Source organism: Streptomyces sp. NPDC001634 (assembly GCF_040298185.1).
In the GTDB taxonomy this organism is placed as follows: domain Bacteria; phylum Actinomycetota; class Actinomycetes; order Streptomycetales; family Streptomycetaceae; genus Streptomyces.
On record NZ_JBEOZU010000046.1, the window covers coordinates 1 to 57324 of the forward strand.

The following is a 57324-nucleotide window of genomic DNA, read 5'->3' on the forward strand; positions in this document are numbered from 1 at the left end:
GTGTTGGCGGCGGCAGTCAGGAGAACACCGGTCGGCGTCCCGGCGGCGGTGGTGAGCCCGGCGGCGGTGGCGACGGCAGTGGCGGTGATGGCGGAGGCAGTCAGGAGAACACCGGTCGGCGTCCCGGCGGCGGTGGTGAGCCCGGCGGCGGTGAAGAGGGCGGTCGCGGTGGCGTCCTCGGCGGTTCCGAGAGCACGCGCGGTGGTGTGACGGCCCCCGGTGCCGACGGCATCGGCACGCGCCTGTCGCCCTTCGGCCCCGGCACCACCGCGCCCGGCGGCGGCTTCTCCGGCGGTACGTTCACGAGCGGTTCCGGAGCGGGCTGACCTGGATGCTGTGCCATGTCTGTCGCGTTCACATACGGCGCGACTTCCCGTACTGCCTGCACTGCGGCACGCTCCGGCGCGGAGCGGCACCGACGTCGTTCGCCGCGCCCCAGCTGCGCGGCGTCGACGATCCCACGCTGCTCGTACCGCTGACCGGTCAGGTGACGACGCTGGGCCGGGGGGCGGACAACGACGTCGTCCTGTCCGACGGCAGCGTGTCGCGTCGGCATGCCCGGATCGTCCGCAACGACGCGGGCTTCCGGATCGAGGACCTGGACTCGTTCAACGGCACGGCAGTCGGCGGTGTGGACCTGCACGGCGGCTCGGCGCACCTCGCCGACGGCACCGAACTGTCCGTCGGTGACGTCCGCATGGTGTTCGAGCAGCCCCGCGATGCCCGGGTCGGCTCACGCACCATGGTCGTCGGCACTCAGCTGACCCAACTGCCCACCGCCGTCCAGGAGGAGGCGCCGGAGGCGACCGGCCCCCTCACCGTGCGACCCCGCCGCCGCTCCGGGTGGGCGCTGAAGCAAGTGCCCACGGACCGTGGGGAACCGGGCTGGGTGCTGAACAACACGCGCACCGGCGTGTATCTGCGGCTCGACGAGCGCGAGGTGTTCCTCTGGAACGCCGTCGACGGTGAGAACACCGTACGGGACCTGCTGTTCGCCTACGCCGACCGCTTCGGTGAACTCGCGCTGCCGCGGATCGAGGCCGCGCTGGCGGCGTTCGCGGACGCCGGCCTGCTGCGCGGCCTGCCAGGCCGTCCGGAGGAGGAGCAGGCCAAGGGCCCGCGACGGGTCTGGCGGGCGCTGTACCGGGCTCTGCTGAAGCTGGAGGTCTCCGTACCGGGGATCGACGGCGCGGTGACCCGCCTGTACCGCGCATTCGGCTGGCGGTTGTTCACCAGGACCGGGGTGACGCTCGTCTGGCTGTCGGTCGTCGGCGGACTCGTCGCGTTTTTCATGGCGCAGCGAAGGCAGCACCTGCTGGACTTCGGCGGAGCCGGCGTCCGGGGCCCGGTGGCGCTGGCCGCGGGGTATGTATCGGCCCTGGTGGTGCACGAGTTGACGCACGCTCTGGCCGTGAAGTCGTACGGCCGCAAGGTCCGGCGCGGCGGGTTCATGCTCATGATGGGGATGCCGTTCGCCTTCGTGGACACGAGTGACATGTGGTTCGGCACCCGCTGGTCACGGGTCGTGGTGGCGTTGTCGGGGCCCGTCTCGACGGCGGCGCTGGCCGGCTGGTGCTCGGTCGGCGCGGCGTACCTCCCGGCCGGCCCGGCCTCGGCCGTACTCTTCCACCTGGCCTTCGGGCTGTACCTGAACACCCTGTACAACTTCAACCCCCTGATGCCCCTGGACGGTTACCAGGCGCTGACCGACGCGCTGCGCGTGCCACGGTTGCGCGAGGAGGCGAGCGCCTACTTCCGCAAGGGGCTCTGGCAGGACCTGCGGGCCGGCCACAGGCCCGGACCGCGCCAGGCGGGCATGGCAGCCTACGGCCTCGCGGTCGTCGTCGGGACGTACGGCTTCCTGGTCCTCGCTCTGCTGGCCTGGCGTTCGCGGATCGGGGACCTGCTCCATGGGTGGGTGTCCCCGCCGTGGGATGCGGTGATCGAGGCGGTCGTGGTCGCCCTGGTGGCGTTTCCCGTCTGGGCCGCACCGGTCCGGTGGCTGATACGCCGGGTCAAGCGCCGTCGTGAGCTCGGTGGCGGCCTGCCGCCGTCGGCGGTCGGAACGGCCGTGGAGGGGACGGTATGACGGGGGTTGCGGACGGCGGTGGCGCCCAGGACAGCGCCAGAGCCGACGGCGAGTGGGCCGTGCCCGGCCATGTTGCGGTGCGTACGCTCGGCGAGGGCGCCGGCGGCCGCGTCGTACTGGCCCGGCACGAGGCGACGGGCGTACCTGTCGCGATCAAGTACCTGAGTGACCGGCTCCGTGGCGACCAGGAGTTCCTGGCCCGCTTCCGGGCCGAGGCACGGCTGCTGGGCGATCTGCGACACCCGTGTGTGGTGCGGCTGTACGAGTACGTCGAGGCGCGCCGGGGCGCCGCGATCGTCATGGAGGCGGTGGACGGAGTCAGCCTCCGCGTGCTGCTGCGCACGCAGGGGGCGACCGGCCCGGAGGCCGCCCTGGTGCTGCTCAAGGGCTCACTGCTCGGGCTGGGCGCGGCCCATACGGCCGGGGTGGTCCACCGCGACTACAAGCCGGAGAACGTGCTGGTCCGCGCCGACGGTTCGAGCACGCTCGCCGACTTCGGCATCGCCGTACGCGCCGGCCGCGAGACGGAGGCCGCGGGCACGCCCGCGTACATGGCCCCCGAACAGTGGCGCGGTGAGCCCGCGGGACCGGCGGGCGACGTGTACGCCGCTGCGGCGGTGTTCTTCGAGTGCCTCACCGGCCGTCGGCCCTTCGACGGTGACGACATGACCGCGCTGCGCCTGCAGCATCTGCGGGCCCCCGTCGCGCTGGACGACGTACCCGCCCCGGTACGCGGCCTGCTGCGCAAGGGCATGGCCAAGAACCCGGAGGACCGGCCCGGGATCGAGGAGTTCCTCGCCGATCTCGAACAGGCAGCCACCGATGGGTACGGCCCCGGCTGGGAGGAGCGCGGACGCCGACGGCTCGCCGAACTCGCCGCCCTGGCCGCCCTGTTGTTCCCCTTCGCCATGGCACCGGCCGTCTACGAGGCAGCGCGCGCTGTGACCGTACTGGAACGGCTCAAGCGCACCGGCTGGAAGGCGGCTGCCGGGGCGGCCGCACTGGCAGTGGTCGCCGGCGCGGTGACCGCCGCGACAGCCGGTACGCCCCGCGCGACGACGACGGCGGCCAGTTCCACACCGTCGGGATCCTCCGGCACGCTCCCGCCCTCTTCTTCCCCTGCTTCTTCCCCTTCGCCGTCCGCCTCGCCGGACCCGACCACGCCGACGTCGGACCCCTCACCGTCCGGCAGCACCTCGGTGGACCCGTCGCCGAGCGACCCGTCGGCCACCCCTGGCACGAGCAGCACACCGCCCACGACATCGTCGTCCCCGACGACAGGAACGTCCGTCCCGCCGAAGCCGACGCCGGGCACGGTCACGATCGCCATCGACTCCTGGCGCCGCGGGCAGAACCCCAGCACGCTGATCGCCGACGTCACCGTCCGCACCACCGGCACCGGGCCCCTGACGCTGACGGCGGACTTCTACGTCGACACGCCCGCCGAGCCCTACGGTTCCCGGACGCGATCGCTGTCGGGCAGCACGCAGTACACCGTGACGTTCGAGGCCGACTTCTCGAACCACCCGTGCCGGGGAACCTGGGACGTCTCACTCACGAGCAGTCCGCAGGCCGCGAACGGACCGCAGACGGCCTCAGTGGACGCGCCACCGTGCTGAGCAACGACGAGGTCGAGACGCCGGTGGCGTGCATCGAGGAGAGCAGATCGACATGACGACAGCCGCCGAGGTCGCCGGGCGTCCCCTTTCGGGTTGGTCACGTGACACCCGCTGGGGCACCTGGTACGCCCTGGGCCTGGGGTCCGGCCCGGGGTCTGCCGACAGATCGCCGCTGGGCGCGCTGCGGATCGACCGTGCCCTGCTCGCGCCGGAAGGAGCACGCGAGCGGCTCGCGGCCGAGGTGCTCGCCGTGGTCAAGCTCCGGCTGCCCGGTGTGCTGGGCACGATCGACCTCGTGGCGGAGGCCGGGGAGGTGTGGCTGATCACCGCCCGCCCGCCGGCTCCCACCCTCGCGGACGTCCTGGCCGCCGACGGACCCCGACCGGACGCGGGGAGCGTGGCAAGCGTCCTCAACGAGACCGCGCAGACACTGCTCGCGCTGCACGCGGCCGGACTGACCCATGGATCGCTCACTCCGGAAAGTGTCGTACTCGCACCGGACGGCACCGCCCTGCTCGCCGAGTCGGCGCTGGGCGCCGCGCTGGGCGACGACGTGCCCATGGACTCCGCCCGGCGCGAGGACATCGCCGCGTGGGCCGCCCTCGCCCTGACACTCGGCAACGCCTGGGCGACGGCGGGCACACCGGCGGCGGACCTCTTCGCCCGCTGCTCCGGCACCGCCGAGTCCGACGGCCTCGCCGCCGCCCGCGCCGCGCTCATCGAAGGGCGTGCGGTGCTCCCCGCGGGCTTCCTGCAGCGAACCGCGCTGCGCGCGGCGGCAGCCGAGGGACGCCCGGACATCACTCCGCCGACGACGGAGGACGCACCGCCCGCCGCGGGGGACACGACCGGCGCCCCGGCCCCGGACCCGGAGGTCACGATCCCTGCCGCGGCCGCGGTCCCGGAGGTCACGATCCCGGCGTCGGGCGGCGGAGTCGGGCGCCCTGCGGTGTCGGACGAGCAGGTCACGGTCCCCGGACGGGGTGACCGAGCCCCGCGTACCGCCGCCTCGGACGAGCAGGCCACCGTGCTGGGCAAGCGACACCGCACCCCGGACACGTTTCGTGCTCCGGCCTCGGAAGGGGATGGGGACGGTGACATCCTGCTGCGCTTCGGCCCCGGCGTCCCGCTCGACGAGCAGGAGAACCTCCGCGCCCTGTGGCGGGCCACCGCTCCGGCGCCGGCGCGCGGTCGCCGCCAACGCGCCTGGCTCTGGGCGACCGTGGCGCTGACAGCCGTCGCCGTCGTGCTCTGGCTGTTGCTGCTGCGCCCGACCCCCTCACCGACTGTCACGGCCGCCGAAGTGCAGGCGCCCACGCAGCAGTTGCACTGCGGCCAGACCGCCGATGTCATCGGTGTCATGACCACCGACGGCCGCGGCGGCCCGGTGACCTACCGCTGGCTGCGCAGCGACGGACACGACTCCGGTGAACTGATCGACACGGCCCGCCGTGGCGACCCTGAGGTCACCGTTCACCTCCGCTGGACGGTCCGCGGCCCCGGCCGCTTCCAGGGCACCGCCCGCCTCCAGGTCCTCAACGGCCGGGGCACAGCCCAAGGAGGCGCCCCGGTCGAAGCGGAGGGCACCTTCAGATACTCCTGCCCCTGATGCCTGAAGGACACAGCCCGCAGCGCCCCCGGTCCGGACACCGGCACGCCGACCGGCGATCGGGGTAACAGCAGGTCGGTCCACGTACATGTCGGATTCCCGCCAGCCCGGCCCCCTCCGGTGGCCGATGCTGGAGGCATGCGGAACGGGATGCACACCGACAGGGAGCGTTGCGTGCGCGCCGTCCAGTCCAAGGACGCGCGCTTCGACGGCTGGTTCTTCACGGCGGTCCTGACCACGCGGATCTACTGCCGTCCGAGCTGTCCGGTGGTGCCGCCCAAGCCGGAGAACATGACGTTCTACCCGAGCGCGGCCGCCTGCCAGCAGGCCGGATTCCGGGCCTGCAAGCGGTGCCGCCCGGACACCAGCCCCGGCTCGCCCGCGTGGAATCAGCGCGCCGACCTCGTGGCCCGCGCCATGCGGCTGATCGCCGACGGCGTCGTCGACCGCGAGGGCGTGCCCGGACTCGCGGCCCGCCTCGGTTACAGCACCCGCCAGATCGAGCGCCAGCTCCTCGCCGAACTCGGCGCCGGACCCCTGGCACTGGCCCGGGCCCAGCGCGCCCAGACCGCCCGGCTGCTCATCGAGACGACCGCGCTGCCGATGGCGGAGATCGCGTTCGCGGCCGGCTTCTCCTCGATCCGCACCTTCAACGACACCGTCCGTGAAGTGTTCGCGCTCTCCCCGAGCGAGCTGCGCAACCGTCTCCCGAAGAAGACGGTGATCGCCCCCGGCACGCTGAGCCTGCGACTCCCCTTCCGGGCCCCGCTCAACCCCGACAACCTCTTCGGCCACCTCGCCGCCACCGCCGTACCCGGCGTGGAGGAGTGGCGCGACGGCGCGTACCGGCGCACGCTCCGGCTGCCGTACGGCCATGGGATCGTGGCGCTGACCCCGCAGACCGACCATGTCGCGTGCCGCCTCACCCTCAGTGACATGCGTGACCTGCCGGTCGCCATCAGCCGCTGCCGCCGCATGCTCGACCTGGACGCCGACCCCGTCGCGGTCGATGACCAGTTGCGCACGGATCCGGTGCTGGCACCCCTGATCGACAAGGCCCCCGGCCGCCGGGTGCCGCGTACCGTCGACGAGGCCGAGTTCGCCGTACGGGCCGTCCTGGGCCAGCAGGTCTCCACTGCCGCCGCCCGCACCCATGCGGCCCGACTGGTCACCGCGCACGGCGAACCCGTCGAGGACCCCGAGGGCGGCCTGACCCATCTCTTCCCGGCCCCCGAGGCGCTGGCCGCGCTCGACCCCGAGTCGCTGGCGATGCCGCGCACCCGCCGTACGACCTTCACCACGCTGGTCGGCCAACTCGCCGACGGAACACTCAGCTTGGGCGTGGAGAGCGACTGGGAGGAGAGCCGCGCCCGGCTCCTGTCCCTGCCCGGCTTCGGCCCCTGGACGGTCGACGTGATCGCGATGCGCGCCCTCGGTGACCCCGACGCCTTCCTGCCGACCGACCTCGGCATCCGACGCGCCGCACAGGAGCTGGGCCTGCCGTCCACCCCGGCCGCCCTCACGGCACGCGCGGCGGCCTGGCGGCCGTGGCGGGCGTATGCGGTCCAGTACCTGTGGGCGACGGACAGTCACCCGATCAACTTCCTCCCGGTCTGAGGAAATCCAAGGACACTCATGAAGCAGCACACAGTCATCGACAGCCCGTACGGCCCGCTCACCCTCGTCGCCACGGAGGGCGTCCTGTCCGGCCTCTACATGGCCGGCCAGCGTCACCGCCCGCCCGAGGAGACCTTCGGCGACCGCGACGACACGCCCTTCCGCGTGGCGGCCGACCAGCTGCAGGCGTACTTCTCCGGCGAGTTGAAGGAGTTCACCCTCGAACTACGCCTGGAGGGCACACCGTTCCAGCGCAGCGTCTGGGAACAGCTGCGGCTGATCCCCTACGGCGAGACCCGCTCGTACGGCGAACTCGCCGATGCCCTGGGCAGTCCGGGCGCCTCGCGCGCGGTCGGACTGGCCAACGGCAAGAACCCCATCGGCATCATCGTGCCCTGCCATCGCGTCGTCGGCGCGAATGGCAGCCTGACGGGTTACGGCGGCGGCCTGGACCGCAAGAAGCGTCTGCTGGACTTCGAGAGCGGCGCGGCGCTCTTCTGAGCCCGCGCACGACCCAGCAGGGGGATTGCCGGAACCGCCGGGGCCGCAGCCGGTCGGCCGAGTTCGACATGCCGCTTGTGCGTGAGGCTGGTATCAAGATCACGTGGGACGCGAAGGCATGCGCGCCACCTCCGCACCACCTCGGAAGGAAGAACCGTGCCGGCCAGGAACGTCATCGTCAACCGCGCCGCTCTCAAGCACCACGTCACCTACGCCCTGCGTCACCCGGGGCGGGTCCCGAGCCACCTGGCCCGCGCCGCCCGGGACCTGTGGCTGAGCCATCGCGAGCCGGACCACATCTCCTACTACCGCGAGGTGATGCGGTCCGACACCCGCGCCGGACCGGACGCGGCGGTCGGCAGCCGCAGCCGTGAGCGGTGGCTGGTGCTGGGAGCGATGCAGTTCGATTACCTGCTCGGCCACGGCCTGCGTCCGCAGCACCGCATGCTGGAGATCGGGTGCGGCAATCTGCGCGCAGGCTGGCGGTTCATCCGTCACCTGGAGCCCGGGCACTACTACGGCATCGACATCTCACCGGACATCCTCTTCGCCGCGCACGACACGATTGTGGAGATGGGCCTGCAGACACGGCTCCCCACGCTGACCCCGGTACGCGATCTGACGCTGCGGTTCCTGCCCGATGCCCACTTCGACGTGGTGCACGCCCACAGCGTCTTCTCGCACTCGCCGCTGCCGGTCATCGACGAGTGCCTGGCCAACGTCGGCCGGGTGCTCGCGCCGGGCGGCTGGTTCGACTTCACCTTCGGCCGCACGGAGAACACCGAGCACCACGTGCTGCGGGAGGACTTCTACTACCGCACCGAGACACTCGTCGCCCTTGCGGCGAACCACGGCCTGAAGGCCCACTTCATGGAGGACTGGGAGAAGCTGCCGCACGGCCAGTCCAAGATCCGTGTCACCCGGGTCTAGGCGGCGGCTTCCCCGAGCCGGCGCAGCAGCTTGGGCAGGGCGGTGCCGATGGGCTCTCGTACGACCTCGTCGGCGCGGTCGTCGTACGGTGTCGGTTCGGCGTTGACGATGATCAGCCGTGCCCCGTGGTCGGTGGCCACTCCCGCGAGCCCGGCGGCGGGCTGCACCTGGAGGCTGCTGCTGACCGCGATGAACACCTGGCATGCCTTGGTGATCGCGACGGCCTGGCCCAACACCACCGGGTCGAGCCGTTCGCCGAACATCACCGTGGCCGACTTGAGGATCCCGCCGCACTCCAGGCACGGCGGATCGTCCTCCCCGGCCTCGACCCGGGCGAGCGCGTCCTCCATGGGCCCGCGCGCATGACACTTCGTGCACACCACGCTGCGGGCGGTGCCATGCAGCTCCAGCACCTTGCGGACGGGCATCCCGGCGAGCTGGTGCAGCCCGTCCACGTTCTGCGTGATCACCCGCACCGGCACCCCGGACCGCTCCAGCTCGGCCACGGCCCGGTGCGCGGCGTTGGGCTCGGCCTTCAGCGTCCGGTTCTTGCGCCGCATCTGCCATGAGCGCCGCCGGACCTCCGGATCGCCCATGTAGTACTCGTACGTCACGAGCTTCTCGGCCTCCGGATCGCGCCGCCACAGCCCGTTGGGCCCGCGATAATCAGGGATTCCGGAGTCACAAGGCATTGGTAGATGTAACGCCTCTGGAGCCAGATAACTCTGGCGATGCGGCCGCCTCACCCCAGCGTCAGCTGGCTGAGAAGGCGATTGCTCAACTCTCGTACTCGCGGTGCATTGTGGTGGGGAATGCTGGTTTCTGTGCGGGTCGCGCTACACCCGCCGGAGCTAGACTGTTTGTCCGTCTAGTCCCAACGGGGGAGGGATCATGGCGAGTTATTCGGGTGGCCCCGATCCCCGGCTCACGTTCATCCATCCGGCACACCTGTATGGTTCCCCCCTCCGCCTCACTGGCGTCCGGTCGGTTCTGGGCCGGGATCCGGGCTGCGACATCCGGATCGATGATCCATACGTGAGCGCCAGGCACGCCGTGCTGAGTCGTTCGGGGCTGAACGTGGTGTTGGAGGATCTCGGGTCCGCCAACGGCACCTTGGTGAACGACCGCCCTTTACATGCTCCATGGACGCTGCGCGACGGTGACGTACTCACCTTGGGGAATGTGAGTATCCGATACGACGGGTACGGCACGGCCCCGCAGAGGCGCGAGGCCGTGCAGAGCACCCTTCTGATGCCGGCGGTGAACCGCGCTCCTCGATTCGACGTGAGTCAGCAGCATGGCGCGAACATCAACAACGTCGGTGGGCACCAATATATCGATCAACGACAGGAGAGCTTCCTCCGGCAGATCGCCGCAGCTCGCACCAGAGCCCGAAGGCTCATTCTGCTCGGCTTCATGCTCTTCCTGGGCGGCTTTGCCGTCTTCGCGTGGGGCGTCTTGCGCCTCATGGGGCGCATCGGTGAGCCCATACCCAACGACCCCAATCAGTGGCCGGGGCTGCAGGACATGTTCGGCAGAGAGATCAACGGCATACCAGTGTTTCTTCTTGGTTGGGCAGGTGCTCTCCTGGGTGCCTTCCTTATGGCCATTGGGCTGGTGATGCACATTATCGCCGCTTCCCGTCAGCGTTCGTTCGATGCGGCTTCTCGGCGCTACTGACTCACGCGAGAGGACCTCCAGTGACTTTTAACATCGGCAGTCAGCAAGGCAACATCAACAATGTCGCCGGTAACCAGACCATCCACGGGGGCCAGCACGGCGACTTCACCGCGGTGACGGATCCTCAGGCCCTGCTCGGTCAATTGCGCGCGGAACTCGACCGCCTCGGCCTCCCACCCCAAGTCGCCAGCCAGGTGAACGGTGAGGTTGCTTCCCTCGGTACCGAACTCGGCTCTCCGTCTCCAGATCGCCCCACCGTTGCCCAACGCTTGCTTCAGATCATCAGGCTGGTGACCACTGCAGGTGCTGTGGTCACCGCGGGCGGATCACTCGCAGGGGTACTGTCCTCGTTTGCCGCCTAGTTGGGGCCGATCGGTGACTCTGTCGTCCGTGCCATCACACGGTAGCGCTCCGGAGCTCTCAGGGCTGAGCGTGTCGAGCTTGATCGAGACTTCGGTTGTTGTTCGGCCTTGTCTGTCACAATGCGCAATTCGCAAGGGGGACATAAACGTGACCATCACCAACTTCGCTTACTCCCCGTACCGTTGACCATCAGCCGTGGCACCACGTTGACCTGGGCAAGCGGCGATTCGGCTAGGACTTGTCCGGGCGATCAAGTGACTGCCTGCTGTTCGGATCGTTGATGGGCGTGCGTACACCCACTACTCAAGTCGCGTGTAGGCGTGCGTGCGGCTTTCCAGCCCCTGCGGGTTAGGAGCGTAGACGGCGAGCATGCGGGCGTACTCAGGCGCCCAGTAGCGACCGACGCTCCCGGCCGGGACCCGGACGACGTCGCCTGTGACCGCCTCGACGGTCTCCCTGTCGCATGCGATGAACAGATGGCCTTCCAGGACGTAGTTGAACTCGTCGTGCGGATGCTCGTCCGTCCATGACTCGCCCCGCAGTTCCCACTCCATGAGGGCAACTCCCGGTCGACGGCCCTCGCCCGGCGGCACGAAGGCGTGCCCTTTGGGCCATTCCCCCCGGCGAACGAGGGGGCTGGAGGGGTACTTCTGCGGTGCCATCGTCTGTCCCTTCCCCATCAGCATGCGTACGGCGACGTCAGCCGCACTCTTCGGCATCGACGACGTTGTTCAGCAACGTGGTCGTGAGTCACCTTAAGTGGGCGGTTGGTTGCGCAATAAAAAACGAACCTCTCATTAGGGAACAGAATGTGGACTGCGACGTCAAGACTCCAGGACGAAGTTGCGGCGTGCGGGTGCCAGCCGGCTGAACTCTCGCCCAGTTCCTCCGTGCACACACCGAACCCTGGAGCCACCCGCTCCCACAGGTCATCCGGAACAAGATCAGCACACACCCGGACAGCCTGCCCACCAAGATCGTCGGGCTCAAGAGCGCAGTTCGACTCATTCTGAACCGATCAGACTGGGCGTTTCGCCCCTAATTCCGCAGGTCAGGTAGCGAAGACGGGCGGCACGTACCTGCTGGCCGACCGCTTCACCCTAGGCTGACGAACCGTCGGATCAGGATGCCGCCGCCCCGGACGGGGCGGCGGCATTGAGCTTCACACCTTGATACAGGGCGTCATGCCCGTGGTTGTGCCTGGCGCTCGCGAAGGATGGCAACGCCGTCTCCATCGAGCGCATCGAGGTAGGACGCGCGACCGGCCATCGCCATGATCAGGGCCAGGGTCGTGCCGGACACGCGTGGCCCCTCGCCGGTGGTGAAGGGGCTGTCGGTGGCGGTCAGGCGCAGTTCGCGGATGCGGGTCTTGGTGAAGACGGGCAGATCGGTGCGCTGGTAGTAGTCGGCCAGGGTGGTCAACGTGCGGACGGGGTAGTCGCGTTCGATGCCGAGCGGCCGGCGGATGTCCTCGCCGTGCACGATGGTCTCGCCGAGCATGGCCACGGTCGAGGGGATCGGCTTCGTCGTGCGGGTGGCCACTCGGCGGAACCGGTCGAGCGTCTCGGCCGGGGTAGCGCCCAGCTGTTCGGCCAGCCGCATGGCGACCTGCTTGTCGAAGTCGAAGCGGCAGCGGATCACGCCCGCCATCCACCGCACCGGGTTGAGGCCGGCCGCCGAGGTCAGGTGCGCGAGCACCTCACGAACGGTGAGCCCCTCGCACAGCGACGGGGTGGCCCACTGATGGTCGGTCAGCTGCGCGAGGTCGGCGGCCAGGGCGGTCCGCTCGGTGTGGATCAGTGGCCAGGTTCCGGTGGCGGGTGTCGTCATGGGGGTGATGCTCCTGTGCGGTGGTCGGGCGGGCAGGGGACCGGTCAGCGGCTGATTAGGCCGACGTGGTTGCCGTCGAGATCGGTGAAGACGGCGACGCGGCTGGCGGGCGTGTCGGTCGGGGAGAGGATTCGGGTGGCGCCGAGCCGCTCGGCGAGGGCGAGCGCGGCATCGACGTCGTCGACCGGGAAGTAAGCGACGAGCCCGGTGTACGGGCTGTCCGGGCCCGCCTGCCCGACCCCGCCGGTCGGTCGGCCGTCCTCGTCGCCGACCAGGGCGTAGGTGTCGTCCAGCACGTGGACCGGCCAGCCGAACAGCTCCTGGTAGAAGCGGCGGGCGCGCAGCGCGTCGGGAGTGGAGATGTCGAACCAGGCGGCACTGCTCATCGGGGTCTCCTCGGGGTGTCGGAAACGATCGGTCGAAGAGGTGACTCCCGGAGTGGGGCAGAATCGTCCCTCGTGGGCGAGGAAATTTCGGCGGGATCCGCGACGGGAGACCTGGCCAGGGCGCGCGAGGGGGACGACGCCGCGTTCACCCGCCTGGTGGCGCCGCTGCGCCGGGAGCTGCACGCGCACTGCTACCGGATGCTCGGGTCGACCCACGACGCGGACGATGCACTGCAGGAGGCGCTGCTGCGGGCCTGGCGGGGCCTGGACCGCTTCGAGGGGCGTAGTTCACTGCGCGCCTGGCTGTACACCGTGGCCACCCGCACCTGCCTGGACGCCGTCGACCGGCGCGGCAGGCGGGCGATGCCCATCGACCTCGGCCCGGCCAGCGACCACGCGGTGGTCGACGCCACCCCGCTGACCGAGGTCGCCTGGCTGGGCCCCTACCCCGACGCGGGCCTGCCCGCCGGCCCGGCCGGACCGGCCGCGCGGTACGAGCAGCGCGAGGCCGTCGAACTCGCCTTCGTCGCGGCCATGCAGCACCTGTCAGGCAACCAGCGGGCCGCGCTGCTCCTGTTCGACGTGCTCGGCTTCTCCGCCGCCGAGATCGCCACCATGATGGACACCTCCACCACCTCGGTGAACTCCGCCCTCGCCCGCGCCCGTCGACTGCTCGCCGAGCGGGTCCCGGCGCGCTCGCAGCAGCAGACCCTGCGCAAGCTCGGCGACGCCCGGGTCCGCGAGACCGTCACCGCCTTCGCCACCGCCCTGGAAAGCGGCGACGCCGACGCCCTGGTCGCCCTGCTCACCGAGGACGTCGCCTGGTCGATGCCGCCGCTGGCCCAGTGGTACCGGGGCCGGGCCGCCGTCATGGACTTCGCCGTTGAGGTCCCGCTCACCCGCTGCCCGAGCTGGCGCTACCACCTCACTTCGGCGAACGGCCAACCGGCAGTGGCCTTCTACGTGGGCGCGAGCCGGTCGGCCCCGCACCTCGCGTGGTCGATCACGGTGCTGACCCTGCGCGGCGAGCTCGTCGAAGGCCTCACCTCGTTCCTGGGCGCGGAGCACGTGCAGCGGTTCGGGCTGCAGACGGAGTGGGCTTGAGCCAACGTCAGCCCCCGAGGCCCCCAGGGTGTGGCTACGGCCGGGACCATTGAGCATGGAGGCCAGACGACGGCGTTTCCCATTCTGGAACGATCAGTTTCTGAAACGATCAGTTAGGCGTTTACCGAGTTCGGATCACGAGTCTGGACGTTCTGCTGCCCTGGCTGGATCCGGGGCGGTAGAGAGGCGGGATGGCTCGGGGTGATCTCACGGACGACGAGTGGGCGGTGATTGAGCCGTTGCTGCCGCAGCAATACGGGTCCTAGTCGCTCTGCTCGCCGAGCGCGCGCAGCAGGGCGGGCAGCGCGGTGCCGATGGGTTCCCGGATCACCTCGTCGGCGCGGTCGTCGTACGGTGTCGGTTCGGCGTTGACGATGATCAGCCGTGCCCCGTGGTCGGTGGCCACTCCCGCGAGCCCGGCGGCGGGCTGCACCTGGAGGCTGCTGCCGACCGCGATGAACACCTGGCATGCCTTGGTGATCGCGACGGCCTGGCCCAACACCACCGGGTCGAGCCGTTCGCCGAACATCACCGTGGCCGACTTGAGGATCCCGCCGCACTCCAGGCACGGCGGATCGTCCTCCCCGGCCTCGACCCGGGCGAGCGCGTCCTCCATGGGCCCGCGCGCATGACACTTCGTGCACACCACGCTGCGGGCGCTGCCATGCAGCTCCAGCACCTTGCGGACGGGCATCCCGGCGAGCTGGTGCAGCCCGTCCACGTTCTGCGTGATCACCCGCACCGGCACCCCGGACCGCTCCAGCTCGGCCACGGCCCGGTGCGCGGCGTTGGGCTCGGCCTTCAGCGTCCGGTTCTTGCGCCGCATCTGCCATGAGCGCCGCCGGACCTCCGGATCGCCCATGTAGTACTCGTACGTCACGAGCTTCTCGGCCTCCGGATCGCGCCGCCACAGCCCGTTGGGCCCGCGATAATCAGGGATTCCGGAGTCGGTGGAGATACCGGCGCCGCTCAGGATGGCGACGAGGGGCTTGGTCATGCCACCGAGGGTAGGACGGGTGATTCCGTTGCGGCGAACGGATAAACGGACTCGGTCGTGCGGGGTCAGTGATCACCACCCTCGGAAACGGCCTGGGGTTGCCACTGCATAACCGCAGGGGCGGTGGCCGGCTACTGCTCCGCCCCACCTTGCGGCGAGCCGGCATCTTGGCTCTGGTCCTGGCCCTGGGGTGTCTCTCCCTGTCCGGTCTCGTGGGTGGGTGTCGTCGACTCTGTGGGGCCTTGCGGCGAGCTGGTCTCCTGGCCTTGAGGAGTTGCTTCCTGCCCGGCCTGGTAAGTGGGTGTCGTCGACTCTGTGGGGCCTTGCGGCGAGCTGGTCTCCTGGCCTTGAGGAGTTGCTTCCTGCCCAGTCTGGTGGGTGGGTGTCGTCGGCTCCGTGGGAACCTGCTGCTCGCCGGTCTGCTGACCCTGAGCAGTCACAGCCGGCAACTGGGGCTGCTCCTTGAGCAGCTGCTGGATCCGCATTCCCTGCGCTTGCCGAATCTTTTGTATTTCCTCGATCCCTGGCTTCATTATCGCCTGCAGTGCGGAGGACCCAGGCCCCCCATATAGCGCGGCGTTCTGCCATCCGGATCGCCATCCGGCGTAGTACTTGAACTCATCCACAGTGTGGCCTTGGGCAGAGGGGATCGGAGCGGCACTGATCGGCTTGCCGGCCGCCTCTGCCGCTTCTCCCGCGGAGTAACCGGCCTGATAGGGGCTGGGGGGTGTTGGCTCGACATAGTGGCTGCTCGGGGCCGCTGTCAGCGCCGGGGCCGGTGCGGCCGAGGCATGTGAGGCAAGGCTCGGCGAAACCACCAGGGACACCACGAGTCCCGGGCCGAGCAGAAGGAACAATTGCTTGGCACGCACGACGCTCTCCTTTCACTGGAGCGTCCTTCGAAGGCGGCGCGTCGAGCCAAGCTCAAATTGCTGTGTCGCGGGGTGGTTTCTTTGCGGCCTGTGGAGTGAATCAAGTGCGGCACCTATGGAGAACCCGCAACACCTCACGCACCGCCGAGCCGCTGCTCAATCTCACCAGCTGCCCGGTTGAACCAGTAATAAAGCACTCGGTTTCGAGAAATAGAGTTCTTTGCTGTTCAGCCTTGCGCGCGGCAGCGTGCGACGCAAGAGTGCGGGCGTGTACAGGCGGGGATCCCCGCCAGTCAGCCGGCCCGGTGGCCGTTCTCCAGCTCCACCGTCCCTGTGCCCTCCGCCAGGACATCGAGCGCGGCCAGGACACGCAGGCCCAGCGTGCCCGGCAGATACTCGGAGAGCTCCTCGCGCGGCACGAGCCGCCAGGACAGCAGTTCCTCCTCCTGCAGTCGGATCGCCTTGAGGTCCTCCTCGCGGAGGACCCCTCCGTCGTACAGATACGCCACCAGCGGCGGCCGGGCCGTTCCGTGCACCCAGTCCACCGCGAGGAGACGGCCGAGCTCGACGTCGAGGCCGATCTCCTCCGCGGTCTCGCGCCGGGCGCCCTGCCGTGGCGTCTCGCCGGTGTCCGACTCGATCGTCCCGCCGGGGAGGGCCCACCCGTCGCGGTAGTTGGGCTCGACGAGCAGCACCCGGCCCTCGGTGTCGCGGAAGAGCGCCGCGGCACCGGCCAGGATGCGGGGGAGGGACGCGATGTAGGTGGCGAAGTCCGGAGTGGTCATTGAGGAAGGGTAACCAGTCGGCGCAGTCGCTCCCCGGATACGCAGCCCGGCTGCCGGGAAGTGGCAGACCAGGCTCAGGGGTTCGTCGACCGGCTCGGTCAAGCGCGGGTTGTCCGGTTCGTACGCCGCCTGGTGCCGCAGCACTTCGGCCATCCACGCGTCTCCGCGTCCCAGCCGGGCATCGGCGCACAGACACCCGGCTCGCGGAACAGCATCCACGCACCGTTGAGCTCACGGGACGGCCGGGGAGAGCCGAGTACGGCCACGGCTCACCTACGACTCACTTACGACTCAGTCGGCTCCGGCCTCCGCCAGCCGTACCGTCCGTTCCGCCAGCTCGCTGATACGGGCGCCGTCGAAGCCGAAGACGGCGCTGCGGACCGTGTCCTCCAGGGGGTCCTTCCACTGGGCGGGGATGGCCTGCGCCCCGCCCAGGACGCCCGCGACCGAGCCCGCGGTAGCGCCGTTGGAGTCGGTGTCCAGGCCGCCGCGGACGGTCAGGGTGATCGTCCGGGTGAAGTCTCCGTCGCCGTACAGGAGCCCGGCGGTGAGGACCGCCGCGTTCGGAACGGTGTGGATCCAGCCGAGCCCGGCCGTCTCCCCGGACAGGGTGTCGAGCGTCTCCTCCCAGCTCATCCGGGTCTCGTGGAGCGAGATCACCCGGCGTACGGTGCGGGCGAGGCGGCTGCTGGCAGGGATCACCGTCAGCGCCGTGTCCAGGGTGTGGCGGACCGTGGGAGCGGTGAACGCCGCCGAGACCAGTGCCGCCGCCCACATCGCCCCGTACACCCCGTTCCCGGTGTGGGACAGGACCGCGTCCCGGCGGGCCAGCGAGGCGGCGCGGCGCGGGGCGCCCGGGGAGGTCCAGCCATAGATGTCGGCGCGGATCAGGGCGCCGATCCACTCCTGGTAGGGGTTGTCGTACGTGGCCGTCAGCGGTGGCTTGAGGCCGTTGGCGAGATTGCGGTATGCGGCGCGCTCGGCCGTGAACGTCTGCAGATACGGCAGCCGCAGCAGCCACAGTTCGCCGACCTGCTCGGTGCTGAAGTCGAAGCCGTGCGTCTCCAGCAGGTCGAGTCCGAGGATCGAGTAGTCGACGTCGTCGTCGCGGCAGCTGCCGTGGATGCGGCCGCGCACGCACTGGCGCCACTCGGGGCGCAGCTCGAAGCCGTCGGCCTCGGTGGCGGGCTCGGGCAGATAGTCGGTGAGCGGCAGGGCCGAGGCCTGCCGCAGATAGCGGTCGATGCGGTCCCGCGTCCACAGGTCGCCCTGCTCGACCGGCTTGCCGAGCATGTTGCCCGCGATCCGGCCCAGCCAGCCGCCGAGGACGCGGTCGGCGAGATCCGTGCCCACAGGGGTCATGGCTCCGGTTTACCCAATTCCGCGGGTGGCCGCGAGGTGTCCCGTGGGCCGGACGGGGCATGACGGCGGAGGCGTCCTCCGGTTAAGGTCGCAGCGGCGCGACTGCCTTGACATGCGCAAGGCTTGGAGAGCAAGGGGAGTGCACGTGGCGGACGCTGCAGTGAACGACACCCGAACGGCACAGCGGGTGCTCATCGCCGCGGACAAGTTCAAGGGGTCGCTGACGGCCGTACAGGTCGCGGAGCGGGTGACGACGGGGCTGCGCAGAGTCGTGCCGGGCCTGGAGATCGAGGCGCTGCCCGTGGCCGACGGCGGCGACGGAACGGTGGCCGCGGCGGTCGCGGCCGGATTCGAACGACGTGAGGCACTGGTCGCGGGTCCGCTCGGCCAGGAGGTGACGGCGGCGTTCGCGCTGCGCGGCGACACCGCGGTCGTGGAGATGGCGGAGGCGAGCGGGCTGCAGCGGCTGCCGGCCGGGGTCTTCGCACCGCTGACGGCTTCCACGTACGGTTCCGGGGAACTGCTGCGGGCCGCGCTGGACGCCGGGGCGCGGACGATCGTGTTCGGGGTCGGTGGGAGTGCGACGACGGACGGGGGCGCGGGCATGCTGTCCGCGCTGGGCGCGCGCTTCCTGGACAGGCAGGGCGAGCCGGTGACCCCGGGCGGCGGAGGACTGGCGGAACTCGCCCGCGCCGACCTGTCGGGCCTGGACCCGCGGCTGTCCTCGGTGGACCTGGTGCTCGCGAGCGACGTCGACAATCCGCTGACCGGGCCGAAGGGCGCGTCGGCGGTCTACGGGCCGCAGAAAGGTGCGTCGCCGGACGAGGTGGAGGCACTGGATGTGGCGCTCGCGCACTACGCGAAGGTGCTGGAGGAGGCGATCGGGCCCAGGGCGGCGGAGTACGCCACGTCTCCGGGCGCGGGCGCGGCCGGTGGCATCGGGTATGGCGCGCTCCTGCTGGGCGCCCGCTTCCGGCCCGGTATCGAGGTCATGCTGGACGTCCTGGGCTTCCAGCCGGCGCTGGAGCGGGCCTCGCTGGTGATCACGGGCGAGGGCTCGCTGGACGAGCAGACGCTGCACGGCAAGGCCCCGGCGGGGGTCGCCGCGGCCGCGCGGGCGGCCGGCAAGGAGGTCGTGGCGGTCTGCGGCCGCCTGGCGCTGCCGCCGGAGGCTCTGGGCAGGGCGGGCATCCGGCGGGCGTACCCGCTCACGGAGGTCGAGCCGGACGTCGCGAAGTGCATCGCGGATGCGGGGCCGATCCTGGGGCGGGTGGCGGAACGGATCGCCCGGGACTTCCTGGTCTGACCCGGGCTTCCCTCGCCCCCGCCGCCCCTGCCCGTCCCATCCCAGGGGCTCCGCCCCTTCGACCCCACCAGGGGGCTCCGCCCCTTGGCCCCCGGCGGGGATTGCGTCCCCTGCACCCCTGCGCGGGCTGCGTCCCTTCGTGGCGTCCGGGGGCTTCGCCCGTTTGGTGACTGGTGGGGGCTGCGTCCGCTGCAAGCATGCGCGGGGTTGTGTCCCGTCGTTGCCTTCGGGGATTGGGTCCCCCTGCGCGTTTGTGGGAGCTTTGCCTCTTCGGCATCGCGGGGTTGCGTCCCTTGCCCTTGCTCGGGGCTCCGCCCCTTCGACCCCACCAGGGGGCTCCGCCCCTTGGCCCCCGGCGGGGACTGCGTCCCCTGCGCCCTTGCCGGGGCTCCGCCCCTTCCGCCCGGCGGGGGCTGCGTCCGCGTGCACCCCGCTGGGGCTCTGTCTCTTCGGCGCGGCGGGGCTGTGTCGCGTGCACGCTGCGCGGGGCTTCGCCCCATCAGGGCCCGTAGGGACTGCGTCTCCTCCACCCCTGCCCGGGGCTTCGCCCCTTCAGGGCCCACCGAGACCCCCTCCCCGCGCCTCCGCCCCTGGCCCCGGCGGGAGACTCCGTCCCCTGTACCCCTGGCGGGGCTCGCCGCTGTGTCCCTGGCGGGGCTCGCCGCTGTGCCCCTGGCGGGGCTGGCCGCTGTGCCCCTGGCGGGGCTGGCCGCTGTACCCCTGGCGGGTCCCGCCCCTGCACCCTCCGTGGGGTCCCGCCCCTGCACCCTCCGTGGGGGCCCGCCCCTGTACCCCCCCGGGGGGCCCGCCCCTGCACCCCCCGCGGGGCCCGCCCCAGCCCCCGTTGCGGGGGTCGGCCCCCGGAGGGGCCGGTGGCTGCCGGAGCTCCACTCCTCAAACGCACCGGAAGGGCTCTACTTCACGAGCTGGATTGCTCCAGCCCGGCCAGGCACACACCAGCCCGTCCGGCGTTCGACGACGAGGCCGTCAGGCCGGAGCGGGGGTCTGGGGGCGGCAGCCCCCCGGGCACCAAACGAAAGGGCCCCGAACCGCTCGGTTCGGGGCCCTCGGCGTCGTAGGACCGCTACGGCAGCTGCGCCGCACGCGCCTCGCGGCGGTTGTCGCGGAAGTTGTTCACGCGGCGCGCCGTCGCGAACAGCGGGATCACCGCGCCCATGACCAGCTGCAGCGCGCAACCCGTCTGGAGCAGCAGCTGGCCGCTCGGGGCGTCGAAGGCCCAGGCCGCCAGGAGACCCATCGACAGGACGATCCAGGTCAGCATCGCCACCGCCAGGCGGCCCCGCGGCTTCGGGTACTCCACCCGGCTCACCATCAGCCACGCAGTGCCCAGAATCGCCAGCAGCGTGGCGAAGAACGGCAGCTCCAGCAACACGATCGAGACGACCGTCAGCGCGCCGAACGGTGAGGGCATGCCCTGGAACATGCCGTCCTTCATCGTCACGCACGAGAAGCGTGCGAGACGCAGGACCACCGCCAGCAGCACCACGATCGCGCCCAGCGCCGCCACTCGCTGGTGCGCGTCGTCCGCCACCATGCCGTAGACCAGGACGAAGTACGCCGGGGCCAGCCCGAAGCTGATCAGGTCCGAGAGGTTGTCCAGCTCCGCGCCCATCGGAGAGGAGCGCAGCTTCCTCGCCACCAGGCCGTCGAACAGGTCGAAGACCGCGGCGCAGAGCATGAGGATGACCGCCGTCGCCGCGCTGTGGCGCGCCATGCCCGCCGACTCGTCGTTGCCCGTCAGGTGCGGGATCAGGATCCCGGTGGTGGTGAAGTACACCGCCATGAAGCCGCACGTGGCGTTACCGAGAGTGAGCGTGTCCGCTATTGAGAGACGGAGCGAGAGAGGCATCTCCTCCTCGTCGTCCACCTCGTCGGCCTCCGGCACCCAGCCGGACTTGGTATCGGGATCAATCACGGTCAAGACGAGTCACCCCAGCCACGGTCTTCTGGCCGACCTCCACCGCGATGTCGACACCCTCAGGAAGGTAGATGTCGACGCGCGAGCCGAAGCGGATCAGACCGATACGGTCGCCCTGCTCGACCTTGGTGCCCTGGGGCACGTACGGCACGATGCGGCGGGCCACCGCGCCGGCGATCTGGATCATTTCGATGTCGCCCAGTTCGGTGTCGAAATGCCAGACTACGCGCTCGTTGTTCTCGCTCTCCTTGTTGAAGGCGGGAACAAAGCCACCCGGGATGTGCTCGACCGACGTGACCGTGCCGGACAGCGGCGCGCGGTTGACGTGGACGTTGAGCGGGCTCATGAAGATCGCGACGCGGGTGCGTCCGTCCCTCCACGGCATGATGCTCTGCACCACACCGTCGGCGGGGGAGATGACCCGGCCCTGGGCGATCTCGCGCTCGGGGTCGCGGAAGAACCACAGCATGCCCGCCGCGAGCGCGGTGGCGGGCACGGCCACGGCCTTGGCGGCGCCGGAGCGGCGCGCCCGGGCCAGGCTGAGTGCTGCGGTGGCAACGGTCGGGAGAAACCACGGCGATGCTCCGCGCGCGAGGCGGACCCGGCCGCGTGGTGCAGAGGTTTGGCTGTGGGGCATGGATGACCTTCGTAGCGGATGATGCCGCGCTTCAACGGGGGACGGCGGCTTTCCGGCGATCGTACCGGTCGCGGACCGCAACTGGGCAAGCCAGGAAGCCGAGTCGGCGGCCGAAGACTGTTGACGGGGTGTGATCTTCTTCGCGAAGAAAACACCCCGTATCAGGATATCTAGCCTTGGAGCCGATACTCTTCGAGCAGTCGGCGGCCGATGATCATTTTCTGGATTTCGGCGGTACCTTCACCGATCAGCAGCATCGGGGCCTCGCGGTAGAGGCGCTCGATCTCGTACTCCTTCGAGAAGCCGTAGCCGCCATGGATCCGGAAGGCATCCTCCACGACCTCCTTGCAGTACTCGGAGGCGAGGTACTTCGCCATTCCTGCTTCGAGGTCGTTTCGTTCCCCGGAGTCCTTTTTGCGCGCTGCGTTCACCATCAAGGCGTGAGCGGCCTCGACCTTTGTGGCCATTTCCGCCAGTTTGAACTGAATGGCCTGGTGCTGTGCGATCGGCTTGCCGAAGGTGTGCCGCTGCTGGGCGTAGGAGACGCCCAGTTCGAAGGCGCGCTGAGCGACACCGCAGCCACGCGCCGCTACGTTCACCCGGCCGACCTCGACCCCGTCCATCATTTGGTAAAACCCACGGCCGGTGACCCCGCCGAGCACCCGATTGGCCGGAATGCGCAGACCGTCCATGATCAGTTCAGTGGTGTCGACACCCTTGTAGCCCATCTTGTCGATCTTCCCCGGGATGGTGAGGCCGGGGCGGACCTCGCCGAAGCCGGGCTCCTTCTCGATCAGGAAGGTCGTCATCGACTTGTGGGGGGCCGTGCCCTCGGGGTGTCCTTCGTCACTCCGGACGAGCACGGCGACGAGCGAGGACGTGCCGCCGTTCGTCAGCCACATCTTCTGACCGTTCAGGACGTACTCGTCGCCGTCCTTGACCGCCTTCGACGTGATCGCCGACACATCGGAGCCCAGACCCGGCTCCGACATCGAGAAGGCGCCCCGGATCTCGCCCAGCGCCATCTTCGGCAGGAAGTACTCCTTCTGCTCCTGCGTGCCGTGCTGCTTGAGCATGTACGCCACAATGAAGTGCGTGTTGATGATGCCGGAGACCGACATCCAGCCGCGGGCGATCTCCTCCACGCACAGCGCGTAGGTGAGGAGTGACTCGCCCAGGCCCCCGTACTCCTCCGGGATCATCAGACCGAACAGGCCCAGCTCCTTGAGGCCGTCGACGATCTGCTGCGGGTACTCGTCGCGGTGCTCCAGCTCGGTTGCGACCGGGATGATCTCCTTGTCCACGAAGTCGCGGACGGTGGAGAGGATCTCCTGCTGGATGTCGGTCAGACCGGCGGTCTGGGCGAGACGGGCCATGGCTTACTTCTCCGTGTTCTTTTCCGCAGGTGCGGTCAGCTCCGGGCGGCCGGGCTGCTCGCCGCCGCGCTCCTTGATGTACGTCTCGGTGGGCACCATCACCTTGCGGCGGAACACGCACACCAGCGTGCCGTCCTGCTTGTAGCCCTTGGTCTCGACATGGACGATGCCGCGGTCGTTCTTCGACTTCGACGGCCACTTGTCGAGCACGGTCGTCTCGCCGTAGATCGTGTCGCCGTGGAACGTGGGCGCCACGTGCTTGAGCGACTCGATCTCCAGGTTGGCGATCGCCTTGCCGGAGACGTCCGGGACGGACATGCCGAGCAGCAGCGAGTAGATGTAGTTGCCCACGACGACGTTCTTGCCGAAGTCCGTCGTCTTCTCCGCATAGTTCGTGTCCATGTGGAGCGGGTGGTGGTTCATGGTGAGGAGACAGAACAGGTGGTCGTCGTACTCCGTGACCGTCTTGCCCGGCCAGTGCTTGTACGTCGCCCCGACCTCGAACTCCTCGTAGGTCCGTCCGAACTGCATCGCGCTCAGGGCTCCTTAGCTGACGGGGATCTCGAACGTGCTGGTGCGCTGCATGCCGGCGGCGCGGCCCTTGCCCGCGATGACCAGCGCCATCTTGCGGCTCGCCTCGTCGATCATCTCGTCTCCGAGCATCGCCGAGCCCTTCTTGCCGCCCGCCTCGGACGTGCAGTACTCGTACGCGTCCAGGATCAGCTCGGCGTGGTCGTAGTCCTCCTGCGATGGCGAGAACACCTCGTTGGCGGCGTCCACCTGACCCGGGTGGAGCACCCACTTGCCGTCAAAGCCGAGCGCGGCGGCACGGCCGGCCACCTCGCGGAAGCCGTCCACATTGCGGATCTGCAGGTAGGGGCCGTCGATCGCCTGGAGGTTGTTGGCGCGGGCGGCCATCAGGATCTTCATCAGGATGTAGTGGTAGGCGTCCGCCGGGTAGCCGGGCGGCTGCTCGCCCACGACCAGCGACTTCATGTTGATCGACGCCATGAAGTCGGCCGGGCCGAAGATGATCGTCTCGGTGCGCGGGGACGCCTGGGCGATCTCATTGACGTTGTTGAGGCCCTGGGCGTTCTCGATCTGCGCCTCGATACCGATGCGGCCGACCTCGAAGCCCATCGTCTTCTCGATCTGCGTCAGCAGCAGGTCCAGGGCGACGACCTGCTCGGCGTTCTGCACCTTCGGCAGCATGATGCAGTCGAGGTTGGGACCCGCTCCCTCGACGACCGTCACGACATCGCGGTACGTCCACTCGGTCGTCCAGTCGTTGACGCGCACGACCCGCGTCTTGCCCGTCCAGTCACCCTCATTGAGGAACTTGACGATGGTGTGCCGCGCCTCGGGCTTGGCGAGCGGCGCGCACGCGTCCTCCAGGTCCAGGAAGACCTGGTCGGCGGGGAGGCCCTGCGCCTTCTCCAGGAAGCGGGGGTTCGAGCCCGGTACCGCCAGGCACGAGCGCCGCGGGCGAAGGCGGTTGACAGGCGTGGTCATGCGGGGACCTCCAGGGGGTCGAGCTTGTTCGCTTTCCGGATCTCGTCGACGATACGGCCGATGATCCCGGTGATGTCGAAGTCCTTCGGGGTGAAGACCGCGGCCACTCCCGCGGCCCTGAGCTGCTCGGCGTCGCCGTTCGGGATGATCCCGCCGGCGATCACCGGGATGTCGGCCGCACCGGCCTCGCGCAGCCGCTCCAGCACGTCCGGCACCAGCTGGGCGTGCGAGCCGGAGAGGATGGACAGACCGACCGCGTGCACGTCCTCCGCGAGGGCCGCGTCCACGATCTGCTCGGGGGTGAGCCGGATACCCTGGTAGACCACCTCGAACCCGGCGTCACGGGCCCGCACGGCGATCTGCTCGGCGCCGTTGGAGTGACCGTCCAGGCCCGGCTTGCCCACCAGGAAGCGGAGCTTGCCGACACCGAGGTCCTGAGCCGTCATATCCACCTTGCGGCGCACCTGGGCCAGCGCCGTGCCCTCCTCGGCGGTCACCGCGACCGGCGCGGACGAGACCCCGGTCGGTGCGCGGAACTCGCCGAACACCTCCCGGAGCGCCCCGGCCCACTCGCCGGTCGTGACCCCGGCGCGGGCGCACTCCAGGGTGGCCTCCATCAGGTTGTCGGTGCCCTTGGCCGCCTCCTTCAGCCGCTCCAGCGCCTTGCAGGGGCGCGGGTGGTTGAAGGGCGGCTGGTAGCGAGTGTCGCGCCAGCGCTGGAGGGAGGCGATGACGCGGGCCTCGACCGCCGGGTCGACGGTCTGGATCGCGGTGTCCAGATCTGCCGTCAGGGGGTTCGGCTCGGTCGTCTCGAAGATGTTGACGCCGACGATCTTCTCCTGACCGGACTCGATACGGGCCCGGCGTGCCGCGTGCGAGGCGACGAGCTGCGACTTGAGGTAGCCGGACTCGACGGCGGCCATCGCGCCGCCCATCTCCTGGATCCGCCCGATCTCGGTGAGCGACTCCTCGACCAGCTGGTCGACCTTGGCCTCGATGACCTTCGAGCCCTCGAAGATGTCGTCGTACTCCAACAGGTCGCTCTCGTGGGCGAGCACCTGCTGGATGCGCAGCGACCACTGCTGGTCCCAGGGCCGGGGCAGGCCCAGCGCCTCGTTCCAGGCCGGGAGCTGCACGGCACGCGCGCGTGCGCCCTTCGAGAGGGTCACGGCCAGCATCTCGAGAACGATCCGCTGGACGTTGTTCTCCGGCTGGGCTTCCGTCAGGCCGAGGGAGTTGACCTGGACGCCGTAGCGGAAGCGACGGTGCTTGGGGTCCTCGATGCCGTACCGCTCGCGCGTGATCTTGTCCCAGATCCGCCCGAACGCCCGCATCTTGCACATCTCCTCGATGAAGCGGACACCCGCGTTCACGAAGAAGGAGATACGGCCGACGACGTCGCCCATGCGCTCCTGCGGAACCTGGCCACTGTCGCGCACCGCGTCGAGGACGGCGATCGCCGTCGACATCGCGTACGCGATCTCCTGCACCGGCGTGGCGCCCGCCTCCTGCAGGTGGTAGCTGCAGATGTTGATCGGGTTCCACTTGGGGATGTGGGAGACCGTGTACGCGATCATGTCCGTCGTCAGCCGGAGCGAGGGTCCCGGCGGGAAGACGTGCGTACCGCGGGACAGGTACTCCTTGACGATGTCGTTCTGGGTCGTGCCCTGGAGCTTGGTGATGTCCGCGCCCTGCTCCTCCGCGACGACCTGGTAGAGCGCCAGCAGCCACATGGCCGTGGCGTTGATGGTCATCGAGGTGTTCATCTGCTCCAGGGGTATGTCCTGGAACAGCCGACGCATGTCACCGAGGTGCGCGACCGGCACCCCGACCCGGCCGACCTCGCCGCGGGCGAGGACGTGGTCGGAGTCGTAGCCGGTCTGCGTCGGCAGGTCGAACGCCACCGACAGACCCGTCTGGCCCTTGGCGAGGTTGCGCCGGTACAGCTCGTTGGACGCCTCGGCCGTGGAGTGACCGGCGTACGTGCGCATCAGCCACGGCCGGTCCTTCTCCCGCCTGCCCTCGGCGGTCTGGAGCTCAGTCATCTATGACCTCTGGTGTCCTCAGATGTTCCGGAAGCGGTTGATGGCGTCGATGTGCTTGGCGCGCAGTTCCTCGTCGCGCACGCCGAGGCCCTCCTCGGGGGCCAGGCACAGGACGCCGACCTTGCCCTGGTGGAGGTTGCGGTGGACGTCGTAGGCGGCCTGGCCGGTCTCCTCCAGCGAGTACACCTTGGACAGCGTCGGGTGGATCTTGCCCTTCGCGACGAGCCGGTTGGCCTCCCAGGCCTCGCGGTAGTTCGCGAAGTGCGAGCCGATGATCCGCTTCAGGGACATCCACAGGTAGCGGTTGTCGTACTCGTGGTTGTAGCCCGACGTAGAGGCGCAGGTGACGATGGTGCCGCCCTTGCGCGTGACGTACACCGAAGCGCCGAAGGTCTCGCGGCCCGGGTGCTCGAAGACGATGTCGACGTCCTCGCCGCCGGTCAGCTCGCGGATGCGCTTGCCGAAGCGCTTCCACTCCTTCGGGTCCTGGGTGTGCTCGTCCTTCCAGAACTTGTAGTCCTCGGCGGTGCGGTCGATGATCGCCTCCGCGCCCATCGAACGGCAGATCTCCGCCTTGGCCGGCGAGGAGACGACACAGATGGGGTTGGCGCCGCCCGCGAGCGCGAACTGGGTGGCGTACGAGCCGAGACCGCCGCTGGCGCCCCAGATCAGCACGTTGTCGCCCTGCTTCATCTGGGCGCCGTTACGGGAGACGAGCTGCCGGTACGCGGTGGAGTTGACCAGACCCGGGGCGGCGGCCTCCTCCCAGCTCAGGTGGCCCGGCTTGGGCATCAGCTGGTTGGACTTGACGAGCGCGATCTCGGCCAGGCCGCCGAAGTTGGTCTCGAAGCCCCAGATGCGCTGCTCGGGGTCGAGCATCGTGTCGTTGTGGCCGTCGGAGGACTCCAGCTCGACCGACAGACAGTGCGCGACGACCTCGTCGCCGGGCTTCCAGGCGTTGACGCCCGGGCCCGTGCGCAGGACGACGCCCGCGAGGTCGGAGCCGATGATGTGGTACGGCAGGTCGTGCCGCCTGGTGAGCTCGGAGAGCTTGCCGTAGCGCTCCAGGAAGCCGAAGGTCGGCAGCGGCTCGAAGATCGAGGTCCACACCGAGTTGTAGTTGACCGAGGAGGCCATGACGGCGACCAGGGCCTCGCCCGGGCCGAGCTCGGGCAGCGGGACCTCGTCCAGGTGCAGCGACTTGCGGGGGTCCTTGTCGCGGGTGGTGAGCCCCGCGAACATCTCCGTCTCGTCCTTGTGCACGGTGACCGCGCGGTAGGAGTCGGGGAGCGGCAGAACTGCGAAATCGGCGGACGTGGCCGTCCCCGATTGGATCGCGTCCAGGATGTCCTTCACTGTGTTGCCTCCGGCGAATGGCGTCTTGAGGGGAGACGCTGAGGGTTACGTCGGTGCTGCTGCTGGTGTGAGGGGTGCCGTCGGTTCGGCGGAGGTGGTGCTGTGGCAGCGCTTTGTGGCGCAGGAGGTTGCCTGTGACGCAGGCGTCCGGGCGCGCTCGCCGAGGGGGCTTGCGGGGACAGCCGGCGTACGAAAGGTCTCTGCACGCCGGCCGCCCGGACAACTTCACGCTATGGCACGGCGTGTCACCCCGCAAGGCACTGGGTGCCAGATATTGCTCTCAGATGAAATCTTTACGTAACAAATGAGCGATGATCGATCAAAGCTACCGCTGAGTAGGCGTAAACGAGGGCGGCCCTGTGGTGGCACTCGGTGCCGCCACAGGGCCGCGGTGATGCGTCCGAACGGGTGAAGAGGCTATGAACGCTCCTTGAGGGCCTGCTCGATGGCCCGCATGACCTCGTCGAGGGGTGCGTCGGTCCTGGCCACCGTCACCAGCACCTCCCCCTGTGTGGTCGCGGACGCAGGCGTCGCCGTGCGGGGTGCGACCTCCCGCCCGGCCCCGATCCCCGTGCCGAACGTCTTCCGCACGATCGCGAAGGCATGGTCGAGCTGGGCCTCGACGTCCCCCTGTCCGCCGGCCCGCAGCCAGCGCCGCAGGACGTGGTTGTGTGCCGTGACGACCGCCGAGGCGGCGACCTCCGCGAGCAGGGGATCGTCGTTCGCGTCGTCGTCGTGCGCGTGCTCGTCGAAGTGGCCGAGCAGATAGCGGGTGAAGAGGCGCTCGTAGCGGGCGACCGAGGCGATCTCCGCCTCGCGCAGTGTCGGCACCTCGCGTGTCAGCTTGTAGCGCTGCACGGAGATCTCCGGGCGGGCCGCGTACATCCTCATGACTTCCTTGATGCCGCGGCACACCGTGTCCAGCGGATGCTCGTGCGCGGGTGCGGCGTTGAGCACCGCCTCGGCCCGGATCAAGGTGTCGTCGTGGTCCGGGAAGATCGCCTCTTCCTTGGAGCGGAAGTGGCGGAAGAAGGTGCGGCGGGCGACACCGGCGGCCGCCGCGATCTCGTCGACGGTGGTCGCTTCGTACCCTTTGGTGGCGAACAGTTCCATCGCCGCGGCCGCCAGTTCCCGGCGCATCTTGAGCCGCTGGGCGGCGGCGCGACTGCCTGCGGCGCTCTCCGGTGCGTCGGGCGTGGCGGGCGTACGTGAGGACTTGGCGGGCTGGGACATGACCCGAACGTACTGCATCTGCGCAGGATGGTGCGCAGGTCCGGGGTTCCCCCCGCCCCGGGAGGGCGGGGGGTGGCCGGCCGGATCGAGCAGTCCGCCCCAGTCGGCGCCGCCCGCGAACCAGTCGCCGGGCCGGTCAGCGCTTGGCATATTCGCGGAAGCCGCGGCCGGTCTTGCGGCCGAGGCAGCCCGCGGCCACCAGGTGTTCCAGGAGCGGTGCGGGGGCCAGACCCGGGTCGCGGAACTCGCGGTGCAGGACCTTCTCAATGGCGAGCGAGACATCGAGACCCACCACGTCGAGCAGTTCGAACGGGCCCATCGGGTAGCCGCCGCCCAGCTTCATCGCCGCATCGATGTCGTCAAGAGACGCATAGTGCTCCTGCACCATCTTGATCGCGTTGTTGAGGTACGGGAACAGCAGGGCGTTCACGATGAATCCGGCCCGGTCGCCGCAGTCCACCGGGTGCTTCCTGATCGATGCACACAGCTCGCGGACTGTCGCGTGCACGTCGTCCGCGGTCAGCACCGTACGGACCACCTCGACCAGCTTCATGGCCGGCGCCGGGTTGAAGAAGTGCATGCCGACCACGTCCTGCGGGCGCGAGGTGGCACGGGCGCAGGCGACGACCGGCAGCGAGGAGGTGGTGGTCGCGAGGATCGCGCCGGGCTTGCAGACCTTGTCGAACGTGGCGAACAGCTGCTGCTTGACCGCCAGGTCCTCGGCGACGGCCTCCAGGGCCAGGTCGACGTCCGCGAAGTCGTCGTAGGAGCCGGTCGGCCGGATCCGGTCGAGCGTCTGCGCGGCCGCCTCGGACGTCATCCGGCCCTTGTCGACCGAACGTGCGAGCGACTTGCCGATCCGGGCCCGGGCGGCCTGGGCCTTCTCCTCGGTGCGGGCGGCGAGGACGACCTCGTACCCGGCCTTGGCGAAGACCTCGGCGATCCCGGACGCCATGGTGCCCGAGCCTGCGACACCCACCGAGCGGACCGTACGGCCCGGGACCAGGGAGGCACCGTCCAGCGGCGTCAGTGCGTCGCGCACGACGGTCGGGCTGCCGGGCGCCTCGTACGTGTAGAAGCCGCGCCCCGACTTGCGGCCGGTCAGGCCCGCCTCGCTGAGCTGCTTGAGGATCGGGGCGGGCGCGTGCAGCCGGTCGTGGGAGGCGGCGTACATGGCCTCCAGGACCGTACGGGCCGTGTCGATGCCGATCAGGTCGAGCAGGGCGAGCGGGCCCATGGGCAGTCCGCAGCCCAGCTTCATCGCGGCGTCGATGTCCTCGCGGGAGGCGTACTTGGCCTCGTACATCGCGGCGGCCTGGTTGAGATAGCCGAACAGCAGCCCGTCGGCGACGAACCCGGGCCGGTCGCCCACCGCGACGGGCTCCTTGCCGAGGTCGAGGGCGAGGTTGGTGACGGCGGTGACGGCCGCGGGCGCGGTCAGCACGGACGAGACGACCTCGACCAGCCGCATCGCCGGCGCCGGGTTGAAGAAGTGCAGCCCGAGGACGCGCTCGGGGTGGGCCGAGTCGGCCGCGAGCCGGGTGACGGAGAGGGCGTTGGTGCCGGTGGCGAGGATGGTGTCCGGGCGCACGATGCCGTCGAGGGCGCGGAAGACCTGCTGCTTGATCTCGTACGACTCCGGGACCACCTCGATCACCAGGTCCGCGTCGGCCGCAGCCCGCAGATCCGTGAAGGTGCGGAAGCGGGCGAGGGCGTCGTCGCGCTCCTGTTCGGTCAGACGCCCGCGGCCGACGGCGCGGGCGGTGGCCGACTCCAGGGCGGCGACGGCCTTGGTGGCCGCGGCCTCGCTGACATCGATACCGATGACCTCGCGGCCGGCCCGGGTCAGCACCTCGGTGATGCCGGTGCCCATGGTGCCGAGGCCGACGACGGCAATGGTCTTGAGGGGGGACAGGGACGTGTCGGACAGGGGAGTGGCCATGGCGGGACTCCAGGAATGAAGGTGACGACTGAGGGAAGCGCCTGGATACGCCGACGGGCGCACACAGTGCTGAGAGTGCGGGTGTTTGCCGGGCTGACAAGCGCACACGCCCGGTGTCGTCCACGGGCGTGCACACGCCCGGAACGATGATCCGACCGGCCCTGTCCCGGAGCCGCGTCGTACTGAGGTACCGATGTACCGAACCGACCAGCGTCCCCACCGCCTTACGGGAGTGGGAGGCGCCCCCTGCGACGGCTGCGTCACCAGGCCGCCGCAAGTCAGTGCGAGTGGGTAACTCGCTCGATTGAGCTTAACTCACGGGTAACGAGCACGCCAGCCCCCGGACTTTGTGATGTAGGTCCCCGTGTGCGGCGTGCGCCCCTAGTCTCAGCTTCATGGACGAAGCGTTGCGATCACTCACGGAGCGTGTGCAGGTGGAGGCCGGCGGGTCGCCGGGGTACGAGCGACTGGTGGCGACCGATGGCCTCGACGAGCTGGCCGCCGTGCTGACCGAGCCCGGACAGCCGCTGTGGGCGCGGGAACTCGCCGCGTTCCGGCTGGGCCTCGCGGAGGACCGGCGGGCGTTCGAGACGCTCATCCTGCTGCTCAACCACCGCGACCCCCAGCGCTGTGCGTCGGCCGCCTACGCCCTCGCCCGGCTCGGCGATCCGCGCACCGCCCGCGCGGCAGCCGCCCTCGCCACGAACGAACTCCGCGTCGCCTACGCACTCCACCCCATACGCCTGCTCGTCGAGCTGCGTGCCGCCGAGGCCGTCCCTGCGCTGATCACCACATTGCAGCGCAGACTGCGGCCGCACGATCCGTACCGGAAGGTGGCTCTCGCCTGCGTGGAGGGGCTCGGTGCGCTCGGCGACGCCCGGGCCAGACCCGTGCTGAACGAGGCGCTCGCGCACCCGGCGCTGGCGGAGGCGGCGGTGCATGCGCTGGCACTCATTTCCCGGCGGCAGTGACCCGTCAGACGGGGAGCGGCAACTCGGCCGCGTACCGCACCTCGGGCACGGCGACCCCGTCCGCGTCGAACGGCTCCTCGGTGCCGTCGGGGCGGAACCCGGCCCGTTCGTAGAAGCGCCTGGCGCGGATGTTCTCCCTGAGCACCCACAGGAACATCCGCCGGTACCCGGCCGCGTCGCACCGCCGTACCGACTCGGTGAGCAGGGCCCGGCCGATGCCGGTACCGAGCAGCTCGGGGGAGACGTACAGCGCGTACAACTCGGCGTCCCCGGTGCGGACTTCGCCGTCCCGGTACGGCCCGTGCGCCGCCCAGCCGACGGCCTGCCCGTCCCTCCCCCAGTGGCTCAATGGCCTGGGAGGCGCCCCCATACCGACCTGGTTCACGACACTGCCGTCCCTCTCCATGGACAGCCGTGCCTCCGCGCGGCCACGGGTTATTCCGGCAGTACCGCGTACGCCTCGATCTCCATCAGGAACTCCGGGCGTACCAGTGCGGCCACCTGCACCGCCGACGCGGCGGGCAGCCGGTCCTCGCGTATGTGCTCGGCACGGGCCGCGCGGATCGCCGGCATGTACGCCATGTCCGTGACGAAGAAGGTCAGTTTGACCACGTCGTCGAACGTGGCCCCGGTGGCGGCCAGACAGCGCCTCAGATTCTCGAAGACCTGCCGGGCCTGCGCCGCCGGGTCGCCCTCGCCGACGAGCTTGCCGTCCTCGTCCAGGGCGAGCTGGCCGGAGATCGCGACGAAGCGGCCGGTGCCCATGACGACGTGAGTGTACGCGGCGGCGGGGGCGACCCCGTCGGGGGCGGGAATCCTGGTCAGCTCGGTCATGCGTCCATGGTGGACCATGGGTCTGACAACGCCCCCGACGGGCCCGGAGGACAGCTTCAGCCGCGGGAGCCGAGCAGCCCGTGCAGCGTCGAACCGTGCGAGGCGGTGGACACCGCCTTGGTGCTCAGCGGCTCCGGATCGGGCAGTTTCTGGCACACCGCGTCAATGCCCCCGCTGCCGTGCGGCACTGTGCCGTTGGCGAGGTACGCCGCCAGGTACTTGTCCAGGCAGGCGTTCCCGCTCAGCGTGATGCCGTGGTTCCCGCCGCCCTGCTCGACCACCAGGCTGGAGCCGCGCAGCAGATGATGGACCGTCACACCACCGCGGTAAGGGGTGGCCGCGTCATTGGTCGCCTGGAACAGCAGCGTCGGCGGCAGCGCGGTGTTGGAGACGTCCACCGGTCGCAGCGAGCTCCTCGGCCAGAAAGTGCAGGTCGCGTTGTACCAGGCGTTGTTCCAGGCCATGAACGGCGCCTTGTCGTACACGGCCCAGTTGTCATTGCGCCACTGTGCCCAGCCCCGGGGCCAGGAGGTGTCACGGCACTGCACGGATGCGTAGACGCTGTACCCGTTGTCGCCCGAGGCGTCGATGGCGCCGAGCTTCGTGTACATCGCGACCAGCGGGCCGGAGTCCTTGTCGTTCACATACGCCGCGAACGCCTGGGCGAGGTACGGCCAGTAGCCGTTGTAGTAGCCGCCGGGGATGAAGGTGTCCTCCAGTTCGGAGGCCCCCACCTTCTTCTGGGCCGGGTTCTTGGCCAGCGCGGCCCGCATCGCGTACCACTTGGCCTCGACCTCGGCCGGGTCGGTGCCGAGCCTGTACGTCGAGTCGTGCTTGGCGATCCACGCCATCAGGGCCTGGTGGCGGTCGTTGAACGCGTAGTCCTGCTGGATGTTGTCGTCGTACCAGACGCCCGTGGGGTCGACGATGGAGTCGAGCACCAGACGGCGTACCCCCTGCGGGAAGAGCTTCGCATAGACGGCGCCGAGGTAAGTGCCGTACGAGTACCCGAAGTAGCTGACCTTCTTGGCGCCCAGAGCCTTCCGGATCGCGTCCATGTCCCGCACGGCGCTGACCGTGTCGATGTACGGCAGCACGCTCGCGTACTTGGTGGCGCACGCCATGGCGAAGGACGTGACACGGGAGAGGTTGGCCTTCTCCAGGGCAGGGGTGCTGGGCACCGAGTCCGGGCGCACCGGGTTGAAGTAACCCGGCTTGCAGTCCAGGGCGGGCTTGCTCTTGCCCACGCCCCGAGGGTCGAACCCGATGACGTCGTACTGTGCCGCCACCGCCTTGGGCAGCGAGGACGCGACGAATCCCGCGAGGGTCAGACCGCTGCCGCCGGGCCCGCCGGGATTGACCAGCAGCGGCCCCTGATAGGTCTTCGCGGTGTGCGGGACGCGGGAGAGCGCCAGCGTGATCTGCCGTCCGAGCGGGTTCGCGTAGTTGAGCGGCACCGTCACGGACGCGCACTGGAGCGTCGGATAGGCGGCGGTGGCGCACTTCTTCCAGGTGGGTTTCGCCGCTTGCGCGGTGTCCGCGGTGCGCGGCGCACTTGCGTCGGCCGGGACGCTTGTGAGCATCCCGGCCACGACCACGGCGGCACCGCACAGCACGGCTGCGCGTTTTGTCATGTAAGGCCTCCCAGGACGGAGGGGGTCGGACCCCGAGTGTCAGGTCCTCGCCGCATCGTCCCGGAAAGCTGCGCCGGAAAAGCGCGTTCAGGCAAGAGTTGACCCAATTGGGCCGCGGGAAGCGCCCGGATGCGCCCCGGGCAGGAACCGAATCCTCAAAGGAGGGAGAGCTGGATCGGGCCGGCCGCCACGGGCTCGGGCGTCAGCGGCTCGGGCGGCCGGATTCTGCGCGGCATCCCGGCGCGCGTGGGGCCGATGCCGTACTCCTGTGCCAGTTCGTGCACCTGACGGGTGATCCGACGCTGGTACCACTTCGGGGCGTACGCGCCCTCCGCGTACAGGCGCTCGTAGCGGCGTACGAGATACGGGTGCCGGCGCTCCAGCCAGGCCATGAACCACTCACGGGCGCCCGGGCGCAGATGCAGCACCAGCGGGGTCACGGAGGTGGCCCCGGCGGCGGCGATCGCTCGTACCGTGGCGCGCAGTTGGGCCGGGTGGTCGCTCAGGAACGGGACCACCGGGGCCATCAGGACGCCGCAACCGATGCCGTGCTCGCCCAGGGTGCGTACGACGTCCAGGCGGCGCTCCGGCGCCGGGGTGCCGGGTTCGACGGTGCGCCACAGCTCCTGGTCGACGAAGCCGACGGAGACGGAGATGCCGACGTCGGTGACCTCCGAGGCCTGCTTGAGCAGGTCGAGGTCGCGCAGGATCAGCGTCCCCTTGGTGAGGATCGAGAAAGGGTTCGCATGGTCGCGCAGGGCCGAGATGATGCCCGGCATCAGCCGGTAGCGGCCCTCGGCCCGCTGGTAGCAGTCGACATTGGTGCCCATCGCGATGTGCTCTCCGAGCCAGCGGCGCGAGCCGAGGTGGGAGCGCAGCAGCTCCGGGGCGTTGACCTTCACCACGATCTGGCTGTCGAAGCCGAGCCCCGTGTCGAGGTCCAGGTAGCTGTGCGTCTTGCGTGCGAAGCAGTACACGCACGCGTGCGTGCAGCCCCGGTAGGGGTTGACCGTCCACTCGAACGGCATGCGGGAGGCGCCCGGCACCCGGTTCACGATGGAGCGGGCCCGGACTTCGTGGAAGGTGATGCCGCGGAATTCCGGGGTGTCGAAGGTGCGGGTGGTCACCGCGTCCGCGTCGAACAGCGCGGGGTTGCGGGCAGGGGCGGGGTTCTCGGCCAGATGTTCCCAGCGCATGGGGCGCCTCCTTGGTAGCACTGGGCACAGAATAGAACACATGTTCTCTTGATCGCGACGATGATTTCGATCGATCGTTCGATTCTGCAGGGGTGTCCCCGTCGCCGGCCGGGCCTGCGGATGTGATGGGATGGCGCAACACCCCCATCACGTACAGGAAGAGGAAGGTCATGGCGCAGGTCGAGGCCTCGACGGAGCGGGTCATCGCGGCGGACGCGGAGACGGTGTTCGACACCCTCGCCGACTACAGCGGCAGCCGCGCGAAGGTGCTGCCCGAGCAGTTCAGCGAGTACGAGGTGCGCGAGGGCGGTGACGGTGAGGGCACCCTCGTGCACTGGAAGCTCCAGGCCACCAGCAAGCGCGTCCGTGACTGCCTCCTGGAGGTGAGCGAGCCGACCGACGGTGAACTCGTCGAGAAGGACCGCAACTCCACGATGGTCACCACCTGGCGGGTCACCCCGGCCGGCGAGGGCAAGTCCCGGGTCGTCGTGACCACCACCTGGAAGGGGGCGAGCGGCATCGGCGGCTTCTTCGAGAAGACCTTCGCGCCCAAGGGCCTCGGCCGGATCTACGACGCGCTGCTCGCGAAGCTGGCTGCCGAGGTGGAGAAGTAACACCGGGTACGACACCGGAAGCGACCGGGCGGGACCGGGGGCGCCGCTGCGCTCCTTGCGCGCACCGGGGGCGCGGAGCCCGCATCCCGAGCCCCCGGTGCGCGCCTCGTCCGTCGTCCGGCTGATTCTCACGCTCACCGTTTCGAGTGGTTTTCCGTCCGGTGCGGTTGTGCGCCGTAGCGCTCCGACCGGCGCATACCTTCAAGCGGCCGGTCGCATGGGCGACTCGTCGCGCTTGCTCCCAGTTGTCGCGCAATGCGAGAAATGGGCGGCGCAGGCGCGACGAGGGGAGCGGTACGTGGGCGGGACGACTGCGGTGAACGAGGTGGCCGCGGGCAGCAAGCAGGCCGTGCCGCCCGTGGTCCCGGACCCGCCCCGGGAGCCGGCCGGCCCCGAACCCCCGGCGGCGCTCAGCCCCCGCCGGGTGCGCCTGGTCTTCGTCGGGCTCATGCTCGCGCTCCTGCTCGCCGCCCTCGACCAGATGATCGTGGCCACCGCGCTCCCGAAGATCGTCGGCGAACTGCACGGCCTGGACCGGATGTCCTGGGCGATCACCGCGTACCTGCTGACCTCCACCGTCGGACTGCCCGTCTACGGCAAGTGCGGCGACCTCTTCGGGCGCAAGGGCGTCTTCCAGTTCGCGATCGCCGCCTTCGTCGTCGGCTCCGCGCTTGCCGGACGGGCGCAGTCCATGGACCAGCTGATCGCCTTCCGTGCCGTCCAGGGCGTCGGTGCCGGCGGGCTCATGATCGGCGTGCAGGCGATCATCGCGGACATCGTCCCGCCCCGCGAACGCGGCCGCTTCATGGGCATCATCGGCGCTGCCTTCGGCCTCGCCTCCGTCGCCGGGCCCCTTCTGGGCGGGTACTTCACCGACCACCTCTCCTGGCGCTGGTGCTTCTACGTCAACGTGCCCTTCGGCCTGGTCACGCTGGCCGTCATCACCGCCGTGCTGAAACTGCCGAAGCCCGCCGCGAAGGGTCGCCTCGACGTGCTCGGCACACTGCTGCTGACCGCCGCCTCGACCTGTCTGGTGCTGCTGACCAGTTGGGGCGGCATCGAGTACGCCTGGGGCTCGCGCGTCATCCTGGGGCTGGGCGCGGGCGCCGTCCTCGCGAGCGCGCTCTTCCTGATCGCAGAGGGGTTCGCCGCCCAACCCCTCATCCCCCTGCGGCTCCTGAGGGACTCGGTCTTCAACGTCACCGCCTTGGTCGGGCTGGTCATCGGTGTCGCCCTGTTCGGCGCCGCCAGCTACCTTCCCACCTTCCTGCAGATGGTCGACGGGGCGAGTGCCACCGAGTCCGGGCTGCTGATGCTGCCGATGATGGCCGGTATCGTCGGTGCCTCGATCGTCTGCGGACAACTGATCAGCCGTACCGGCCGCTACAAGCTCTATCCGGTCCTCGGCAGCGCCCTGGCCGCCGTCGGCATGTGGCTGCTGTCCCGGCTCGACGTGGACACGCCGCGGCTGCAGTACAGCATCTGGATGGCCGTCCTCGGCGCCGGTATCGGCATGGTGATGCCGGTCCTCATCCTCGCCGTGCAGAACTCCGTGCGCCCCGCCGACCTCGGCGCCGCGACCAGCGCCAACAACTACTTCCGGCAGATCGGCGGCAGCGTCGGCGCCGCCGTCTTCGGCACCCTGTTCGCCAACCGGCTCTCGGACGCCCTCGCGTCACGGCTCCCCGCGCGCGCCGGCGCCCGCCTGCCCGACCCCGAGTCCATCACCCCGCAGCTCGTCCATGCACTGCCCCCGGCGCTGCGTGACACATACATCGCGGCCTACGCCGACGCCATGCCACGGATCTTCCTCTACCTCGTGCCGGTGCTCGTCCTCGGCCTGCTCATCGCCGTCTTCCTCAAGGAGAAACCACTGGTGTCCCACAACGCCCCAGCCGATTCCCCGCCCGCGGCCCAGGTACCGCACGCGCGTTCGCCGTACGTCGCCGGAGTTCCCGTCTGCGGCACGGTCCAGCATCCCGACGGCACCGTAGTGCCGCGTGCCGCGCTCACCCTCATCGACGTCGCCGGACAGCAGATCGGGCGCGGCGCGAGCGGCGAGGACGGACGGTACGCGCTGTCCACGCCCGGATCCGGCTCCTACGTCCTGATCGCTGCGGCCGGCGGCCACCAGCCGCAGGCGGTCTCGGTGACCGTCGGGGAGCGGCCGGTCGAGCTCGACCTCGTGCTCGGCGGCGCGGGACGGCTGGCGGGAAGTGTGCTCACGGCCGACGGAACTCCCGTGCGCGAGGCCACCGTCACGCTCACCAATGTGCACGGAGAGGTGGTCGCCACCACCCGGAGCGGGCGGGAAGGGGCGTACGTCATCACCGAGCTGGTGGCCGGGGAGTACACCCTCGCCGCGAGCGCGCCCGCGTTCCGCCCGGCGGCGCTGCCCGTCACCGTGCAGGCCTCGCGCGAGACCCGGCAGGACGTCGAACTCGCGGGCGGCGCGGTGCTGCGCGGCACCGTACGCGCGGGGGACGGGCGGCCCGTGGACGACGCGCGCGTGACACTGCTCGACGCCGCGGGCAACGTCGTCGACACGTTGACGACCAGGGCCGACGGGACGTTCCGGTTCGTCGATCTGTCGTCGGGTGAGTACACGGTCATCGCTGCGGGGTACCCGCCGGTGGCTACGGTGCTTCAGATTGCCGGGGGTGGTCGAACGGAGCGTGATCTGCAGTTGGGGCATGAGGACTGAGGGGGTGGGGGCCGGTCCGGTCCGTCGGCTGCGAGTTGTCTGTGGCTTGTCGCGCCGTTCTCCGCGCCCCTGAAGGCGCGCCGGTGGCGCCCCCTGGTGGGCAATTCATGTAATGCCACACATCGCAACCGGTCGTCGCCGTACCGTGGTTGTGCGGCACAGATCTTGCAGACCTTGGGGAGAGAGGGCCTGGGCCATGGACCATGGCACCGAGAGGGGAGAACTTCCCGGCCCCTCGAACTGGTACGGCGCTGCGGAGTACGCCGTGGCCGGCCGCATCCCCCTGGCCGTGGTTGTGGTGGACCGCGACGGCCTGGTCTCGCACTGGAGCCGGGGTGCGCGGCAGCTGTTCGGCGTGCCCAGAGAAGGCGCCCTCGGCCGGTCCGCCATCGATCTGCTGCCCGTTTCCGGCGCCCTTCCGGAGGAGGACGAGGCCGGGCCCTACGGTGCATACGCGGCGTACGACGGACTCGGCCCCGACCTGGAGACCTCGCTCGACGGACGGCTGTCCTATCCGGCCGCGGGACGTGCTCGCATCTCCGTGCCGGACCGCGAGCGCGCCGATGTGGTGTGGTGGGCGTACCCCCTGGTGGGCCCTGGCCCGGAGCGGCTGCTGGTGCTGGCCGCCGACGCGGGCGCGCTGCACCACCAGGACGACGACCTGGCCGTCGAGCGCATCGCGCCCGGCTTCGCCCTGCACACCGACTTCCCCGGGGCCGAGGAACTCGCTCGGGGACTGCCCGAGATCCTGCCCAGCATGAGCGTCGGCGAAAGCGCCCGCATCGTCTCGCAGGTCCTCGAACTGGGCTACCCCGTCCTGGAGTTCAGCCAGAACGACCGGGTGCCGGTCACCCCCGACTGGGGCGTGCCCAGACGCGCGGAGCGCAAGGCGCGCCGGGCGCGGGCGGAACGGGCCGTGGCGGCCGGGCAGCCGCTGCCCGAAGACCTCCGGGACGAGGGCGAGGACCTCGAGTACGTCGCGGTGCGCGAGCGCCTGGAGTTCCTCAATGAGGTCAGCGGCAGGATCGGCACCTCACTGGACCTGGCGCAGACCATCGTCGAGGTCAGCAAGGCCGTCGTGCCCCGTTTCACGGACGTGGCCGGCACATATCTGCGGGAACAGGTCGTCGCCGGCGAGGGGTTCCCCGAGGGCGTGCCCGACACCACGACCATGTGGCACCGGGTCGCCGTCGAACACACCGACGAGCCGGGCCGCTGGGACGATGTCGTACCGGTCGGCGAGGCCATGCCGTTCCCGGCGCACACGCCCTTCTTCCAGTGCATGACCACCGGCGAGCCCGTCCTCGTACCGCGCATCAGCGAGGAGATGGGGCATGCCATCGCCTCCCAGTTCGACAAGCGCGACATCCGGCCCCTCATCAACAACCGCTCCATGCTGGTCGTGCCCCTCAAGGCGCGCAACGTGGTGCTCGGCTTCATGATCCTGCTGCGCCACCCCGAGCGCACCGAATTCAACGACATGGACCGTGTCACGGGGGCCGAACTCGCCGCCCGGGCGGGCCTGGTGCTCGACAACGCGCGCATGTACACGTACCAGGAGGCTGTCGCGGAGACCCTCCAGGACAGCATGCTGCCGCATATCGCGCCCCGCATGGCGGGCTGCGACATCGCCACCCGCTATCTGCCGGGCACGCTGCTCGGACGTGTGGGCGGCGACTGGTTCGACTCCGTGAAACTGCCGGGCGCCCGCACCGCCCTGGTCGTCGGCGACGTCATGGGCCACGGCCTCAACTCCGCTGCGATGATGGGCCAGTTGCGTACAGCCGTACAGACCATGGCCGCCCTCGACCTGCCGCCCGCCCAGCTGCTGCGCAACCTCGACGACCTCGCCCAGCGGCTCGGCGACACCTACCTCGCGACCTGTCTGTACGCCGTCTACGACCCGATCGCGAGCGAGCTGCACATCGCCAACGCCGGCCATATCCCGCCGGTGATCGTCCGCGCCGACGACGGGCGCAGTGAACTGCTCGAACTGCCCACGGGCGCGCCGATCGGGGTCGGCGGGGTGCCGTTCGAGTCGGTACGCGTGCGCGTGGCGCCCGGCGACCGTCTGGTGATGTGCACCGACGGTCTGGTCGAAGTGCGCGGCGAGGACATCGGTGTCGGCCTTGCGACGCTGTGCGAGTCCGCCGCGCACCCGGCGGCCTCCATGGACGACGCCTGCGACACGATCATCCGTGCCCTCGCTGTGACATTTTCAAAAGCGGGCCGCGGCGGCCGCAAGGACGATGTGGCGCTGCTGATGGCCCGGCTCAACGGCATAGAGCCCGAGGACGTCGCCGTGTGGCGGCTCGCCCTCGATCCGGTCGAGGTCGGCCGGGCCCGCGCGGCGGTCCGCGAACAGCTCCACGCATGGGGGCTCGGCACGCTCGCCGACAACGCCGAGCTGATGGTCGGTGAGCTGGTCACCAACGCCGTACGGCACGCCCACAGCCGCCGGGTCGAACTGCGCCTGGTGCGTGGTGACACCCTGCTGTGCGAGGTGGACGACGACGATCACACCCTGCCCACGCTGCTCAGCGCCGGGCCCGGTGACGAGTTCGGCCGCGGGCTGCGCGTGGTGAGCACGCTGGCCCGCGAGTGGGGGACCAGCCGTACGAACGGTGGCAAGACGGTGTGGTTCGAACTGACGTTGCCGCGCACACGGCGCCGCTGAGCCGCCGCCGAATCACCTGGCACCGCGACTGGTCATTTCGATGACCGTTATGCGGTGCGACCCTGCGGATTCACTTCGCCCTCGTACGGTCACTGCGTTCTCGGGGGCCCACAGAACAGCAGGGGTGGACATGAAGAACATGATGACCGGCCGTATCGCAGCCGCCGCGGCGCTGTCCGCATGCCTCGCCGCCGGGGGCGTGGCGGTCGCGGCCCACTCGACCCAGCAGGCCGGCTCGCCCACGACCCGTTCCGTCGCAGCCGAGAGCCAGCAGGACGGCATCCTGGCCCAGGCATTCGGTGTGGTCGATCGCAACACCAACTGGCAGCTCACCGGCAAGATGAAGCTCAACTTCGCGACTTACCACACCGAGGGGATGGTCCAGGCCGGAGGCCATGTCTTCCTGTCCGCGGTCCAGATCATCGAGCCCACGCAGAAGTACCCCACCCCGCAGGGTGGGTACGACCGCACTCCCGGTCGCGGTATCGGCCACGTGTTCGTGATGGACCGCGAGGGACACCTGCAGCGGGACATCGTCCTGGGCGAGGGGGACATGTACCACCCCGGTGGCATCGACTCCGACGGGAGCTCGGTGTGGGTGCCCGTGGCGCAGTACCGTCCGGGCAGCAGCTCCATCATCTACCGCATCGATCTCCAGACCCTCGACGTTCACAAGGAGTTCGAGGTCAAGGACCACATCGGCGGCATTGTCCGCGACGAGGTCACCGGTCACCTCATCGGCAACACCTGGGGCTCGCGCCACTTCTACGAGTGGAACGGGCAGGGGCGGCAGATCGCCGACTGGGACAACTCCGAGCATTTCATCGACTACCAGGACTGCCAGTACGTCCCGGACCGCAAGATGCTCTGCGGCGGCATCACGAACCTGCCCCAGACCCCGGCCGCAGGCGGCACCGGCGCCGTCTACGAACTCGGCGGCATGGCGCTGATCGACCTGCGCAGCCACCGGGTTCTGCACGAGGTGCCCTTCCAGAAGTGGTCGACCGCCGGCCACGTGGTCACCCGCAATCCCCTCAAGCTGTCGGCCGACGGGGACACGATCACGATGTGGGCCGCACCCGACAACGGCGACGAAGGCAACGGCACCGAGATCCTGACGTACCGGGCGAGCGTGCACCCGGCCGGCTGACCTGCCGGAGCCCGGGCACGAAGAGCAGCACGCCGACGTGCGACGGCCGCGGCTACCGCGGCCGTCGCAACTGCCGGGTCCCGTACGGCCATGACGTCGTCCAGGCCGCCCGCTCGAATGGCCGGTGAAGGAATGCGCCAGGCGCTTGTCGCTTCACTCCGGGCGCGATAGACCGATCTCGCCCGTCACCTCCGGCGGGTTCCGGTCGCATCCTGGGGAGTTGGGCATGAGCGTGACGAGTCGGTACCGAGAGGCCTGGGAGGGCTTCTGGCGAGAGGCCCCCGACGAACCGGGGGCCGTCTTCTGGGACGCGGAACCGGCGCTGACCGTCGGCGTTCATCTGCCCCTGTTCGAACCGCTGTTGGCCGATTCCGGCCTGCCCGTTGTGGACCTCGGCTGCGGCAACGGCACCCAGACCCGTTACCTTGCCGACCACTTCACCCACGTCGTCGGCGCCGACCTGTCGGCCTCGGCGCTCGACCACGCCCGCCGCGCCGATACCGAGGGCCGGGCCCAATACCGTCTGCTGGACGCAGCCGAAAAGCACGAGGCCGAAACACTGCACGCCGAACTCGGCGACGCCAACGTCTATATGAGGGGCGTGCTGCACCAGTGCGAACCCGCCGACCGGCAGCCGCTCGTCGACGGGATCGCGACGCTGGTGGGGGAGCGGGGCCGGGTCTTCCTCGTCGAACTCGCCGAGGCCGCGGGACTCGTCCTGAAGAACCTGGCCCAGAGCTCCGAGGGCCCGCCGGCCAAGCTCGCCCCCGTCTTCCGGCACGGCATAGCCCCCGGGGAGGTGGCGGACGCCGCGGTACCGGAGTTTTTGCACACGGCGGGCCTCAGGGTCGTCGCGAGCGGTGAACTGCCCCTGGTCACAACGGAGTATGCGGGCGACGGCACGCGCATAGAGCTGCCGTCGAGGTGGATTGTGGCGGGTCGGGAGGGGTGAGGACGGGGCGGGGGGCGGCTCGCTCCTCGTCAACGGGTGAGGGCCGCCCCTCATCAACAGCGCGAGCCATGCCCCCGGCACCCACGGCAGAGGCGTCGCCGACGGCCGCCGGCCGCCGGCCGACCCCGGTCGAGCGGCCGACGGGGCTGCGGCGGCGCCCTGCGATCGGCGCCGTTCTCCGCCTGCCTTGCCCGGCCCAACGGCGCGGGAGCGGGCTCGCGACCCCGCCTGGAAGACCTCGCGGCACCCGCCGGGGTGTCCACGGCCTCGGTGTCCCTGGTGCCGCGGGGCGCGCCCGGGCCCGGCGGGCGTACCCGGCATCGGGTACTGCAGGCCGAGGCCGAGCTCGGCCTTCGGCCGGACCGCAACGCCGGCCTCCTGGCCCGCAGTCGCAGTCGGCTGCTCGGCGTCATGGTCGAGATCCAGGGTCCGTTCCACGCCGACCTGGTGGAGCATCTGCACAGGGCCGCGGAGGTGGTCAGCCACGACCGTGTCCTCATCACCCAGACCCGTACCCGCGACGAGGACGCCGCCGTCGAGACCCTGCCGGCCTTCCGCAGCAGCCGCTGATACTCCTCGGCCCGACCGCCCGCCGTGCGGCGCCACGGCCTGGACGACGATATGCGGGTCCTGCATGGCGCCCACACCGAAGCGGCCCCTGAACGGGCCGCCCGCCACCTCCTCGACAGCGGCGAACCGCCCACCGCCGTCGACGATCTCCCGTACGCCGAGCAACCGGTCGTGCGTCGTGAACCGGAACGCCGCCTCGCCGCCCTGTGCCCCGTTGTGTGGCGTTCAACGACCAGTGCGCCATCGGCGTCCTGGCCGCGCTCGGTCGCGCGGGCGTCGCCGTTCCGGGCACCGCGTCCGTCGCGGGCTACGACGACGCGCCCTCCCGGCTGAGCTGCTCCGACCTGACCACGGTCGGCCGGACCGCCGAGGACCAGGCGCGGAACGCGGTGACCGTCGCTGTCCAGCGACTGGACCAGGGGCGCACGGAACCGCGCGAGGTCGTCCTCCTCACGTGTCCGCCCCCCGGCCCGGCGCCCCCGTCGTCCCCCTGACCTCCAGGGCCGGTGTGGTCAGCACCAGTTGCGCGGGGCGGGCGGGATCGGCGATGCGGTCGAGCAGGCACTGTGCGGCGCGGCGGCCGACGTCGTGGCTGCCGTTGTCCACCGTGGTGAGCCACAGGTGCCGCAGGCGCGAGAGATATGTGTTGTCGTAGCCCACGAGGGAGAGGTCGCGCGGCACCTGGAGCCCGAGTTCCTCGGCCGCCGACAGGGCGCCGACGCACGCGATGTCGTTGAACGCGAAGACGGCGGTGGGGCGTTCGCGGGCGCTGAGGAGCCGGACCGTGGCACGGTAGCCGCCTTCCTCCGTCAGGTCGCCCTGTTCCACGACCGCCGTGTCCGCGAGTCCGTGCTCGCGCATCACGGCCCCGAAGCTGCGCCGGCGCAGTTCGCCGACCACCCCCTGCCCGGCGATATGGGCGATGCGGCGATGGCCGAGGCCGATGAGGTGCTCCGTGGCGAGTCGGGCGCCGTACTCGTCGTCGTTGGCGACGATGTCGACCGCCGGCAGCTCCGGCTCACGGGCCCCCGCGACGACGGTGGGGACCTGGGCGGCCGCCGTGCGCAGCGCCTCGGAGGGCGGCAGGGTGCCGACGGCGATCAGTCCGTCGACCCGCAGGTCCGTGAAGGTGCGGGTGAGGTCCTCGCCGAGGCGCCGGTTGAGGTGGCCGTCGGCCAGCAGCATACGCAGACCGGAGTCGTGCAGACGGGAGTTCAGGCCGTCGAGCAGCTCCACGAACCAGGGGTTGCGCATGTCGTTCAGCAGGACGCCGACCGTACGGGTGCGCCGCTCGCTGAGGCTTCGCGCCGCGGCGTTGGGCCGGTAGCCCAGCTCCTCGACGGCCGTCAGCACGGCCTGCCGCTTCTCCGGGCGCACCTGGTCGGAGCCGCGCAGTACCAGAGAGACCAGCGATTTCGACACTCCGGCCCGTTCGGCTACATCGCGGATCGTCGGCGGTCTCATGCCTGGACCGTTCCATATGGTGAGCGCGCCTGTCAAAGGGAGCGGAGGGGATTGACAAGTGCTGGAACGGACTCCAGTGTGGGCCGGGCAAGTTATGGACCGGTCCAAAGAAGGGCAGTCATGGTGAGTACGCTCGGCGTCGCCGTCGTCGGATTCGGCTGGATGGGCCGGGTGCACACCCAGGCCTACATCCGCGTGCCGCACCACTTCCCGCAGCTGTCCGTACGGCCCGAACTTGTCGCCGTCGCCGACGACGTGCCCGGCCGGGCGGAGGAGGCGGCCGGGCTGTACGGCTTCGCCACCGCCGTCCGGGACTGGCACGAGATCGCCGCCGACCCCCGGGTGGAGGCGGTGAGCATCGCCGCCCCGAACTTCCTGCACCGCGAGATCGGCGTCGCCATGGCCGAGGCGGGCAAGCACATCTGGATCGAGAAGCCTGTCGGCCTGACCGCCGGGGACGCCCGCGCGGTCGCCGCCGCCGTCGACAAGGCGGGTGTCCAGGGCACGGTCGGCTTCAACTACCGGGGCGCACCTGCCGTGGCCGCCGCCCGCGAGCTGATCGCCTCCGGCGAGATCGGCACCGTCACCCATGTCCGCATCCGCCTCTTCAGCGACTACGCAGCCCACCCCGAGGGGGCCCTGACCTGGCGGTACGAGCGCGAGCGGGGCGGCAGCGGAGTCCTCGGAGACCTCGCCTCGCACGGGGTGGACCTGGCCCGCTTCCTGCTCGGTGAGATCGAGTCGCTGGCCGCCGACACCGCCGTCTTCATCCCCGAACGGGCCCGTCCCACCGGCGCCACCGCGGGCCACACCCGGGCGACGGGCGGTGTGCCGGGCCCGGTCGAGAACGAGGACTACGTCAACTGTCTGCTGCGCTTCGTCTCCGGCGCCCGCGGCGTCCTGGAGGCCTGCCGGGTCTCCGTCGGCGAGCAGAACAACTACGGATTCGAGGTCCACGGCACCAAGGGCGCGGTCTTCTGGGACTTCCGTCGTATGGGCGAACTCGGCGTCTGTCGCGGCACGGCCTACCAGGACCAGCCCGTCAGCACCGTCTACGTCGGCCCCGGCCACGGCGAGTACGCCGCCTTCCAGCCCGGCGCGGCCAACGGCATGGGCTACGACGACCTGAAGGTCATCGAGGCGCACAACTTCCTGCGCTCGGTCGCGGAGGGAACCGCCCATGGCGCCACCCTCGACGACGCCGTGCACAGCGCCGCCGCCCTGGACGCCATGAGCCGCTCGGCCGAGCGGCGCGGATGGGTGGACCTGGCATGAGCACCGTACGCATAGGAGTGATCGGGGCGGGCAACATGGGCGCCGACCATGCCGCCAACCTGCACCGTTTCGTCTCCGGCGCCGCCGTCACCGTGGTCGCCGACGTCGACGGGGAGCGGGCCGCCTCCGTCGCCGCCGCGCTGCCCGGCGCCCGGGCCACGGGCGACGCGTACGCGCTGATCGCCGACGCGGAGGTGGACGCCGTCGTCATCGCCTCGCACGACTCCACCCACGCTGCCCTGACCGTCGCCGCCGTGCGGGCCGCGAAGCCCGTGGGGCCTGCGTCCTCTGGACCCCGCCTGTGGCCCCGCCGTTGGACCCCCGCGGGGACTGCGTCCCCTGCACCCCGGCCCGCCCCTCCACCCTGGCGGGACTGCGTCCCCTGGACACCGCCTGTGGCTGCGCCCCTGGACCCCCGTGGGGCCTGCGTCCTCTGGACCCCGCCGGGGGCTGCGCCCCTGGCCCCCGCGCGGACTGCGTCCCCTGGACCCTGCCCGGGGCTGCGCCCCTGGACCCTGCCCGGGGCTCCGCCCCTGCTCCCCGGCGGGACTGCGTCCCCTGCACCCGCCCGGGGCTCCGCCCCTGCACTCCGCCCTGGGCTTCGCCCCTGGCCCCCGCTCCTCAGGTGCCGGAGGGGCTGAATTTTCAGCGCCCATCGGCATGACTCAGCCCGTCGTGGGGGTCCCCCTGCTCCAGCGGAGCCGAGAGTTTGGGGGAGTCTGAGGACGAGGCCGTTCAGGCCGAAGCGGGGGGCTGGGGGCGGCAGTCGCCAGGGACCGGCAGGTCAGGGCCGTACCAACAGCTGGAAGTCGAAGGCGTACCGCGAAGCGCGGTAGATATGGGTGCCGTATTCGACGGCGCGGCCCGTGTCGTCGTACGCCGTGCGTTGCATCGTGAGCAGGGCGGCGCCCTCCGGCTCGCCCAGGAGTTCCGCCTCATCGGCGGTGGCGCAGCGTGCTCCGATGGACTGGCGGGCGCTGTGCAGGGTGATGCCGATGGTCCGCATCATCCGGTACAGGCCCGTCGATTCCAGCTTCTGCGTGTCGAGGTCCAGCAGGCCCACCGGCACATAGTTGGACAGGAACGCCATCGGCTGGCCGTGGGAGAGGCGCAGGCGCTCCATGTGGTGCACGTCGCCGCCCTCGGCGATCCCGAGGGCGGCCGCGACCTCGGCGGACGCCGGCTGGATCTCGTTGCGCACCACCCGGGTCGCCGGCTTCTGCCCGGCGGTCTCCAGGTCGTCGTACAGACTGCTGAGTTCCAGCGGGCGCTTGACCTGGCTGTGCACCACCTGCGTGCCCACGCCCCGGCGGCGGACCAGCAGCCCCTTGTCGACCAGCGACTGGATGGCCTGACGGACCGTGGGGCGGGACAGGCCGAGCCGCCCGGCGAGCTCGATCTCATTGCCCAGCAGGCTGCCCGGGCCCAGCACACCGTGCTCGATCGCCGCCTCGAGCTGCTGGGCCAGTTGGTAGTAGAGCGGGACCGGGCTGCTGCGGTCGAGGGCGAAGTCCAGGGGAGCGGGTGTGGAAGTGGTCACGGAGGGAGAATATGCCGATGGCTGGTTGACAGGAACCCTTGTCATCACATTGTCCTGACAATCGGTCCTGATTGGGGCCTGAAGCGGCCGGTGCGGGAGGCCTCGCCCTCCTCCTCCCGCACCGGCCGCCGCGCTCATCAGGAGTTGCTGGGGAATCCGAGGTTGATACCGCCGTCGGCCGGGTCCGGCCAGCGCGTGGTGATCACCTTGCCCTGGGTGTAGAAGGCGATGCCGTCGTTGCCGTAGATGTGCAGGTCGCCGAAGAGCGAGGCCTTCCAGCCACCGAAGGAGTGGTAGCCGACCGGCACCGGGATCGGCACGTTGACGCCGACCATGCCCGCCTGGACCTCCAGCTGGAACCGGCGGGCCGCGCCACCGTCCCGGGTGAAGATCGCCGTGCCGTTGCCCCAACGGGAGCTGTTGATCAGCTTGATGGCGTCGTCGTAGGTGTCGGCGCGCACCACGCACAGGACGGGGCCGAAGATCTCGTCCTTGTACGCGTCCGCCGTCACCGGCACCTTGTCCAGCAGCGAGACGCCGATGAAGAAGCCGTCGGCGCACTCGGGGTGTCCCGCCACCGAGTAGCCCGTACCGTCCACCACGACCTCGGCGCCCTGCTCCGCCGCGCTCGTCACGTACGACGCCACCTTGTCGCGGTGTTCGCGCGTGATCAGCGGGCCCATCTCGGAGGCCGCGTCGTTGCCGGGGCCGATGCGCAGGTTCTTGGCGCGCTCGGCGATCTTGGCCACCAGCTCGTCGCCCGTGTCGCCGACCGCGACCACGACCGACACCGCCATGCAGCGCTCGCCGGCCGAACCGTACGCGGCGTTGATGGCCTGGTCGGCGGCGAAGTCCAGGTCGGCGTCCGGCAGGACCAGCATATGGTTCTTCGCGCCGCCCAGCGCCTGCACGCGCTTGTCGTGCTCCACGGCCTTCAGCTGGATGTACTTGGCGATGGGCGTCGAGCCTACGAAGGAGACCGCGGCGATGTCCGGGTGTTCGAGGAGACGGTCCACGGCCACCTTGTCGCCCTGCACGATGTTGAACACACCGTCCGGCAGGCCCGCCTGAGCCAGCAGTTCGGCGAGGCGGTACGAGGCCGACGGGTCCTTCTCGCTCGGCTTGAGCACGAAGGTGTTGCCGGTCGCGATGGCGAGAGGGAACATCCACATCGGGACCATGGCGGGGAAGTTGAACGGCGTGATTCCCGCGACCACGCCCAGCGGCTGGCGGATCGAGGCGACGTCGACGCGGGTGGAGACCTGCGTGGACAGCTCGCCCTTCAGCTTCTCGGAGATACCGCACGCCAGTTCCACGATCTCCAGACCCCGCGCGACCTCGCCGAGCGCGTCGGAGTGGACCTTGCCGTGCTCGGCGGTGATCAGCTCGGCGATCTCGTCGCGATGCGCGTCGAGCAACTCGCGGAACTTGAACAGGATCGCCGTGCGCTTGGCGAGCGAGGACTGGCCCCAGCTCTCGAACGCGGCCTTGGCGGTGGCGACGGCGACGTCCACCTCGTCGACCGAGGCGAAGGCGATCTGCTTCTCCTGCGCGCCGGTGGCCGGGTTGTAGACAGGGCCGAAGCGCCCGGAGGTGCCCTTGACGGGCTCGCCGCCGATCCAGTGGTTGATGGTCTTCATGCTGCAGGGGGCCTTTCGTGAGCGGGGAAGTCAGCGGAGTCAGAGGTGGCGTCGGCGGCCGGTGGCGTGCCGGTCGTACCTCTCGCGGGCGGTCAGGGCCGCTTCGCGGGAGGCGACTTCGGCGACGGGCACGTCCCACCACGCCTCGGCAGGGGGAGCGGTGGGCGTCGGGTCGGTCTCGACGTAGACGCAGGTCGGACGGTCCGAGGCGCGCGCGGTGGCCAGGGCGTCGCGCAACTCCCGTACGGTCTTGGCGCGCAGGACGTCCATGCCGAGGCTGGCGGCGTTGGCGGCCAGGTCCACGGGTAGCGGGGCCCCGGTGAAGGTGCCGTCGGCAACGCGATAGCGGTAAGCGGTGCCGAAGCGCTCGCCGCCGGTCTCCTCGGAGAGGCCGCCGATGGAGGCGTAGCCGTGGTTCTGGATCAGAAGGAGATTGACCGGCAGGCCTTCCTGGACCGCGGTCACGATCTCCGTCGGCATCATCAGATACGTGCCGTCGCCGACCAGCGACCACACCGCAGTGCCGGGCGCGGCCTGCTGGACGCCGATCCCCGCCGGGATCTCGTAGCCCATGCAGGAGTAGCCGTACTCCAGGTGGTACTGGCGCGGTGAGCGGGCCCGCCAGAGCTTGTGCAGGTCGCCGGGGAGCGAGCCCGCCGCGTTGATCACCACGTCGTCGTCGCCCACGACGGCGTCCAGCGCGCCGAGGACCTGGGTCTGGGTCGGCACGGAGTTCTCGTCGTCAGCGCGGTAGGCCGCTTCCACGACCCGCTCCCAACGCTCCTTGCCCGCGCGGTACTCGGCCTCGTACGCCTCACCGACACGGTGGCCGGAGAGTTCCGCGGCCAGGGCCTGAAGACCCGCCCGGGCGTCCGTCACCAGGGTACGGGCGGCGAGCTTGTGGGCGTCGAAGGCGGCGATGTTGAGATTGACGAACCGCAGGCCCGGGTTCTGGAACAGCGTGTTGGAAGCGGTCGTGAAGTCGGTGTAGCGGGTGCCGACGCCGATGATCAGGTCGGCGGTGCGGGCGATGTCGTCGCAGACGGCGGTGCCCGTGTGGCCGATGCCGCCGAGGTCCGCGGGGTGGTCGTGGCGCAGCGAGCCCTTGCCCGCCTGGGTGGAGGCGACCGGGATGCCGGTGGCGTCGACCAGTGCCCTGAGCGCGTCCTCGGCCTCGCTGTGGTGGACCCCGCCGCCCGCCACGATCAGTGGCCGCTCGGCGGCACGGATGGCCCGTACGGCCTCCGCCAGTTCCAGCGGGTCGGGTGCGGGACGGCGTACGTGCCAGACGCGCTCGGCGAAGAACTCCTCCGGCCAGTCGTACGCCTCCGCCTGCACGTCCTGCGGCATGGCGAGGGTGACCGCGCCGGTCTCGGCCGGGTCGGTCAGCACCCGCATGGCGTTGAGTGCGGACGGGATCAGCATCTCGGGGCGCGTGATCCGGTCGAAGTAGCGGGAGACCGGGCGCAGTGTGTCGTTCACGGACACGTCGGCCTCGACCGGGTGCTCCAGCTGCTGCAGCAGCGGGTCGGCGGGGCGCGTCGCGAAGTAGTCGCCGGGCAGGAGCAGTACCGGGAGACGGTTGATGGTGGCCAGGGCGGCACCCGTGACCAGGTTGGTGGCGCCGGGGCCGATGGACGTGGTGACCGCCTGTGCCGACAGCCGGTTGAGCTGGCGGGCGTAGCCCACGGCGGCGTGCACCATGGCCTGCTCGTTGCGGCCCTGGTGGAACGGCATGGTGTCCTCGCCGGCCTCCAGCAGCGCCTGGCCGATGCCGGCGACGTTTCCGTGGCCGAAGATGCCCCAGGTGCCGGCGATCAGCCGGTGGCGCACGCCGTCGCGCTCGCTGTACTGCGCGGACAGGAACTGCACCAGAGCCTGGGCGACGGTCAGGCGGACCTTCGACTGGCTCGGCTGGCTTGGCTGGCTCATCGGGACCTCACTGGGACGGCTTCTTGCGCGAAGGGCTTCACTGGGCGGGGGCGGTGTAGAGCGGAAGGCGGGTGTCGACCGGCTGCTGTGGCCAGGTGCCGCGGATCCACCCGTGGTCGGGGTGGTCGCAGATCAGCCAGGCGCGGTCGGGATCGGGGCCCGCCATGACGTTGAGGTAGTACATGTCGTGGCCGGGCACGGCCATGGACGGTCCGTGCCAGCCGTCCGGGATGAGCACGACATCGCCGTCGCGCACCTCGGCCAGCACGTCCGTGCCGGTGCCATGGCCGGAGGGGGAGACCCGCTGGTAGCCGAGGCCGGGCGTGCCCTCGTGGGCGGCGAACTCGAAGTAGTAGATCTCCTCCAGCTCGGACTCCTCGCCCGGCCGGTTCTCGTCGTGCTTGTGCGGTGGGAAGGAGGACCAGTTGCCGCCCGGCGTGATCACCTCGACGGCGATGAGCTTGTCGCACTCAAAGACGCCGGCCGCACCGAAGTTGTTGACCTGCCGGGAGCAGTTGCCGCTGCCGCGCAGCTCGACGGGTACGGACGAGGCGGGACCGTAGCGGGCGGGCAGCCGGCGCTCGCAGCGGGCGCCGGTGAGCGCGAAGCGCCCGCCGTCACGGGACGCGATCGAGACCTGGGCGTCGCGCGGGACATACGCGAAGTCGCTGACACCGCTGAAGACGCTCTCGCGCCCATGCAGCCGAAACGTGTCACCTCCGACGGCGACGGTGCAGGAGCCCGACAGCGGAAGCACGATCCACTCGCTGTCGCCGGTGTCGAAGGAGTGCCAGCCGCCCGACGGGAGTTCGAGCACACGGAGGCTGGAGTAGCCCCAGCCGGCCGACTCGGGGGTGACGTCGACGGCGTAGGCGTCGCCGGTGGCCTTGCCCGCGGGGAGGTGGTACGTGGTGGTCATGGTGTGATTCCTCGGCTGGGATCGGAACAGACCTGCGCTCACAGCAGTCCGACCGCGGTGTCCACCGCGGTCTCCACACTGCCTTCGGCGGGATACAGCAGGGACCGGCCGACGACCATGCCCTGGACGGTGGGCAGGCGCAGGGCCTTGCGCCACTTCTCGTACGCGCCCTCCTGGTCCTTGCCGACCTCACCGCCCAGCAGCACGGCGGGCAGCGTGGACGCCTCCAGCGCCTCGGCCATGTCGTCGGGATCGTCGGTGACGGGGAGCTTGAGCCAGGTGTAGGCGGAGGTCCCGCCGAGGCCGGACGCGATGGCGATGGAACGGGTGACGGCCTCGGCGCTCAGGTCGTTGCGCACCCTGCCGTCGACACGCCGCGATATGAACGGCTCGACGAACAGCGGCAGTCTGCGCGCGGCCATGTCGTCGACGGCCCGGGCCGTGGACTCCAGGGTCGTGAGGGAGCCGGGGTCGTCGTAGTCGATGCGCAGCAGCAGTTTCCCGGCGTCGAAGCGGAGCCGTTCGATGTCCTCGGCGCGGTGGCCGGTGAAACGGTCGTCCATCTCGAAGGTCGCGCCCGCGAGGCCGCCGCGGTTCATCGAGCCCATCACGACCTTGTCGTCCAGGACGCCGAGCAGCAGCAGGTCCTCCAGGATGTCCGCGGTGGCGAGCACTCCGTCCACGCCGGGCCGGGACAGCGCGATGCACAGGCGTTCGAGCAGATCAGCCCGGTTGGCCATGGCCAGGTGGCGGTCGCCGACGCCGAGGGCGCCCCGCGCGGGGTGGTCGGCGGCCACGATCATGAGGCGGCCGCTGTCGCCGATCAGCGGGCGGCGGACCCGGCGGGCGGCGGCTTCGGCGATGGCCTCCGGGTGCCGGGCGCGCACCGTGACGAGGTCGGGGATGCTGATGCTCAAGACAGGCTCCGTTCAAAGGGGGCGGCGGTCGGCCGCGTACGAGGACGCCTCGATGCGACGGTCAGCCGCGTGCCAGGAGGTCGGCGACCTCAGACTCGGTCGGCATCGCGGAGGAGCAGGCGAGACGGGAGGCGACGAGCGCCCCGGCCGCGTTGGCGTACCGCATGGTCTTCTCCAGCGGCCAGCCGGACAGCAGCCCATGGCAGAGGGAGCCGCCGAAGGCGTCCCCGGCGCCCAGTCCATTGACGACCTCCACGGGCACGGGCGGTACCTCGGCCGTCGTGCCGTCGCGGTGCACGGCGAGCACCCCCTTGGGTCCCTGCTTGACGACCGCGAGTTCCACACCCGCGTCCAGCAACGCCTGGGCGCATGCCGCCGGTTCGCGTACGCCGGTGGCGATCTCGCACTCGTCGAGGTTGCCGACGGCCACGGTGGCGTGGCGCAGCGCCTCGGCGTAGTACGGCCGCGCGGAGTCGGGGTCCTTCCAGAACATCGGACGCCAGTCCAGGTCGAAGACCGTAATGCCCGCTTTGTCCCGTGTCTTGAGGGCGGCGAGGGTGGCCGAGCGGCTGGGCTCCTCGCTCAGGCCGGTCCCGGTGATCCAGAAGATCCGCGTGGAGCGGATGGCGAAGAAGTCCAGCTCGTCGGTGCGGATCTCGAGATCGGGGGCCTTGGGGTGGCGGTAGAAGTAGAGGGGGAAGTCGTCCGGCGGGAAGATCTCGCAGAAGGTGATCGGGGTCGGGTAGGTGTCCACGGGTGTGACGAACCGGTCGTCGACGCCGAACTCCTTCAGCGCCTGGTGCAGATAGGTGCCGAAGGGGTCGTTGCCGGTCCGGGTGATCACCGCGGTGTTACGGCCCAGACGCACGGCGGCCACCGCGACGTTGGCCGCCGAGCCGCCCAGGAACTTGCCGAAGGACTCGACTTGAGGGAGCGGCACACCGGTCTGCAGGGGGTACAGGTCGACCCCGATGCGTCCCATGGTGATCAGATCGAAACATTCGGTCGGCTCAGGCATGCGCGTCGCTCCTCGTGCGGGGGATGCGGGCACCGGGCGCTGGGAAGGCAGGCATCCGGGCCCGGATGCCTCACTTGTGTAGGCCGCGTGGCGCGCCTCTGTCAAGACTTTGTACTTACATTCGGACCTGCTTCTGAAATGATGTCTTAACAAAGTATTGACAGGCGGGTGCGACAGGGGTTTGTATCCCGTCCCAGCGAAACCGCCGGTTTGCCCGGCACTTGACCCGGATCCCCTGTCCGGGACCGCGCCGGACTCCCACCCGGCGCCGTCCCGCCCGTTCGCTTTCCACCCCCGGTCGCACAGTGAGGTGCAAGGAAAGATGGATCGCACGTTTCCCCTCCGCCGCTCCCGCAGACTCGCCTCGTTCGTCGCCGTAGCCGCGGCGTCGGCGCTGTTCGTCGCCGGCTGCTCCAGCAGCTCGGGCGGCAAGAAGGCGGAGGAGAGCAGCTCCGGCGCCGCCGCCGGCAAGGCCACCACTCCGCGGATGACGGTCGCACTGGTGACGCACCAGGCACCCGGCGACACCTTCTGGGACATCGTCCGCAAGGGAGCCGAGGCGGCTGCCGCCAAGGACAACATCAAGCTCGTCTACTCCAGCGACCCGAACGCAGGCAACCAGGCCAACCTCGTCCAGAACGCGATAGACCAGAAGGTCGACGGCATAGCGATAACCCTCGCCAAGCCGGACGCCATGAAGGACGTCGTGGGCAAGGCGAAGACGGCGAACATCCCTGTCGTCGGCCTCAACTCCGGTGTGAGCGACTGGAAGAAGCTCGGCCTGATGGAGTTCTTCGGTCAGGACGAGAGCGTGGCCGGAGAGGCGCTCGGCGAGAGGCTCAACGAGGCCGGTGCCAAGAACGCCGTCTGTGTGATCCAGGAGCAGGGCAACATCGGGCTCACCCAGCGCTGCGACGGCGTGAAGAAGACGTTCAGCGGCAAGACGCAGATCCTCTATGTCAACGGCACCGACATGCCGTCGGTGAAGTCGACGATCACCGCCAAGCTCAAGCAGGACAGCTCGATCGACTACGTGGTCACGCTCGGCGCGCCGTTCGCTCTCACCGCGGTGCAGTCGCTGTCCGACGCGGGCAGCAAGGCGAAGGTCGCCACGTTCGACCTCAACAAGGACCTGACCAGCGCCATCAAGAAGGGTGACATTCAGTTCGCCGTCGACCAGCAGCCCTATCTGCAGGGCTACCTCGCGGTCGACTCGCTGTGGCTCTACAAGAACAACGGCAACTACAGCGGCGGCGGTGAGCAGCCGGTGCTGACCGGCCCGGCCTTCGTCGACAAGAGCAACGTCGACACCATCGCAACGTTCGCTGCGAAGGGCACTAGGTGATGACCATGACCCAGCAGGCTGTGCCGGCGGTGACCTCACCGCCGGCCTCCGGCCCCAAAGAGCGCGACGGGCGGACCGTACAGCGCTCACTAGTGTTGCGGCTGCTCGCCCGGCCCGAAGTCGGCGTCTTCCTCGGCGCCGTGGCGGTGTTCGTCTTCTTCTTCGCCATGGCGCCGACGTTCCGCTCTGGCAGCGCGATGGCCACTGTCCTCTACCAGTCGTCCACCATCGGGATCATGGCGCTGCCCGTGGCCCTGCTGATGATCGGCGGCGAGTTCGACCTGTCGGCCGGTGTCGCGGTGATCACCTCGGCGCTGACCGCCAGCATGGTCAGCTTCCAGCTGACCATGAACGTATGGGTGGGCGTGGTCGTCGCGCTGGTGGTGTCGCTCGCGATCGGGGCCTTCAACGGCTGGATGATGGTGCGCACGGGGCTGCCCAGCTTCCTGGTCACTCTCGGCACCTTCCTGGGTCTGCAGGGCATCAACCTCGCGGTCACCAAGCTGATCACCGGCAATGTGGCGACCGACGACATCAGCGACATGGACGGCTTCAACCAGGCCAAGGCGGTCTTCTCCTCGACGTTCACCGTCGGGGGTGTCCAGTTCAAGATCACCGTTCTGTGGTGGCTGTTGTTCGCGGCCCTGGCGACCTGGGTGCTGCTGCGCACCAAGTACGGCAACTGGATCTTCGCGGTCGGCGGCAACAAGGACAGCGCACGAGCCGTCGGTGTGCCGGTGAAGTTCACCAAGATATCGCTGTTCATGCTGGTCGGCTTCGGCGCCTGGTTCGTCGGCATGCACCAGCTGTTCTCCTTCAACACCGTGCAGTCCGGCGAGGGTGTCGGCCAGGAGCTGATCTACATCGCCGCGGCGGTGATCG

Annotated in this window: 49 protein-coding genes and 2 pseudogenes (1 of these 51 only partly in view); 23 read left to right on the top strand and 28 right to left on the bottom strand. The window is 70.1% G+C overall.

Going from position 1 to position 57324, the window contains the following annotated elements; all coding sequences use genetic code 11:
* The 7 genes and pseudogenes from ABT186_RS27725 to ABT186_RS27755 all read left to right on the top strand — a co-directional run.
* Positions 1 to 326 (top strand): annotated as a pseudogene (locus tag ABT186_RS27725) (FHA domain-containing protein); the annotation flags it as partial.
* A gap of 5 nt (positions 327 to 331) precedes the next feature.
* On the top strand, positions 332 to 2089 hold the full coding sequence (locus ABT186_RS27730) for an FHA domain-containing protein (protein ID WP_351237025.1): 1758 nt from the start codon (positions 332 to 334) through the stop codon (positions 2087 to 2089).
* Positions 2086 to 3708, top strand: coding sequence for a serine/threonine-protein kinase (locus ABT186_RS27735; RefSeq protein ID WP_351927352.1), 1623 nt, complete (start codon positions 2086 to 2088; stop codon positions 3706 to 3708). Before ABT186_RS27730 ends, ABT186_RS27735 begins: the two co-directional genes overlap by 4 nt.
* Positions 3709 to 3760: 52 nt before the next feature.
* Positions 3761 to 5317, top strand: a complete 1557-nt coding sequence (locus ABT186_RS27740; protein ID WP_351927353.1) for a serine/threonine-protein kinase — start codon at positions 3761 to 3763, stop codon at positions 5315 to 5317.
* A gap of 150 nt (positions 5318 to 5467) precedes the next feature.
* Positions 5468 to 6934 carry an AlkA N-terminal domain-containing protein gene (locus ABT186_RS27745; protein WP_351927392.1) on the top strand — a complete coding sequence of 489 codons (1467 nt, stop codon included), beginning with the start codon at positions 5468 to 5470 and terminating at the stop codon, positions 6932 to 6934.
* Positions 6935 to 6952: 18 nt separating this feature from the next.
* Complete coding sequence (locus ABT186_RS27750) at positions 6953 to 7435, top strand: methylated-DNA--[protein]-cysteine S-methyltransferase (protein ID WP_351927355.1); 483 nt, start codon at positions 6953 to 6955, stop codon at positions 7433 to 7435.
* A 156-nt stretch (positions 7436 to 7591) separates the two neighbouring features.
* Entirely contained in the window at positions 7592 to 8365 is a 774-nt protein-coding gene (locus ABT186_RS27755; RefSeq protein WP_351237032.1) for a class I SAM-dependent methyltransferase, read from the top strand.
* Here ABT186_RS27755 and ABT186_RS27760 read toward each other — a convergent pair.
* On the bottom strand, positions 8362 to 9057 hold the full coding sequence (locus ABT186_RS27760) for an SIR2 family NAD-dependent protein deacylase (RefSeq protein WP_351927357.1): 696 nt from the start codon (positions 9055 to 9057) through the stop codon (positions 8362 to 8364). The genes ABT186_RS27755 and ABT186_RS27760 overlap by 4 nt on opposite strands.
* Before the next feature lie 199 nt (positions 9058 to 9256).
* On the opposite strand from ABT186_RS27760, the gene ABT186_RS27765 reads away from it, so the two are divergent.
* The gene (locus ABT186_RS27765) at positions 9257 to 10045 is read left to right on the top strand and encodes an FHA domain-containing protein (protein WP_351927359.1); all 789 of its coding nucleotides are present in this window, start codon (positions 9257 to 9259) and stop codon (positions 10043 to 10045) included.
* Positions 10046 to 10065: 20 nt separating this feature from the next.
* Positions 10066 to 10407 (top strand): hypothetical protein, encoded by a 342-nt coding sequence (locus ABT186_RS27770; protein ID WP_351927361.1) that lies wholly within the window; start codon positions 10066 to 10068, stop codon positions 10405 to 10407.
* A gap of 300 nt (positions 10408 to 10707) precedes the next feature.
* Here the strand turns inward: ABT186_RS27770 and ABT186_RS27775 are convergent, their stop codons facing one another.
* The 3 genes from ABT186_RS27775 to ABT186_RS27785 form a co-directional block, all read right to left on the bottom strand.
* A complete protein-coding gene (locus tag ABT186_RS27775; protein WP_351927363.1) occupies positions 10708 to 11127 on the bottom strand; it encodes a EutQ-related cupin domain-containing protein in 420 nt (139 codons plus the stop codon).
* A gap of 463 nt (positions 11128 to 11590) precedes the next feature.
* Complete coding sequence (locus tag ABT186_RS27780; RefSeq protein ID WP_097281921.1) at positions 11591 to 12238, bottom strand: maleylpyruvate isomerase family mycothiol-dependent enzyme; 648 nt, start codon at positions 12236 to 12238, stop codon at positions 11591 to 11593.
* Between the two features lie 44 nt (positions 12239 to 12282).
* Entirely contained in the window at positions 12283 to 12624 is a 342-nt protein-coding gene (locus ABT186_RS27785) for a VOC family protein (protein ID WP_351237563.1), read from the bottom strand.
* 72 nt (positions 12625 to 12696) lie between these two features.
* Here ABT186_RS27785 and ABT186_RS27790 point away from each other — a divergent pair, with 72 nt between their 5' ends.
* Positions 12697 to 13728, top strand: a complete 1032-nt coding sequence (locus tag ABT186_RS27790; RefSeq protein WP_351237561.1) for a sigma-70 family RNA polymerase sigma factor — start codon at positions 12697 to 12699, stop codon at positions 13726 to 13728.
* A 262-nt stretch (positions 13729 to 13990) separates the two neighbouring features.
* Here ABT186_RS27790 and ABT186_RS27795 read toward each other — a convergent pair whose 3' ends face one another.
* The 4 genes from ABT186_RS27795 to ABT186_RS27810 form a co-directional block, all read right to left on the bottom strand.
* Entirely contained in the window at positions 13991 to 14725 is a 735-nt protein-coding gene (locus tag ABT186_RS27795) for an SIR2 family NAD-dependent protein deacylase (protein WP_351927365.1), read from the bottom strand.
* Positions 14726 to 14856: 131 nt separating this feature from the next.
* Positions 14857 to 15597: a hypothetical protein gene (locus ABT186_RS27800; protein ID WP_351237743.1), complete on the bottom strand. Its 741-nt coding sequence runs from the start codon at positions 15595 to 15597 to the stop codon at positions 14857 to 14859.
* A 293-nt stretch (positions 15598 to 15890) separates the two neighbouring features.
* A complete protein-coding gene (locus tag ABT186_RS27805; protein WP_351237741.1) occupies positions 15891 to 16382 on the bottom strand; it encodes an NUDIX domain-containing protein in 492 nt (163 codons plus the stop codon).
* Positions 16383 to 16673: 291 nt separating this feature from the next.
* On the bottom strand, positions 16674 to 17744 hold the full coding sequence (locus tag ABT186_RS27810; RefSeq protein WP_351237739.1) for an ADP-ribosylglycohydrolase family protein: 1071 nt from the start codon (positions 17742 to 17744) through the stop codon (positions 16674 to 16676).
* 187 nt (positions 17745 to 17931) lie between these two features.
* Here ABT186_RS27810 and ABT186_RS27815 point away from each other — a divergent pair, with 187 nt between their 5' ends.
* Positions 17932 to 19050: a glycerate kinase gene (locus ABT186_RS27815; protein WP_351927394.1), complete on the top strand. Its 1119-nt coding sequence runs from the start codon at positions 17932 to 17934 to the stop codon at positions 19048 to 19050.
* Positions 19051 to 20134: 1084 nt separating this feature from the next.
* On the opposite strand, the gene pssA is transcribed toward ABT186_RS27815, so the two are convergent.
* From pssA to ABT186_RS27860, 9 genes are all read right to left on the bottom strand, one after another.
* Positions 20135 to 20956 (bottom strand): CDP-diacylglycerol--serine O-phosphatidyltransferase, encoded by an 822-nt coding sequence (pssA, locus tag ABT186_RS27820; RefSeq protein ID WP_351237103.1) that lies wholly within the window; start codon positions 20954 to 20956, stop codon positions 20135 to 20137.
* 22 nt (positions 20957 to 20978) lie between these two features.
* Positions 20979 to 21626, bottom strand: coding sequence for a phosphatidylserine decarboxylase (locus ABT186_RS27825; protein ID WP_351927367.1), 648 nt, complete (start codon positions 21624 to 21626; stop codon positions 20979 to 20981).
* Between the two features lie 170 nt (positions 21627 to 21796).
* A complete protein-coding gene (locus ABT186_RS27830) occupies positions 21797 to 23002 on the bottom strand; it encodes an acyl-CoA dehydrogenase family protein (RefSeq protein WP_351237093.1) in 1206 nt (401 codons plus the stop codon).
* A 3-nt stretch (positions 23003 to 23005) separates the two neighbouring features.
* Complete coding sequence (locus tag ABT186_RS27835) at positions 23006 to 23533, bottom strand: MaoC family dehydratase (protein ID WP_351237095.1); 528 nt, start codon at positions 23531 to 23533, stop codon at positions 23006 to 23008.
* A 15-nt stretch (positions 23534 to 23548) separates the two neighbouring features.
* The gene (locus ABT186_RS27840) at positions 23549 to 24514 is read right to left on the bottom strand and encodes an HpcH/HpaI aldolase/citrate lyase family protein (protein WP_351237097.1); all 966 of its coding nucleotides are present in this window, start codon (positions 24512 to 24514) and stop codon (positions 23549 to 23551) included.
* On the bottom strand, positions 24511 to 26559 hold the full coding sequence (locus ABT186_RS27845; protein WP_351927368.1) for an ethylmalonyl-CoA mutase: 2049 nt from the start codon (positions 26557 to 26559) through the stop codon (positions 24511 to 24513). Before ABT186_RS27845 ends, ABT186_RS27840 begins: the two co-directional genes overlap by 4 nt.
* Positions 26560 to 26577: 18 nt before the next feature.
* Positions 26578 to 27915 (bottom strand): crotonyl-CoA carboxylase/reductase, encoded by a 1338-nt coding sequence (gene ccrA, locus ABT186_RS27850; protein WP_351237101.1) that lies wholly within the window; start codon positions 27913 to 27915, stop codon positions 26578 to 26580.
* A 417-nt stretch (positions 27916 to 28332) separates the two neighbouring features.
* Entirely contained in the window at positions 28333 to 29148 is an 816-nt protein-coding gene (locus ABT186_RS27855) for a TetR family transcriptional regulator (protein WP_351235356.1), read from the bottom strand.
* Between the two features lie 136 nt (positions 29149 to 29284).
* A complete protein-coding gene (locus tag ABT186_RS27860; protein ID WP_351235358.1) occupies positions 29285 to 31090 on the bottom strand; it encodes a 3-hydroxyacyl-CoA dehydrogenase family protein in 1806 nt (601 codons plus the stop codon).
* Positions 31091 to 31485: 395 nt separating this feature from the next.
* On the opposite strand from ABT186_RS27860, the gene ABT186_RS27865 reads away from it, so the two are divergent.
* Entirely contained in the window at positions 31486 to 32061 is a 576-nt protein-coding gene (locus ABT186_RS27865; RefSeq protein WP_351235360.1) for an adenylosuccinate lyase, read from the top strand.
* 4 nt (positions 32062 to 32065) lie between these two features.
* Here the strand turns inward: ABT186_RS27865 and ABT186_RS27870 are convergent.
* The 4 genes and pseudogenes from ABT186_RS27870 to ABT186_RS27885 form a co-directional block, all read right to left on the bottom strand.
* Positions 32066 to 32458: pseudogene (locus ABT186_RS27870) on the bottom strand (GNAT family N-acetyltransferase); the annotation flags it as partial.
* Between the two features lie 38 nt (positions 32459 to 32496).
* Entirely contained in the window at positions 32497 to 32895 is a 399-nt protein-coding gene (locus tag ABT186_RS27875) for a RidA family protein (RefSeq protein WP_351927370.1), read from the bottom strand.
* Between the two features lie 56 nt (positions 32896 to 32951).
* Positions 32952 to 34529 (bottom strand): alpha/beta hydrolase, encoded by a 1578-nt coding sequence (locus tag ABT186_RS27880; protein ID WP_351235364.1) that lies wholly within the window; start codon positions 34527 to 34529, stop codon positions 32952 to 32954.
* A gap of 155 nt (positions 34530 to 34684) precedes the next feature.
* Positions 34685 to 35725, bottom strand: coding sequence for an Rv2578c family radical SAM protein (locus ABT186_RS27885; protein WP_351235366.1), 1041 nt, complete (start codon positions 35723 to 35725; stop codon positions 34685 to 34687).
* Positions 35726 to 35895: 170 nt separating this feature from the next.
* Between ABT186_RS27885 and ABT186_RS27890 the strand changes: the two genes are divergently transcribed.
* From ABT186_RS27890 to ABT186_RS27920, 7 genes are all read left to right on the top strand, one after another.
* Positions 35896 to 36339, top strand: a complete 444-nt coding sequence (locus ABT186_RS27890; protein WP_351235368.1) for an SRPBCC family protein — start codon at positions 35896 to 35898, stop codon at positions 36337 to 36339.
* A gap of 298 nt (positions 36340 to 36637) precedes the next feature.
* Positions 36638 to 39043: an MFS transporter gene (locus ABT186_RS27895; RefSeq protein WP_502973341.1), complete on the top strand. Its 2406-nt coding sequence runs from the start codon at positions 36638 to 36640 to the stop codon at positions 39041 to 39043.
* Positions 39044 to 39239: 196 nt separating this feature from the next.
* Positions 39240 to 41720 (top strand): ATP-binding SpoIIE family protein phosphatase, encoded by a 2481-nt coding sequence (locus ABT186_RS27900; protein ID WP_351927372.1) that lies wholly within the window; start codon positions 39240 to 39242, stop codon positions 41718 to 41720.
* A gap of 130 nt (positions 41721 to 41850) precedes the next feature.
* The gene (locus ABT186_RS27905; RefSeq protein ID WP_351235372.1) at positions 41851 to 42870 is read left to right on the top strand and encodes a DUF6454 family protein; all 1020 of its coding nucleotides are present in this window, start codon (positions 41851 to 41853) and stop codon (positions 42868 to 42870) included.
* Positions 42871 to 43096: 226 nt separating this feature from the next.
* Positions 43097 to 43822 (top strand): class I SAM-dependent methyltransferase, encoded by a 726-nt coding sequence (locus ABT186_RS27910; RefSeq protein ID WP_351237737.1) that lies wholly within the window; start codon positions 43097 to 43099, stop codon positions 43820 to 43822.
* A gap of 255 nt (positions 43823 to 44077) precedes the next feature.
* Positions 44078 to 44392: a LacI family DNA-binding transcriptional regulator gene (locus ABT186_RS27915; protein ID WP_351927374.1), complete on the top strand. Its 315-nt coding sequence runs from the start codon at positions 44078 to 44080 to the stop codon at positions 44390 to 44392.
* Between the two features lie 218 nt (positions 44393 to 44610).
* Positions 44611 to 44886 carry a substrate-binding domain-containing protein gene (locus ABT186_RS27920; protein ID WP_351237733.1) on the top strand — a complete coding sequence of 92 codons (276 nt, stop codon included), beginning with the start codon at positions 44611 to 44613 and terminating at the stop codon, positions 44884 to 44886.
* Here ABT186_RS27920 and ABT186_RS27925 read toward each other — a convergent pair.
* The gene (locus ABT186_RS27925) at positions 44843 to 45856 is read right to left on the bottom strand and encodes a LacI family DNA-binding transcriptional regulator (RefSeq protein ID WP_351927376.1); all 1014 of its coding nucleotides are present in this window, start codon (positions 45854 to 45856) and stop codon (positions 44843 to 44845) included. The two genes, ABT186_RS27920 and ABT186_RS27925, sit on opposite strands and share 44 nt — an antisense overlap.
* A 120-nt stretch (positions 45857 to 45976) precedes the next feature.
* Between ABT186_RS27925 and ABT186_RS27930 the strand changes: the two genes are divergently transcribed.
* Positions 45977 to 47131, top strand: a complete 1155-nt coding sequence (locus ABT186_RS27930) for a Gfo/Idh/MocA family protein (RefSeq protein ID WP_351237729.1) — start codon at positions 45977 to 45979, stop codon at positions 47129 to 47131.
* Entirely contained in the window at positions 47128 to 47772 is a 645-nt protein-coding gene (locus ABT186_RS27935; protein ID WP_351927378.1) for a Gfo/Idh/MocA family protein, read from the top strand. Before ABT186_RS27930 ends, ABT186_RS27935 begins: the two co-directional genes overlap by 4 nt.
* A gap of 143 nt (positions 47773 to 47915) precedes the next feature.
* On the opposite strand, the gene ABT186_RS27940 is transcribed toward ABT186_RS27935, so the two are convergent.
* From ABT186_RS27940 to iolC, 6 genes are all read right to left on the bottom strand, one after another.
* Positions 47916 to 48716: a GntR family transcriptional regulator gene (locus ABT186_RS27940; RefSeq protein WP_502973342.1), complete on the bottom strand. Its 801-nt coding sequence runs from the start codon at positions 48714 to 48716 to the stop codon at positions 47916 to 47918.
* Positions 48717 to 48808: 92 nt separating this feature from the next.
* Complete coding sequence (locus ABT186_RS27945; RefSeq protein WP_351231700.1) at positions 48809 to 50311, bottom strand: CoA-acylating methylmalonate-semialdehyde dehydrogenase; 1503 nt, start codon at positions 50309 to 50311, stop codon at positions 48809 to 48811.
* A 39-nt stretch (positions 50312 to 50350) separates the two neighbouring features.
* Complete coding sequence (gene iolD, locus ABT186_RS27950) at positions 50351 to 52243, bottom strand: 3D-(3,5/4)-trihydroxycyclohexane-1,2-dione acylhydrolase (decyclizing) (protein ID WP_351927380.1); 1893 nt, start codon at positions 52241 to 52243, stop codon at positions 50351 to 50353.
* Between the two features lie 37 nt (positions 52244 to 52280).
* Positions 52281 to 53162 (bottom strand): 5-deoxy-glucuronate isomerase, encoded by an 882-nt coding sequence (iolB, locus tag ABT186_RS27955; RefSeq protein WP_351231703.1) that lies wholly within the window; start codon positions 53160 to 53162, stop codon positions 52281 to 52283.
* Between the two features lie 38 nt (positions 53163 to 53200).
* Positions 53201 to 54079, bottom strand: coding sequence for a Cgl0159 family (beta/alpha)8-fold protein (locus ABT186_RS27960; protein WP_351231705.1), 879 nt, complete (start codon positions 54077 to 54079; stop codon positions 53201 to 53203).
* Positions 54080 to 54140: 61 nt separating this feature from the next.
* The gene (iolC, locus tag ABT186_RS27965) at positions 54141 to 55097 is read right to left on the bottom strand and encodes a 5-dehydro-2-deoxygluconokinase (protein WP_351927382.1); all 957 of its coding nucleotides are present in this window, start codon (positions 55095 to 55097) and stop codon (positions 54141 to 54143) included.
* Between the two features lie 322 nt (positions 55098 to 55419).
* Here iolC and ABT186_RS27970 point away from each other — a divergent pair, with 322 nt between their 5' ends.
* A complete protein-coding gene (locus ABT186_RS27970; RefSeq protein WP_351231709.1) occupies positions 55420 to 56442 on the top strand; it encodes a sugar ABC transporter substrate-binding protein in 1023 nt (340 codons plus the stop codon).
* Positions 56442 to 57324, top strand: partial view of an ABC transporter permease gene (locus ABT186_RS27975; RefSeq protein ID WP_351231711.1) — the 5' portion only. 194 nt of this gene lie beyond the right edge of the window; 883 of the gene's 1077 nt are visible here — the first part of the coding sequence; its start codon is at positions 56442 to 56444; the stop codon falls past the right edge of the window. The genes ABT186_RS27970 and ABT186_RS27975 overlap by 1 nt, the downstream gene beginning before the upstream one ends.

Coding starts and splice junctions, on each gene's coding strand:
- ABT186_RS27910 (WP_351237737.1), top strand. CDS start 43,097: ATGAGCGTGACGAGTCGGTACCGAGAGGCCTGGGAGGGCTTCTGGCGA.
- ABT186_RS27760 (WP_351927357.1), bottom strand. CDS start 9,057: ATGCCTTGTGACTCCGGAATCCCTGATTATCGCGGGCCCAACGGGCTG.
- ABT186_RS27810 (WP_351237739.1), bottom strand. CDS start 17,744: ATGACCCCTGTGGGCACGGATCTCGCCGACCGCGTCCTCGGCGGCTGG.
- ABT186_RS27825 (WP_351927367.1), bottom strand. CDS start 21,626: ATGCCCCACAGCCAAACCTCTGCACCACGCGGCCGGGTCCGCCTCGCG.
- ABT186_RS27735 (WP_351927352.1), top strand. CDS start 2,086: ATGACGGGGGTTGCGGACGGCGGTGGCGCCCAGGACAGCGCCAGAGCC.
- iolC (WP_351927382.1), bottom strand. CDS start 55,097: ATGCCTGAGCCGACCGAATGTTTCGATCTGATCACCATGGGACGCATC.
- ABT186_RS27865 (WP_351235360.1), top strand. CDS start 31,486: ATGGACGAAGCGTTGCGATCACTCACGGAGCGTGTGCAGGTGGAGGCC.
- ABT186_RS27830 (WP_351237093.1), bottom strand. CDS start 23,002: ATGGCCCGTCTCGCCCAGACCGCCGGTCTGACCGACATCCAGCAGGAG.
- ABT186_RS27880 (WP_351235364.1), bottom strand. CDS start 34,529: ATGACAAAACGCGCAGCCGTGCTGTGCGGTGCCGCCGTGGTCGTGGCC.
- ABT186_RS27730 (WP_351237025.1), top strand. CDS start 332: ATGCTGTGCCATGTCTGTCGCGTTCACATACGGCGCGACTTCCCGTAC.
- ABT186_RS27900 (WP_351927372.1), top strand. CDS start 39,240: ATGGACCATGGCACCGAGAGGGGAGAACTTCCCGGCCCCTCGAACTGG.
- ABT186_RS27855 (WP_351235356.1), bottom strand. CDS start 29,148: ATGTCCCAGCCCGCCAAGTCCTCACGTACGCCCGCCACGCCCGACGCA.
- ABT186_RS27785 (WP_351237563.1), bottom strand. CDS start 12,624: ATGAGCAGTGCCGCCTGGTTCGACATCTCCACTCCCGACGCGCTGCGC.
- ABT186_RS27845 (WP_351927368.1), bottom strand. CDS start 26,559: ATGACTGAGCTCCAGACCGCCGAGGGCAGGCGGGAGAAGGACCGGCCG.
- iolD (WP_351927380.1), bottom strand. CDS start 52,243: ATGAGCCAGCCAAGCCAGCCGAGCCAGTCGAAGGTCCGCCTGACCGTC.
- ABT186_RS27765 (WP_351927359.1), top strand. CDS start 9,257: ATGGCGAGTTATTCGGGTGGCCCCGATCCCCGGCTCACGTTCATCCAT.
- ABT186_RS27840 (WP_351237097.1), bottom strand. CDS start 24,514: ATGACCACGCCTGTCAACCGCCTTCGCCCGCGGCGCTCGTGCCTGGCG.
- ABT186_RS27925 (WP_351927376.1), bottom strand. CDS start 45,856: ATGAGACCGCCGACGATCCGCGATGTAGCCGAACGGGCCGGAGTGTCG.
- ABT186_RS27740 (WP_351927353.1), top strand. CDS start 3,761: ATGACGACAGCCGCCGAGGTCGCCGGGCGTCCCCTTTCGGGTTGGTCA.
- ABT186_RS27890 (WP_351235368.1), top strand. CDS start 35,896: ATGGCGCAGGTCGAGGCCTCGACGGAGCGGGTCATCGCGGCGGACGCG.
- ABT186_RS27875 (WP_351927370.1), bottom strand. CDS start 32,895: ATGACCGAGCTGACCAGGATTCCCGCCCCCGACGGGGTCGCCCCCGCC.
- ABT186_RS27805 (WP_351237741.1), bottom strand. CDS start 16,382: ATGACCACTCCGGACTTCGCCACCTACATCGCGTCCCTCCCCCGCATC.
- ABT186_RS27970 (WP_351231709.1), top strand. CDS start 55,420: ATGGATCGCACGTTTCCCCTCCGCCGCTCCCGCAGACTCGCCTCGTTC.
- ABT186_RS27775 (WP_351927363.1), bottom strand. CDS start 11,127: ATGCCGAAGAGTGCGGCTGACGTCGCCGTACGCATGCTGATGGGGAAG.
- ABT186_RS27750 (WP_351927355.1), top strand. CDS start 6,953: ATGAAGCAGCACACAGTCATCGACAGCCCGTACGGCCCGCTCACCCTC.
- ABT186_RS27795 (WP_351927365.1), bottom strand. CDS start 14,725: ATGACCAAGCCCCTCGTCGCCATCCTGAGCGGCGCCGGTATCTCCACC.
- ABT186_RS27935 (WP_351927378.1), top strand. CDS start 47,128: ATGAGCACCGTACGCATAGGAGTGATCGGGGCGGGCAACATGGGCGCC.
- ABT186_RS27860 (WP_351235358.1), bottom strand. CDS start 31,090: ATGGCCACTCCCCTGTCCGACACGTCCCTGTCCCCCCTCAAGACCATT.
- iolB (WP_351231703.1), bottom strand. CDS start 53,162: ATGACCACCACGTACCACCTCCCCGCGGGCAAGGCCACCGGCGACGCC.
- ABT186_RS27780 (WP_097281921.1), bottom strand. CDS start 12,238: ATGACGACACCCGCCACCGGAACCTGGCCACTGATCCACACCGAGCGG.
- ABT186_RS27940 (WP_502973342.1), bottom strand. CDS start 48,716: ATGACAAGGGTTCCTGTCAACCAGCCATCGGCATATTCTCCCTCCGTG.
- ABT186_RS27905 (WP_351235372.1), top strand. CDS start 41,851: ATGAAGAACATGATGACCGGCCGTATCGCAGCCGCCGCGGCGCTGTCC.
- ABT186_RS27835 (WP_351237095.1), bottom strand. CDS start 23,533: ATGCAGTTCGGACGGACCTACGAGGAGTTCGAGGTCGGGGCGACGTAC.
- ABT186_RS27885 (WP_351235366.1), bottom strand. CDS start 35,725: ATGCGCTGGGAACATCTGGCCGAGAACCCCGCCCCTGCCCGCAACCCC.
- ABT186_RS27930 (WP_351237729.1), top strand. CDS start 45,977: ATGGTGAGTACGCTCGGCGTCGCCGTCGTCGGATTCGGCTGGATGGGC.
- ABT186_RS27945 (WP_351231700.1), bottom strand. CDS start 50,311: ATGAAGACCATCAACCACTGGATCGGCGGCGAGCCCGTCAAGGGCACC.
- ABT186_RS27745 (WP_351927392.1), top strand. CDS start 5,468: ATGCACACCGACAGGGAGCGTTGCGTGCGCGCCGTCCAGTCCAAGGAC.